The organism is Acinetobacter sp. YH12200 (assembly GCF_013418175.1).
In the GTDB taxonomy this organism is placed as follows: domain Bacteria; phylum Pseudomonadota; class Gammaproteobacteria; order Pseudomonadales; family Moraxellaceae; genus Acinetobacter; species Acinetobacter pseudolwoffii.
Map to the genome: position 1 here is coordinate 1 of NZ_VPCO01000021.1, position 57671 is coordinate 57671.

Here is a 57671-nt window from a genome sequence, read left to right on the forward strand (position 1 = left end):
ACCATTTTTAAGAATAATGGACGAGGAACTCCAACGAGTCGTTTAAATTCCCCATCATTAAATCGAGTTAAATTTTCATATTTCATGGGGCTAGTATAAACAATTTTTTACTTTCGCAAGAGATCTAATGTATACGGTCGGTTCTGTTTGATATTTTTGGCCAACGTTTAATTTGATAATGAAATGGATAGTTTGGAATCTCTTGGTCGAGATAGTCCCAAATAAATTGCCAGACTCCCTGTTTAAGATCTATGCCTTTTGCATATTTTTTAATGCTTAAAATTTGATTAATACTTGCAGGGATAATGTTTAAATTTTTTGTTGTTATAATTTGAAGATTAGGTTTTAAATAAAATTGAAACCGATCAAAATCGAGTATGGCAATATCATCACTTTCACTTTGTAATAAAAATAAACCTGTTCGATATTTTTTGAATATATCTTTAAATATATTTTCTAAATTATCATAATTGAATTTTTGATTTTGAATAGATAGAGAGTTATTGTTCAGCTGATAAGATAAATTATTAGATTTAAGTAAATTAAAGAAATAGGATTGTATCCATTGAATGAGAGGTTTTTCATCAAATAATGGCAAATAAATCGTATTGTTAATAATTTGCTGGGTCGTATTCGTATCAGATTTCTTTATACGCAGAATCTGAAAATGTTTTTTATCCATTTTTTCAATATGAGGAATGTTAATAAAATCCTCATTGATTAAAAGTAATTGGAGTTTTGAATCAGCAATATGTGTCCAGGAAATCTCATATTTTTCCTGTAGAGCGATATTAATGATGGCCTTGAGTTCATTAATCAAAGCAAGATTTAAACCAAATACAGAGAGATAAATTGTGTCTTTCATATGGCTTTGTTGCACAAAGGTTTGAAAGGCAGAGCTACCCTAAGTGAGTCAAATTTAAGTGGCAACTTGGGTATGAGGTCGACCTAATTCCGTGAATCTATTCAAGACTGCTACGCGTGCATGAATCTCATTCACCTGACTAGGGAAACTCCTTGCCGTTAATTTATCGCCTAATAATTTGATGCAATGCATCTTGGTTTCCACCAAACTTCGACGATGATAACCAGACCACTTTTTCCAAAGGGATCTTCCTAGCCGTTTGATTGTTTTCAATAACTCATTCCGCTCTATAGACCTCGCTTGCTGATCTTTCCAAGGCTTTGCATTTTTCCTTGGTCGTATTACCGCATGTGCATCTCGATCTAAAATGACTTGTCGGCAGTGCTTTGTGTCATAAGCACCATCTGTATAGACAAAATAAATTTGCTCATCCAAGGGAATTTGAGCAAGTAAATATTCGAGTACTTGTGAATCACTGACATCATTTGTAGTGAGTTGTACAGCACGTATTTGAAGGGTTTCAGCATCTATAGCGATATGGAGTTTACGCCATTGACGACGATATTCAGATCCATGTTTCTTGCGTTTCCATTCACCTTCACCTAAAAACTTTAAACCAGTGGAATCCACGAGTAGATGCAGTCCATCGCTACTTTTTTGGTAACTAATCGCAATATCAATATGCTTTTGTCTTCTACAAAGCGTGGTGTAATCTGGCGCTGTCCAATCTAATCCGCAAAGTTTAATCAGACTTTGAACAAAACCTGTGACCATACTTAAAGATAGTCGAAATAGAGATTTGATCATTAAGCAGCATTGAATAGCTGTATCGGAGTAGATTTGATTTCGACCTTGTTTGCCTTGTGACTGTGCATACCACTGAGTCTTTGGATCGAACCAAATGCAAATATTGCCCCGGTTAATCAGTCTTCGCAGTATACTGCTCATATAGGAAGACCAATTGGTTGTACGATAGGTTTTAGGAGTTGGCTTATTCATTTTGAAATTATATTGCTGAATAAGCCTTCTATGCTAGGTTTGTGCAACAAAGCCCCATAATTATCCCCCATTTTCTAAATAGATTTAAGCTATTAGATGGAGTTCTAATAATTAACAAAAAATTGCAATATATATTAAAAATATTAAGTATAAGTTTAATTCTATTTTTCTTAAAAATAATGTAATAAAGATAAATTAATGTAGTTTTTATTATTTAATTTATTCATTAGATTTATTTTTATTTAAATTAATTAAAATAAATGTATGAAATATAATTAAATATAGTTTTTCTCTAGATGTATAAAATTATATTTTATATGTTGATATTTAATATATAGGTATAAAGTTGATTGGTTAAATATTAATCTTCCCCAAATTAAATGAAAAACAAATATGTGATGGGTTTTGCATTATTTTAACGTTTTCAGAATCAATATAGCCGATAAAAGATGAATCAGTTTAATTTTCAGGAGTTTTAAACTGATTCAAGCATTATGTTAAAGATAAATTAAATTACATTCTTCAGATCTTTTTTATACTGTTTCACTTGTTGTGCATAACGTTTGCCTTGCTTACGCATTTTACGGTTTTTCTCATAGGCAGTCGGACCTACATTATAATAGCCCAGTGCTTTTTCTAAGCTGCCACTGGATTCATGATAACGAGAAAGAATATGGCTACCACATGAAATATTTATAGCTTCATTATATAAATCATCACCACAAGTCGCTTGCCAATATCTTGGCATAATTTGCATGAGGCCAACAGCTCCAGCATGTGAAGCCACCTGGCTACGATAAGTTGACTCCTGACGAATTACGGCTGCTACAAGTAATGGATCCAGACGATTTTTTTCTGCATTCTGAATAATCAAAGGTGAAACGCGAGTTGCTGTGGTTGCTGGAACACCGTAGGCTGTCTGAATTCCTTTAGACAGTTGAGCAGAACGTTTTTCTAAAGAATTGCCGCCGAGAGAAGAACAGGCACTAAATAACACGGTACTTAGACCAAGCAGCCCAATTTTAAAAATTGTGCTATTGAATACTGGTAATAATAAGTTTTTTCTAACAGAAAATTTGCCTAACAACTTTCAGCTTCCATGTATTTTTAAAATTAAACTGATCTTAGGAAGATGTATAAAAATCGTCAAGAAATTATATGATTTGTTTACAAAGTCAAAGTAGATCTACTTGAATCATGGATGATTTCTGAAGAGATGATCAAAGAAAAGCCGGTTGGAATAGATATTTATTTAAGGCTTTTCTTGGTGTTATGGATAAGATGAGGATCGACATCGATTAGGCTAGGTTTTTAAGCATCCAGACTTCACAGGCTTGACTATGGCCAGTGTCGCCTTCAGGCCGATCCAGATGCTCAAAACCTAAGTTCTCGTACAGCTTCACCGCTTGCCAAAGATTTTTGGTAGTCTCGAGATAAATCCGTTCAAATTTATGTTGTCGGGCAAAATCAAAGGCCAAATTCAAAATCTGTTTTGCAAAGCCATATCTACGAATGGCTGGTAGGAAATACATTTTCTGTATTTCTAAAATATTGTGATCACCTTGTAGTGGAGCAATACCACCACCGCCATAGACCTGATCCTGTTCATCAACAATGACCCAATAGGCAGAATTTGGCTGTTGATATACGTCATACAGGTGATCCAGGATTGAATCACCTACAGCGAAACCGGACTCCGCTGCCAGACCAAACTCCATGGAAACGTCACGAATAATCTTGGCAATTTGAGCATTATCTTGAGGCTGAATGGGACGAATAGAATACATAGCACATGACATAAAAGAAGATGGAATTTTTATAGTCCGAAAACTTTAAAAAAGCCATCTTTTTCGTTCAATTTTCCTTCGATAAAGTTTTATTTTAGCTCACTCGAAGATTTACCCAGTTCGCGTCGGGCGATAATCAGTTGTTGAATCTGCTGGGTACCTTCAAAAATATCCAGAATCTTGGAATCACGTGCCCATTTTTCCAACAGTTCAGTTTCGTTATAGCCTACCGCAGCTGCCAATTCTACACATTTTAAGGTGATTTCATTACCCATACGTCCAGCTTTGGCCTTTGCAATAGATGCTTCACGTGAATTCGGTTTATGATTATCTGCCATCCACGCCGCTTTGAGCATCAGCAAGCGCGCAGCTTCCCATTCTGCTTCCATGCGATAGATTTGTGCAGCGATATTGGAGCTTTGTAAATAGGGCGTGACATAACTGGAATCCAGTTGATCCTTAAAAATTTCCTTGATACGTTCCAGCGAGGCTTTGGCACAGCCAATTGCCATGGCAGCGACCAATGGCCGGGTATTATCAAAGGTTTCCATTACACCGGCAAAGCCCTTGGCAACATCGATTTCTGCATGACCGAGCAAGTTTGCCGCAGGTACTCGACAATTGATCAGGCGAATCGTGGCAGTATCCGAAGCTTTAATTCCTAACTTATGTTCCAGTCGTTCAACCTTCATTCCGGGCGTACCTTTGGTCACCACAAATGATTTAATTGCCGATCGTCCCAGTTTTTTATCTAATGTTGCCCAGACCACAACCGCATCGGCACGTTCCCCAGAGGTCACAAAAATCTTCTCACCATTTAAAATATAGTTATCACCATCTTTGGTCGCAGTGGTGCGAATTGCAGCGGAATCTGAGCCGAAACCTGGTTCGGTAATCGCCATGGCTGCCCAAGTCCCATGAAAACGTTGTCGCTGTTCTTCATTTGCCACCGCTGCAATGGCTGAATTTCCTAAACCTTGACGTGGCATAGACAGCAATAAACCCGTATCGCCATAGCACATTTCAATAATACTCAGGGCAGTAGACATATTAATACCATTTTTATTGCTGCTGTCGGTCTCGCCCCGTTTATTCACTGCTGCGCCCGCATTCATACCTTCACTGCCTTGGTTCATACCATCTACGATGGAGGCCAGCATATCCAGCTCTTTAGGATAAGTGTGTTCAGCCTTATCATATTTACGCGAAATAGGGCGGAGTACATTGAGTGCAACTTCGTGCGCTTGATCAATCAGGAGTCTGAATTTTTTTGGATTTTGTAGATTCATGATAGTTTTCTTTATTCTCCGATCAGGCATGTAGGCCAGAATGAACAATCGCAGTGGCTCTGAGGTCTCGATACCAGCGTTCGACCGGGTGTTCTTTTGTAAAGCCATGACCACCCAAAATCTGCACGCCATCTGTACCGATTTTCATGGATTTTTCTGCGCAGAGTAAACGTGCCAGATAAGCTTCACGATGAAAAGGTTGGCCGGATTCAGCCAGATTGGCAGCATTGAAAATCAGCATCTGCATGGCATCAATTTCAATCGCCATATCGGCAATCATAAAAGCGACACTCTGACGATGGGAAATGGGCTCGCCAAAGGCAGTCCGTTCATTGGCATATTGTATGCAGTATTTTTTCACGGCTTCACAAGTGCCGACGGCCATGGCACACCACATCAAATTGCCTAAATCAACGAAAGTATGATAATCGAAATCATCATCACCCAAACGCTGCGCTGGTGTATTTTTAAATTGAAGTGTGACGCTTTCAGTTGCTTTTAGACCCATGGCAGGGGATTTTTTTGCAGTAATGCTATGGTCACGTTGTACCACAAAGACCTCAGGTGTTCCGTCTAGATCGGCACTGACCAGATAAAGATCCGCATTTTCTCCGAGCATGACCAAGGTCTTTTCACCGCTAATCAGATAATGCGCCTGATGAGCAATCGCTTGAGTTTTTAGTTGATACGGATTAAATGCGGCGGTTTCTTCCTGTACCGCAAAGCTTGCTTTCAGCTCTGGATTTTCTGCGAAAGCACCAAGATATTTTGCCTGAATCTGCTCTGAACCCCAGCGGGTAATGGCATTGATCACACTAAAGCTAGACAGTAAACCGGCAGTCAAACTGAAATCCCCGCGAGCCAAATGTTGTGCAATTAAAATATTACTGACAATATTCTGTTCGCAGGCGATACCCCCTAAAGCTTCGGGCAAGGCATAGAAATTCAGACCGAGATCGGTGTTATATTGCCACAGTTCATACGGAAATATTTCCTGCTGATCGGCAGCATGCGCCAATGGATAAAGTACCTCTTGAGCAAATTTCTGCATCGCATCGCAGGTCAGTTGCTGTTCTACAGACAGGTTTAGATCAAACAGTGCTTTAGATTGAGGGGGGAGACGCTGTTTTTGAATGTTCTGGCCAGATTTCAGGATTTTCTGGGTTTGACTCAGGGTTTTAAATCCTGCTTTGGAACTTTGATACAGGGATTTTTCTATAAATTTACGCAGCTTTAATTGATCTAATATTTCGCTACCCGCAATTTTGGTCAGCATGGACAAGCCAAATCCTTGAGCTTTGTTCACCATATTATTCATTTTGATTATCCTATGGGTGTTGTCACGTTATTTTATTCATGCTGACATGCACGCCAAGAAAAAACCATGTCATCGCTGACATGAATGATTGACAATTTTTAAGTTATTAAAAGTTAATAGATGGTAAGCTAAGTTTATGAAAATATAATTAAAAAAAAGAAAAGAGAAAATTATTTTTGAATAAAAATTGACCCGGATGACAAAATCATCCGGGTTTCTATGTAGCGTCTATTAGGGTATCAAAGGTAATTTTTGATCATGGCACGCACATTGGTTTTGGCATCAATCACGGTCATAAAGGTATATGCACCGATGAATTTACGACTAATAAACATAAATTCCTTGGGTGGAACACTGAAATAACGCGAAGCCATAGATCTTGAAGCCTGTTGCATGACACGGCTATGCAATTGGCTTTTTTTCCAGTCATAACGATTATGTTGATCCATCACATTAGCTGGTAGCTCCTGATTATTCAACGGTGAGCTAAAAGCCTCAGTGGCCAGTAAAAAGACCTTGGCCATATCCGGCTTGATGCTTTGCGGAATTGAATCAAAAAACTCATAACCGGTCATGGCTTTGACCATCATGTCTGAGTCGTGATGATAACCGGCCTGAATCAGATTGCGCGCGACGCTGAGCAAATGCTGGTCAAACTGACGGATGGCACCAAAGTCGAGCAGGACAATCTTGTCAGGAATATCTTCGCCATTGCCCAGACGAACCAGATAATTCCCAAAGTTCGGATCGGTCTGCATTTCACCCCATTCAAAAATTTCACGTACGGCAATTTCTAACGATGCTTCACCCAACTGGTTGCGGCGTTCTTGTGGCAGAGACAACATTACTGGGCTATTGATCGGCACACCGCGTTCGAAAGTCATGCACAGCACGCGATCAGAGCAATACTCATCAATAATCGTCGGCACGATATAGCGCGGATCGTCTTTTAAACGTGCAGCAAAACGCCGTGTGGTATCTGCTTCAATCTGATAGTCCACTTCACGATGCATCATCTCACGGACTTCATCGAACCACTGGTCAAACTCGCGGGTTTGCGGCACCAGACGCGTCAGTTTGAGCATGTTTTTAAACAGGCTCATATCCGAATCAATGGCTTCTGCCACACCGGGATACTGAATTTTTAAGACCAGTTCCATGCCATCAGATTTGCGGGTAGCGCGATGGACTTGGGCTAAAGATGCAGTGCCCAAAGGCTCATGATCAATGGTGAGATCATTCAGCTTTGCACCGAGCTGCTGCTGTAATTGTGTCTTGATCGCTGGCCAAGCCAGTGCCACGGTCTGGTTGTTGAGCGTATTTAAAGCCTGTGTGACTTCTTCTGGCAAAAAGTGTTCGCCATACAGCGCCATCATCTGGCCGATTTTAACGATTGAACCTTTGAGCTTACCAATTTCTGCAACCAGATAATCCGCCTGCTCTTTCATGGCTTTTTTACGTTTCTTTTCTTTTTCTTCTTCACTCGAAAATATGGAGCCTGCACTGGAAGCCGCCCAACGCGTGCCTGCCAGCAAGGATGCCTTTGCGATCGATAAGCGTCGATCCATAGAGGAGGTTTTCAGTTGTTTAAGCTTATCGTTCTGATCTGACATGTAAACTCAATCCTTTCATCATCAGCATGAAGCAGAATAAATCATTGTAGGGGATATTAGCGCTTCTGCACGTATTAAAAAAGTTTAAGCCGCTGAATTCATAGTAAAAGCTAGGCAAGCTTTCATTTATTCACCAGCCTGTATCAGTTTAGACAGGGCATTATGCCATTTGAAATTGGATTTTTAATTCAGATCGTTGTTGTAACTGTTGTTTATTTGTTTGAATATGTTGATGAATCAGGTGCTGGACACTGTCGTGCATAAAGCCCAAAGCATAGCCTTTTACAATCACAATACTTGGCAAACCAAAAAACAGATATTTGGCATCGTCCAGTGTGGCACTGCTAAATACACCATGCTGGATTAAAGTTGACTGCAAAAATACTTTTTCTTGCTGCACCTGACCGGAAACCTGGTCATTCCAGTAATTTTGGCGCATCGCCATAAGATTATTGTGCTTATAGCTCATAGGACCGGGCTCGTTTGAAGATTTAATTCGGATTATATGTGGGTGATATGCCAGTTTTCAATTGCACAACTGTTTAATTTGCTGCCGGAGAAATACATAGGATTTTTGCAAGGACTGCGTTAATATTAATGGATAATTTAAACAATATTGATTGTTAAACATTTATTGGAATTATACCAGTTTAGGTAAAGGGGATTTTATGCGTCTTGCATGGTTTTTGGTTGCAGTTTTTGCGGGTAGTGCAGTTCAGACTCAGGCTGCTGTAGGATATTCCAAGGAATATTCGCAGTGTATGAACTTTAGTTATGGTAATACCGCTAAAGCAGAGAAATGCCTAAAGAAAGAGCTGAAACTACATAACAAACGTCTGAAGAAAAGCTATAAAAATTATCTAAAGCTGAATCCGAATCAGACCGCGGCCATCCGCAGTCAGCATGTGCTTTGGGAACGTAAACTGTCGCAGCAATGTAATTTAAGAGTGTCTGGGAAATATGCCAAACAGCAACAAGGTCAATGTATGCTGGCCTTGATTATGGATCAGGCAAATCTTTATCAATCCCGCTCTTATGCACCAGGTTCACGATAAATCACCACATGAGACATAGCTTGAATCGTCTGAACTTGTTCTGAAAAAACTAGAATGACAGGTTGAGGATTGGGTAAAAAAACACGAATTTTATCATTTTTATGAGCCTAGAGAATTCGTGTTTTTCATACTTTTAGCATTATAAAAGCAGGCAAAACAAGGTATCATAAGGCGTTTAAAAAAATGACCTTGGAGACGCCCTACGTGGATCGACCGACTATTAGCCCTGAACATATTCAGGAAGCCGCTGAAAACCTAAGCACAATTCGTGATTTTATCCGCTTTGGTGTGACAGCATTACGTCAATATGATGCGCACTTAGGCCAAGGTACAGAAGATTATTTTGCTGAAAGTTCGGCATTGGTATTACAAAGCATGTCATTGGAATGGAAAGCGGATGCTGAAATTCTCGAGGCAAAATTACTCCCAAGTGAAAAAGCTGAATTTTTAGGATTGTTGGAGCGCCGTATCAATGAGCGTATGCCAACTTCATATTTATTGAATTTAGCCTACTTTGACGATAAACCTTATTACGTGGATGAGCGTGTACTGATTCCACGTTCACCGATTGCTGAACTGATTCAAAATCGTTTTGCACCTTACTGCCTGGATGAAAATTATCAGGCGCGTGAAGGTGTAAACAATCTACCTGAAAATCCAGATCCAAAAATGCCTCGCCGTATTTTAGATATGTGTACAGGTTCAGGTTGTATCGCGATTGCTCTGGCTTATGCTTTTCCGGAAGCCGAAGTCGATGCCACTGATTTATCTAAGGATGCTTTAGAAGTAGCACAAATTAACTGTGAACATCATAACCAACAGTTTAATGTGGCCTTGCTTGAGTCTGACCTGTTCGAAAAAATTCCTGCTGAAAATCAATATGATTTAATCGTATCGAACCCACCATATGTGGATGCAGAAGATATGGCTGATCTTCCCGATGAGTTCCATCACGAACCTGAAATGGCATTGGCTGCGGGTCAGGATGGTTTGGATCTTGTACGTAAAATGTTGGCACAAGCGGCAGATTACCTGACTGAAGACGGTCTTATTGTCATTGAAGTCGGTAACTCGGAATGGGCGATGAAACAGAACTTCAATTCAGTCGATTTCTACTGGTTACAATTCCAGAAAGGTGGTTCAGGTATCTTTGCACTCACTGCACAGCAATGCCGTACTTACCGCGATTTATTCATTCAGTCTATTCAAGCATAAGGAGTCGTGTGACATGGCAGGTAATAGTATAGGGCAACTGTTCCGTGTGACGACTTGTGGTGAATCTCACGGTGTGGGCCTGATGGCCATCGTTGATGGGGTTCCACCGGGTATTGAGCTGTGTGAAGCCGATTTGCAAAAAGATTTGGACCGTCGTAAGCCGGGTACATCGAAATTTGCCACCCAGCGTAAAGAGCCGGATGAAGTAGAAATTATTTCTGGTGTGTTTGAGGGTAAAACCACTGGAACATCGATCGGGCTCTTGATTCGTAATACGGATCAGAAATCGAAAGATTATGGCAATATCGCGCAAACTTTCCGTCCGGGTCATGCAGACTATACCTATACCCAGAAGTACGGTTTCCGTGATTATCGTGGTGGTGGCCGCTCAAGCGCGCGTGAAACAGCGATGCGTGTGGCAGCGGGTGCCATTGCCAAGAAATTCCTGTTAGAGAAATTTGGCATTGAAATTCGTGGCCATGTCACACAAATTGGTACTGAAAAAGCAGAAAAACTGGACTGGGATGAAGTGCCAAACAATCCATTCTTCTGTGGCGATGTGGATGCCGTGTCACGTTTTGAAGCGCTCGTGACTTCACTACGTGAACAAGGCACCAGCTGCGGTGCAAAACTTGAAATTATTGCGTCTAAAGTACCTGTGGGTTGGGGTGAACCGGTCTTCGATCGTTTAGATGCAGATATTGCGCATGCCATGATGTCGATTAACGCGGTCAAAGGCGTTGAAATTGGCGATGGTTTTGGCGTCGCTGAGCAATTTGGTCATGAAACACGTGATGAGTTAACAACAGACGGTTTTCTGGCAAACCATGCCGGTGGTATTTTAGGCGGTATTTCTAGTGGTCAGGACATTCGTGTCGCGATTGCACTGAAACCAACGGCTTCAATCACTACTCCGGGTAAAACCATTAATATCGATCGTGAAGATACAGACGTGTTGACCAAAGGCCGTCATGATCCTTGCGTGGGCGTGCGTGCGACACCAATTGCAGAAGCGATGCTGGCGATTGTGCTAATGGATCACTTTATGCGTCATCGTGCGCAAAATGCCGATGTAGTTACGCCTTTTGAGCCGATTGAACCAAAATAATTCGCTTTTCATCTGAAGCGGATACGATTAGAGTCAGACTTCGGTCTGGCTTTTTTTATATTTATATAATGAAAAATAACAATATTCGCTTGGCAAAAACTACAGATATCCAGAACATTGTTGTATTGATCAATACAGCTTATCGTTCCAATCGTGGCTGGACACATGAACATAAGATGGTTGCTGGTCAACGGATTAATTGTGATCAGGTAATGATTCTCTTGGCACAGACTAATGTTAAGCTTTTTGTATTAGAGAATCATGATCAGATCATTGGCTGTATTGGGCTGACTGAATTCGATGACTCTATCGAAATTGGAAGTTTTGCCATTGATCCAGCCCAACAAAACTCGGGTTATGGAAAGCAGTTACTAGATTTTGCCGAGTTTTATATTATTGATACGTATCAGAAGAAAGTGATTCGAATGTCAGTATTGAATGTCCGTACAGAATTGATTGCTTATTATCAGCGCCGTGGCTATCTATTGACTGAAAAAATTGAAGCATATCCACTAGATCAAAATGTCGGAGAGCCTTTGATTCCGTTACATTTACTGATTTTAGAAAAAATGATCAGATCAATATAATGAGTTGATGAAAATTCAAGCATTTTACTTCTTAAATTAATTGGTGAAACAGCCACTAAATATGCTAGTTTTTGTGCACCGTCTAAAGGGTATTGAAAAATAGACGGGAAACAGACCAGGATGGCACATGCTGCAAATTATTTTAACTTCTTTATTTCCTCTTATTGGCTTGATCAGCTTTGGCTATCTGCTTAAGCATGGGCAATGGTTGAGTGAAGACTTTTGGCGCGGTGCAGAAAAGTTAAATTATTATGCACTGTTTCCAGTGATGTTATTTTTAAATCTGGCCACTGCCAAGATTCAGATGAATGTGATTCAGGATGTGGTACTGGTGGTATTTAGTATCATGATCGTGGTCAGTATCGCACTGTATATGTTGCGCCATATGTACCAGATATCTTATGCGCGTTTTGGCGTCTATGTTCAGGGCTTGTTGCGCTTCAATACCTATATCGGACTTGCTGCGGTCAGTAGCTTATTTCATCAGCAGGGCATGACCATCTTCGCTGTGATCATGGTGTTGTGTATTCCTTTGGTGAATATCTTGTCGGTGCTGGCATTTACCCGCAGTCACGATATGCAGCTGAAAAAAATCATTCTGGATTTATCTAAAAATCCATTAATTTTAGGCTGTATTGTGGGTGGTGTGTTTAATCTTTCCGGTTTGGCACTCTGGGCCGGAGCAGAGCAATTTCTTAAACAGATTGCACTATGCAGTTTGCCACTCGGTCTGATGTGTGTAGGAGCAGCCTTAAAGTTTCAGGGCTTTCAGCGAGATGTATTGCCACTCAGTCTGATGACCTTTGGTCGCCTGTTTGGAATGCCGCTGATTGCATTTTTAGTCTGTAAAATTTTCCAGATTGATGCATTCACCACGCAAGTATTGGTATTGTTCTTTGCCTTACCTACTGCCTCAGCGTCTTATGTGTTAACCCGGGTATATGGCGGCGATAGCCAGTTAATGGCGAGCATTATTAGTGTACAAACCGTCGTAGCGGCGGGAAGCTTAATATTGGTACTTTCCTGGATTATTTAAAATTCCTTGATTCTCAAATAGATGATATAAGATCTAAATCCTGAATTTAAACTCTCTATGCTTTGAACCATTAAAATAGCCTAAGCAATAAAGGTTCTATTTAAGCGCCAAAATCAAATCAATCCTAAAATCTTATAAAGTTTAGAATCTGTTGTATCTCGCTGAATAGAGCAAAAGTGAAATCTAAAAATTTGGTAGATGGGCAATATCAGTCAGCAGCAATAACTCAGTTTAATTGAAAACAGTAATTACAAATTGATTCACGTGAACTCACATAAATAAAAACTGTCTTATTGAATAAAATGGTATATAAATTGCTCATGATAATAAAACATTATTGCAGGAGAGAAATGCTTCTGCATTCGCCGAAGGAGCAAGTTCCCAGGAAACTCTCAGGCAAAAGGACTGTGATAATGGATAAAAACTCTGGAGAGAAGTGTTCAATCACTCACCGAAGGGGAAGGTGCTCGCATTGATGTGCAATGCAGCGACCGAAGCTCTCAGGTATACATGACAGATGGGAAAAGACATCAATATAATCAAGGAGGTGTCTATGCGTCATGTCGTGGTGATTGGGGCGGGTATTACTGGGGTAACCACAGCGTATGAGCTTGTTTTGGCAGGCTATCAGGTGACTGTGGTAGATCGACATCTCTATCCGGCCATGGAGACATCTTTTGCCAATGGCGGCCAGCTTTCGGCCTGTAATGCCGAAGTATGGAACCAGAAAGCCACGGTACTCAAAGGTATCAAATGGATGTCTCAAAAAACTGCACCACTTTTGCTCAATCCTTCTTTTAGTGTGCATAAATATAGTTGGCTCATGGAATTTTTGGGAAATATCAAACATTATGAAGCCAATACCCGAGAGACTGTACGTTTGGCTTTATTGGCCAGAGCACGTTTGTATGAAATTGCCCAAACAGAACAGATTGATTTTGACCTGGAAAAACGCGGCATTTTACATTTTTATCATAACAAGACGGATTACGATGTCGCGATCAAGGTCAATGACCTGTTGTGTAGCGGCGGACTGGAGCGCAATGCCATTTCCAATGCGGAAATCAAGCAGATCGAACCTGCATTAACAGGCGATTACTATGCCGGATTTTACTGCCAGAGCGATGCGACCGGAGATATTCATAAATTCAGTACAGGACTGGCCAAAGCTTGCATGCAAAAAGGCGTGAAATTTGAATTTGGCCAAGATGTCTTTGCCGTCGATCATCAGACTCAACATATTCGGGTGAAATGCAAACCCAGTACTGAAAATGTACATCATTCTACAGATGACATTCTGGAAATTAATGCAGATGCCATTGTGGTGTGTGCGGGTGTGGGCAGTTATCAATTGGCCGAGATTTTAGAGGAACGAGTCAATGTTTATCCGGTCAAAGGTTATTCAATTACCGTGCAGCTGAATGATGAACAGAGCCAAAACAATGCACCATGGGTCAGCTTGCTCGATGAAAGTGCCAAAATTGTCTTGTCACGTCTGGGTAAGGATCGTTTACGAGTCGCAGGAACCGCCGAGTTTAATGGCTATAACCGGGATATTCGTGCAGACCGGATTCAACCACTGATTGACTGGAGCAATCGTAACTTTGATCTGTGTACCGAGCATGTCGTACCTTGGGCTGGCTTACGCCCGATGATGCCAAATATGATGCCTGTGGTGCGCCGTGGTAAACATGAGCGGGTATTTTATAATACCGGCCATGGTCATCTGGGCTGGACCTTGTCGGCTGCAACGGCTGCACTGATTAGCAAGGAAATTGCTCAATACTATCCTGCTTAAATTGATGGCCCGCATGCGGGCTATTTTTTACATCAAATTTCTCATTTTATATAAGGTTAAGTTTTTAATATTTTTTAAATTGAATCAATCATATAAGCGATAAACCCCAGTAAAACGTTCACAACCTTTTTGCTGAGTGTTGACGGCTAGAATCGCTTTGCTATAGTTAAACTCATAGCGGCAGTCATTTTCATTATCCATGATCTGTTCTTTTGCTGCAGGCGTGGTATAGGCTAAAAATGGAACAGTCTGCGTTTCGGCCCGGTTATTGGGATTGCGATAGGCCAGACCTTCAATCTTGATGCGGTCTTTAGTCAGTTGATGAATCTTGATATGCACAGGCTGTTTGGCCATTTGTCCCTGCTCGAACTTAATATAATGCTGAGTCAGGCTTTGATTCAGTGAAATATAGATATTTAAATCATCGAGGCGCCATTCAAACTGCTGTTTAAAACAGTCCAGCGTTTTGCATTGCTGTAACCGATTTGCCCATAACTGTTGGGTGTCTTGCAATAAGCGAACGGGGGCATCAGTAATTAAAAAAGCGGTCAAGTATTGGTCAGCGAGTTTTTCCCGAGCTTCGGACAGCGCTACTGAGCAGACTTTATTCATGGCCGCTGTTTTTTTGCTGTCGTTGTTACACTCGAGTGGGTTCGCTGAACTACCCGCAGATATCATCCCCAGGCCGAGCATCAGGCCAATTATTTTCAACATATTTATATCAGTTTTCAGTAGCATGATCGCTTATACTTTCACTGTGTTACGCTTGGTCTAACTATAGCGAAATAGAAAGCAAGTGTACAAGATTTCAATGGGCTATTTCTAAAGGATGTATAAGGTGATCGCACAAATTCGTATTGGTCAGGGTCTGGATGTGCACGCATTTGAAGAGGGTGAGTTTGTCACTTTGGCCGGCATTCAAATTCCGCATACGCACGGTCTGAAAGCACATTCGGATGGTGATGTGATTCTGCATGCACTCTGTGATGCATTGTTGGGCGCGTTGGCACTTGGAGATATTGGCCAGCATTTTCCGGATACCGATCCGGATTTTCAAGGTGCGGACAGCCGGGTATTGTTGAAGCATGTTTATCAGTTAATTCTGGATCGTGGCTATCAGCTGAACAATGCCGATATTACGGTCGCCTGTGAACGTCCGAAACTGGCCAAACACAATCTGGCAATGCGTCAAAGTATTGCGGATGTGTTGAGTGTCGATGTTACTCAAATCAGTATCAAAGCCACGACGACTGAACAGTTAGGTTTTACCGGTCGTCAGGAAGGCATCATGTGCATGGCAACCGTGCTATTGAGCCACAGCAAATAAGATCAGGCAAAATGATTCGGATTAATCAGGGATAATTCCAGTTCCTGAGTAGCTTTACGGCCTTGTAGTTGCAGGGCAACCGCATGCATGAGACCGGTCCAGGTTTCATTCGGTTCCCAGATTTGATGCAAATGCTCATGCGCCGTAGGCAAATCTATATCCATATAGTATTGACGATATAAATACATCAAACAGCTGACATGATAGTTTTGCAAACAATGCACCCAGACCATTTGCTCTTTCACCAGGTGATCGATCAGGTCCAGTACCAGCAGGCATTGATTGTCTGAAGGTGTTTCCCAGGAAATCGGAACCTGAATATAGTTCAGTCCCAGCTCAAGGCAAATTTTATCTTCATGTGGTAGATACTGTTCACTATCGGTTAATGCCACATTGATGACTGTAGATACACCATATTCTTTCATCAGCTTTAATTGGGCAGTGGTCGGTTGGCCGGAGCTAAACAGATGTTCGTGTATGAACTGAAAATTCTCAATCTGGCTTAATGCCGTTTCAATATCATTCATCAGATAAATTTTCCTTATTCTAGAAATGCAAACGCCATCTTGGCGATGGCGTTGGTCAGATCATTTAACGATTAGGTAAAATGTCTTTCAATGCCTCATGCATGTCGAGTAAAACTTTTTCAGTCGTTTCCCAGTCGATACAGCCATCCGTAACGGACTGACCGTATTCCATATCATTCAGGTTGGCCGGAATGTCCTGACGACCGCCCTTAAGATGACTTTCTACCATAATACCAACAATTGACTTGTTTCCATCAAGAATTTGTTCTGAAATGTTTTTAAGTACAAGTGGTTGCAGGTACGGGTCTTTGTTTGAGTTGGCGTGGCTGGCATCAATCATGATCTTGGTGCTGACTTTGGCCTTGGCCAACGCCGCTTCTGCATCTGCCACCGAGCCTGCATCGTAGTTCGGTTTGCCATTACCGCCACGCAGTACCACGTGAGCATAAGGGTTACCTGAAGTACGAATCACAGCCACCTGACCTTGATCGTTTAAACCAAGGAAGCTATGGCCATGTTTGACCGATTGCATCGCATTGGTTGCCACGGTTAAACCGCCGTCCGTCCCGTTTTTAAAGCCGACTGGTGAAGACAGACCTGAAGACATTTCACGATGCGTCTGGCTTTCAGTCGTACGTGCACCAATTGCAGACCATGAAATCAGGTCTTGATAATACTGCGGTGAGTTCGGATCAAGTGCTTCAGTGGCACATGGTAAACCTATTTCATTCAGTTCAAGTAACAGCTTACGACCGATACGCAGACCTTTTTCGATATTGAACGAGTCGTTCATATCCGGATCGTTGATCAGGCCTTTCCAGCCCACTGTGGTACGTGGTTTTTCAAAATAAACCCGCATCACGATGTATAAGCTGTCTTTAACTTTTTCGCTTAACGCTTTTAAGCGTTCAGCATATTCGTGTGCAGCCGCAGGATCATGAATAGAACAGGGGCCGATGACAACGAACAGGCGTTTGTCTTCACCATCCAGGATTTTACGAATCGTTTCACGACCATGCAGTACGGTTTGATAAGCAGTTTCAGTCAAAGGTAATTCTGCTTTAAGCTCAGCAGGGGTTACCAAAGGAATCATGCTGTGGATATTCACGTCATCAATATCTGATGCTGAAATGGGATTTGACTGTTGTGTATTCATTGCCGTCACTGGTTCGATCATACAAAAGGTTGTTTAATAGCCCGAATATAACATGAATGATGCGTCACTTTGTTATAAAAAAGATGAATACTTCTTTGAAAAAAAAGTGATGAATCGCATAGTTAAATTAAACGGACTGGGAATTCTGGCTCATGACGACCATCGCTGTTTCGGCAGGTTGAGCCGGTTTTGATTTTACAGGGTTAAGCATGAAATTCAGGCCGAGCCCAAATAAGGTAATGCCTAAAATTTTGCGAATCAGTTTTTCTGGCATCCGTGAACTGAGTAAAGTGCCGACAATAATCGCTGGAATAGAACCCACCAATAACCACATGAGCAGCATGAAATCGACATTGCCTGATGACATATGCCCCAAGCCTGCAACCAGCGTCAGTAACACCGCATGCACCACGTCTGAGCCAATGATACGAATCATCGGCAGATTCGGAAACATCACCACTAAAGCCATGATGCCAAATGCACCTGCACCGACTGAAGATAAGGTGACAAAAATACCCAAGATAACGCCCATAATCATGATGGCGATGCGCTTTTCCTTGGCTTGCAGTTTTACTTTTTCCAGATCCTGCGTCATATCTGGCAGTTCTTGTTTTCGGTATTTGTTGAAAAGATTTTCGATCTGGGTGCGAAACAGAATAGACAAGCCGGTAATGGTCAGCATAAAGCCCAATACCATGGTCAGGACGGCCTTGTAATGTGTCGATTGGCTTAAATAGTTGTCGAGTACCCAATGCGTGGCAAAAGATGCTGGAATACTGCCTACTGCCAGCCAGATCACAATTGGCCAGACAATATTCATTTTTTTGGCATGCACAAAAGAACCGCAGAATTTTGAAATCGCGGCATAGAGCAGATCCGTACCAATTGCAATGTGGGGTTCAATCCGGAATAGGCTGATCAGAATGGGTGTCATCAATGAGCCACCACCGACACCGGTTACTCCAACACAAAAACCTACCAACACACCTGCTAAAATAAACTCAATCGGACCAAACATGCATATATGCCAAAATCAAAAAACGTGGATATCTTATGACTTTTGGATATAAGTCGTTGTCTTGATTATTGATTTACTTATGCATAAAAAAGATAAAGCACTGGGCTTAAAATTAAATGAAGTTTCATGTTCATCCTCGCTATAGAAAATAACGTGAAAGACCGGTCACTTATTTTAAAGGACACTTTGATCTGCCTGAAAATGAAGATGAATCAGGAAAACAACTTCAATAGAAAAAATCATCAGGGAAGATTAAGAGTAGGCTAAGTAATTCTAAAGCATACCTTTCTTAAAATATAAGATGCTCACTGCTTATTCAGGCATAAACCCAGCTTTATGTTAGAATTACGATTAAATACAGTTCAATACGGATCTGAGAGGGAACTCACTTGCTAAATCGAAAACTAAAAATTGGAATCGTGGTCGGTGAGGTCTCTGGAGATACGCTTGGCGCAAAGTTGATTCGCCGTTTTCGTGAGCAAGGGATTGATGCCGAATTTGAAGGCATCGGTGGTCCACAAATGATCGCAGAAGGCTTTAAAAGCTATTATCCGATGGATGTTTTATCGGTGATGGGCATTGTTGAAGTTCTCAAGGATATTAAAAAACTCTTTGCTGTACGTGATGGGCTGGTCGAAACTTGGACTAAAAACCCTGTCGATATTTTTATTGGTATAGATGCACCTGATTTTAACCTGCGCCTGTCGAAAACCATTAAACAAAAACAGTTGCCGATGAAGACCGTGCAATATGTCAGTCCTTCCGTCTGGGCATGGCGTCAGGGACGTGTGCATGGTATTAAGGCCAACATTGATCTGGTGCTGTGTTTATTCCCATTCGAAAAAACCTTCTTTAAAAAATGGGATGTGCCAGCCGCTTTTGTGGGTCATCCTCTGGCCAGTCAGTTGCCGCTTGAAAATCCGATTATCGATGCTAAACAAGAACTGAATCTTGATCCGAATCAGAAGCATATTGCACTATTACCGGGAAGTCGCCGCGGTGAGATTGAACGTTTGGGGCCTTTGGTTCTGGATGCAGCCAAGATTCTGCATCAGAAATATCCGGACTATACTTTCCTGATTCCGGCAATTAATGAGGCGCGCAAGCAACAGATAGAACGCTTGCTGGCGACTTATCCTGAAAGTCTAAAGGTTCAAATCCGCTTAATGGAAAACAGCGGTAACGAGTCAAAAATCGGCCGTCAGGTCATGAATGCCTCCAATATTATTGCGCTGGCGTCAGGTACTGCGACATTGGAAGCGATGTTATTACATCGTCCGATGGTGACTTTCTATAAACTGAATTGGTTGACTTATCATGTGGTGAAATTTCTCATCAAAATTCCTTATTATTCGCTACCAAATATCATTGCCGGCAAAAAAGTCATTCAGGAGCTGATTCAAGCCGATGCTACGCCTGAAAAGCTGGCGGCTGAAATTGAAAAACTGATGAATATTGAAACTGCACAAATTCAGGTGATGCAGCATATCACCATGCATAAGCAGCTATTGTCTGGTAATAGCGAAGACCCGGTCAAAGCCGTGCTCGCGCTAATCCAGTAATTTGACGTTATTGTTCTAACAATTCAGCCGGTACTGGGTGGGCGTCTGTTCAAACTGTTTTTTAAAACTTTGACTGAAGGCTGTCTCGGATGAATAACCGACCAAATAAGCAATTTGCTGAATGCTGAATCCGCTATTTCGCAAATATTGTGCCGCCAGTCGCAGGCGATGCTGTTGTAAATAAGCCAGTGGCGGCTCACCAACAATCTGGGTAAAGAGCTGGGCAAATTTGGAACGTGACATATGACATTGCTCAGCCAGACTTTCTACGGTCCAGAACTGCTCAGGTTTGCCATGAATTGCAGCCAGTGCATTGGACAGTTCCGGATGCGAGAGCGCATTCAGCCAGCTCGAGGCATTTTCCAGATTTAAAATATAATCCCGCACACATTCAATCAGTAAAATACTGACCAGATGATCCAGAATCTTGTCACGTCCCGGCCGCATCTGCTGGGTTTCCAGCGCCAGAAACTGCAAACCGACCTGTAACCATTCCGGTGCGGTGTCGCCCAGAATATGCTGAATATGCAGGTATTTAGGTAAGGCACTTAGTAGAGGTTTTGCCATCTGCATATCCAGACTGGAACGAAGGGTGAGCATGAAGCTGTGTGCTGCTGAACTCTCCCGATTAAGATCAACACATTGCTGTGCATGGGTCTGGAAATAAGCATTAATTGAACGATGCTCAGAAAAATCGGCACTGCCGGGGCAAGAAATGCGATGGGCAGAACCGGCGGGTAAGAGTACCAGATCACCTTGTTGCAGCTCGAGCAGATCGCCGTTGGCGAACTTTAATTGTGCCTGTCCTTGTAACAGGATATAAGCCAGCATAAAAGGCTCATGCTGATAGTCAAAGCCGCTCGGATGAAACACATTCAGATAAAGATATTCAGATTTTGCCAAATGAATATCATCAAAAATTTTACTCAAAGCATCCATGCCTAACTCTATTCTTCTATTTATTTCACTTAATTGACTATAAATTTTTTAACTTTTTGATTTTAGGCCAGAATTTGGCTGCATGTGCCAAAGACGCTGACATAGGTTTTCTGGACGTTGAATACTGTTCGCTGTTGCTGAAATATTCAACTATAAGTGCAGAGTAACATAAAAAAGGAAGCTCGCAATGAATGCCCCTGCACAAATCCAGAAAGCGCAGTTTACGCAGGAAGCGTCAGCACTAAAAGGTGTAAAGCTGGATAAAAAACGTTTTGGCTGGTTGCTCAGCCCAGGTTTGCCTGTGATCGGAATGGGAATTTTGGCCGGTTATCATTTTGGCCCCAAAGCGACTAAAAAAGTCTTTGCTTTGGGCGGGCCTTTATTATTGCATGTGATTATTCCGACTCTGGATGCCCTGATTGGCGATGATGCCAACAATCCGAATGACGAACAGATTCAGGCGCTGGTCAAAGATCCGTATTATGACCGGATTGTAAAAGCCTTTATTCCCTTGCAAATGGCAGCCAACGCTTTTGCCGGCTATGTGGTGACACGTCCAAATGTATCGATACTGGATCAGCTCTTATTGGGAGTTTCCATGGGTGCGATTAACGGCATTGCGGTCAATACGGCACATGAACTGAGTCATCGTCCGCAGAAAAAAGACCATTACTGGTCGCATGCCAGCCTGATGCCTTTGGCCTATAATCATTTCCGTATTGAACATCCTTATGGGCATCATAAACGGGTGGCAACGCCAGAAGATCCAGCATCTTCACAAATGGGCGAGTCTTTTTACCGTTTCTGGCCACGCACTGTGTTTGGCGGATTAAAGTCAGCGATCCAGATTGAAAAGAAACGTCTGGAACGTAAAGGATTGAAATTTTTAAGCAAGGAAAATGAACTGTTTCATGGCTGGGCGATGAGTGCAGGCTACCATGCCTTGATGCTAAGTGCTTATGGTAAAAAGCTCATTCCTTATACACTGACTCAGGCCTTTTATGGGGTAACTCTGTTTGAAATCGTCAATTATATTGAACATTATGGTTTGAAACGCACAGAAAAAGATGATGGCAGTTATGAACGGACCTTGCCTGAACATAGCTGGAATAATAACAATATTGTGACCAATCTGTTTTTGTACCAGTTGCAGCGCCATTCAGACCATCATGCCTTTCCAAGCCGCCCATTTCAGGCACTGCGACATTTTGATGAAGCACCCGAATTACCCAGTGGTTATGCCACCATGTTGATTCCGGCTTTAATTCCGCCGTTATGGTACAAAATGATGGACCAACGGGTCTATCAGCATTATCAGGGTGACCTGACTAAGGCCAATATTCATCCAGGCAAACGTGAGAAAATTTTTAAAAAGTTTGGACTTATTTTAAGTACTGAAGCATAAACCTAGTTTTAAATAAAAAATGCGCTTCTTACAGCTAATGCCAGTCAGTTAAGGAATTGACTGGCATTTTCTTTTTCAAATTCATGATTATATCTGATAGATAAAAAAGTCATCCGCAACTGTTTGAGGCAGGACTACATTTAAAAATGATTGTTTCTGCGACAAATTTACTAGTCGATGGTGGCTGACGAGTTTTGCGGTGAGGAGTGTTGCTCCGCAAGATGCCCTCCTTGCGAAGCTTCGCTTCTCATTTGGGCGAAACCAAAGTAACAAATAATTTACAAGAATTTGATTTATAACATTAATACTCCGCATTGAATGACTAAAAATTAAAGAGTCTGTTTCTAAACTCCTTAACTGATCAGCATTACTTCTTACAGCGCATTTTTATTTAGCTATGAACCTTAAAACCAGTCAGCTTGCATATTCCTGCAGCTATCATCAAAGTTCATCAGTAACTTGGCCTGATGTTCAATTTCAGGCAATTCCCAGCGGATAAAATATTGGGCTGCCTGAAACTTGCCCGCCAAAAAGTCCTGATCTTCTTTTTGATCGGAATTGCCAAATTTAAGATATGCCTGCTGCGCTATGTCTAAGCAGAGCCAGGCAATCATGGTTTTTCCCATCATGTCTAAATAAAGCCCAGAGTTGGCTAATGCTTCATTGATTTGGCCTTGATGCAGAGCCTGACCTAAAACCTGGGTGGTTTTTTGCACGGTAGCCAGATGTTGTTGAAAGCTTTCTGCCAGTGCGACTAACTTGGGATTCTGAATCTCAGACAACGTATGCTGGATGCGTTGCATCAACAGGCTGAGTCCCTTGCCATTGTGCTGCCAGAGTTTACGCCCAAGCAAATCCAGGGACTGAATACCATACGTGCCTTCATGAATCGGATTGAGGCGGTTATCGCGGTAGCATTGTTCGACCGGATAATCACGGGTATAACCCGCGCCGCCCAAAACCTGAATCGCCAGATCATTGGCTTTTGGGCCATAGGCTGAAGGGAAGGATTTGACCACTGGAGTGATCAGATCAAGCAAGAGGGCACTGTCCTCATCATGTGCTGCCTGATGTTCATCAATCAGACGCGCCGCAAATAAACACAGGGCCAGTGATCCTTCGACATAAGCTTTTTGTGCCAGCAGCATACGTTTGACATCACTATGCTCAATAATATTGACCGGTTTGGAATCAGGCGATTTTTCATGTGCAAGACGACCTTGCGGACGGTTTTTGGCATAGTTTAAGGATTCCAGATAACCGCGATAGCCAATCATGGCTGCGCCCAAGCCTACGCCGACACGCGCCTCATTCATCATTTTAAACATATATTTTAAGCCATGACCTGCTTCACCAATCAAATAGCCTAAGCAAGCATCATTTTCGCCAAAGCTTAAAACCGTTGAAGTCGTTCCTCTATAACCCATTTTGTGCAGTAAACCAGCCAGCTGTACATCATTGGATTCACCTATAGAGCCATCTGGATTGGTTTTGAATTTCGGCACAATGAACAGGGAAATACCCTTGACCCCTTGCGGTGCATCCTGAATCCGCGCCAGAACCAGATGAATAATATTTTCGGTAATATCCTGATCACCACCAGAAATAAACATTTTCTGGCCTTTAATGTTATAGGTTCCATCTGCCAGAGGAATAGCTTTGGTCGTTAGATCACCCAGAGAAGAACCGACATTCGGCTCGGTCATGGCCATAGTGCCGGCAAAGCGGCCGCTCAACATATGCGGTAAAAATAGCTGTTTTTGTTCTGGTGAAGCAAAGGCTTGAATCAGATTTGCCGCCGCCGCAGTCAGAAAAGAATAGGCAACAGTTGAAGGATTGGCCGCCATAAAATAGGCATTGCAGGCCATATTTAATAAAGTCGGGAGTTGCATACCGCCATGTTCATAATCATGCTGGGCACAGAGCAGGCCGGCCTCGGCAAACTGCTGCCACGCCGTTTTGACTTCAGCAATGGTTTTGACCTGCTTCCCATCAAAGCTCGGTTCATGCTGATCGGCTTTGGCATTATGCGGGGCAAAGTAATCGGTCGCGATACCCTTGGCTGTATCTAAAATACTGTCAAAGGTATTTTTATCATGCTCCTGATAACGTTCCAGTTTTGTCAGAGCTTCAAGTTTGAAGACATCATAAAGTAGAAAATTAAGATCTTTATCATTTATTAGCTCGGTCACGGTACTGTCCTGAATGTAAAATCCTTGAGATAGCGCCAAGACTAACAGTTGCTTTTATTCAGCAGGATTGTCAATAATGACATCAAACAGGTAAAAAATGACAATGAGATCAAGATGCAGCGAGTCGTAGTTTTGGGTTTTGATGGCGCTCTGGCTTCTGCCATTACCGGTGTCGTCGATTTATTTGCCATGGCCGGTGTGAGCTGGAACCGCATTCAGCAGCAGGATGTACAGCGCCTGTTTAAAGTTAGTATTGCCAGTCCTGATGGACAACCGATTCGTTGTATTAATGGTCTGGAATTACAGGCACATTGTTCCTATCAAGAGATTCAAACTGCAGATATTGTGGTGGTGCCAACCATAGCTGCACCGATTCAGGATGTATTGCAACAAAACCCTGAGCTGATCCGGTTTCTAAAATCTGCTCATGCAGATTCGACCTTAATTGCTGGAAATTGCACCGGAAATTTCTTTCTGGCAGAAGCCGGTATTTTAGATAATCGCGTGGCAACGACGCATTGGGGCTTTCAAGATATTTTCCGGACGCATTATCCGCAGGTCAAATTGAATGCCGATCTGATGATTAGCCGCGACCAGAATATCTATTGCGCGGGTGGTGGCCTGGCCTGGTTCGACTTAGGTTTGCATCTGATTGAACGTTTTTATGGCTTTGAGGTGGCCATGCAATCGGCCAAATCTTTTGTGATTGATTATCGACGCGATAGCCAGCTGTCTTATTCCTTACTCAAGATTGGACAACCGCATCATGATGAACTGGTGCAAAATGTCCAGAACTGGCTGGAGCAGCATTTTCATGAGTCTTTTAGCTTGGATGATATTGCAACACGTTTTAATGTCACCACGCGTACCTTGATTCGCCATTTTAAACAGGCACTGGACTTGCCGCCAAATCAGTATCTGCAAGCGATCCGAATTGAAGCTGCACGCAAACGTCTGGAAGAAACCGATCAGGCGGTGGATGTGATCATGCAAAATATTGGTTATCAGGACCCAAGTTCATTTCGCCGTTTATTTCATAGAAAAACTGGCTTGACGCCGCTGGAATATCGGCGCCGCTTTAGCCGTCGCTTTTAGAAGTGTTTAATAAGAAGGTTGTATTTCCCCCGCTTTACGGCCATGCAACAGGTAATACCAGATCAGACAGCTGATGGTCAGTACAGCAGAGTACAGGTAAAGCTGACGATAACCGATCTGATCCAGAAGCATGCCGAGGAAATAAGGTCCAAAACCCAAACCTGCATCTAGCGCAATAAAGAAGGTTGAAGTCGCCAGCCCCATACGCTGCAAACTGGTACTTTTTACCGCAATGGTCTGACAGACGGACTGGAGATTACCAAAGCCAAAACCAAGCAGTGCGGCGCTGGCCAATAACATCGTAGCATTATGGGCCTGACTGAGTAATAAAATTCCTAAGGCCATAATCACAATGGCCGGATAGATGATGATGTTTTCACCTTTACGATCCATTAGCGGGCCGGTAAATGGACGTGAAAGCAAAATCGCAATGGCATACATCAGAAAGAAAAAAGAAGCCGTTTCGACTAAATTAATCTCTTTGGCATAGAAATGAATAAAAGATAAGACGCCGGAATAGCAGGTTGCCACAATCAGAACAATCATCGAAATCGGCAAAGCCTTGGGTTCAATATATTGCGCCAGTCTGCTAGATGATTGATTTTCTATATGATTGACTGGATTCGTTATTTTAATCTGTGGCGGCTGAATAAACAGGCTGCAAATCAGGCAGCTGAGTGCGACTACACTGGTAAAAACAAAAATCACCTGATAGTTAAAATTTGACATTAGCCAGATGCCTAAGAAGGGGCCAATCGCCGTGCCAAGTGTGCTGCTCATACTAAAATAACCAATGCCTTCACCACGTCGAGTCGCAGGAATGGTCTGGGCAATCACGGTGCCTAATACCGTTGAGGCCACACCCATCATAAAACCGTGCATCAGACGGATGCCCAGTAAAATTTCCAGCTTGGCCGGAATCAGATAGAGGCCAGAAAAAAGCAGAAAACCTGTCAGACCGGCCACAAGCGTAATTTTTAGGCCCAAACGGTTTAGCAGTTTCCCGATAATAAGACGGCCGAATAAGGTACCGACAATAAACAAGCCAGAAACCAGCCCTGCCTGTGCCGTGGTTGCACCTAATTCTGCTACCGAGTAGCCGACAATCACAATCACCAGCAAATAAAACACCAGCACCAACTGGAAATTCACCAGACTGATCAAAATAAAATTGGGAGTCCATAAAGGCGTTTGTTCTTGGCTCATTAAAGTCGATCCTGCGAAGCGGGTTGTAACTGCTGAATGAGCTGCATCAAGATATTTTTACTACTTTCAATATCATCTGAGGCAATTTGCTCAAGCAACTGCTTTTCAAATGCCTCAATCTGTGTGGAACCCAGGGCAAAAGTCTCGACTCCTTGCTCACTCAGTGTGAATAGCTTCTGACGCTTGTCTGCAGTTTCGAGTTGGCTAATTAGACCGAGTTCCACTAAATTCTGGATACGTTTACTGATGCTGGGTTTAGATACGTTCAAATAATGAGAAATATTCATCAGGGTACATTGCTGATGCGTCTGAATCACATACAGCACTTGCCATAAGGAATAATTTAACTGTGAAGATAATAAAATCGTATTGATTTCATCACTGAGTAACCGTGCACAACGTAATAACAAGGCGCGAAATGGAAGAGAGGCAGAAGGCATATAGTTAACCTGGCTAACTAATTTAGAGCCAATTTACGCCTATTTTTTGGATTACACAAGTGGTCACCGTTCAATTAAATATTCACTTGCATATTTAATTAAATAGCGCTTACACATTGTTAACTTGAGTAAAAAATAACCGACAAAAGTCTACATATTGCCAAGCCAAATTAAGCCTAAGCTAAGACCAAGAAAAAACACTTCACTAATAAATCTAAGCAAGGCTCCTACAAATAATTATATATAGGTGAAATGTATGACCCTGGGTTTAACCGCATTAGAGTTAGCGCGAATACAATTCGCCTTTACTGTCTCTTTTCATATTATTTTTCCTGCAATCTCAATCGGATTGGCCAGCTTTTTGGCGATTCTGGAATGGCGCTGGCTCAAAACCCAAGACCCGATTTATCGGGATCTGTTTAAGTTTTGGGTGAAAATCTTCGCTGTAGCATTTGGGATGGGCGTGGTCTCTGGCGTGGTCATGAGCTATCAGTTCGGCACCAACTGGAGTGAATTCTCCCGGATTGCAGGTGGCGTGACTGGCCCATTACTGGCCTATGAAGTTCTTACCGCCTTTTTTCTGGAAGCGGGCTTTTTGGGAATTATGCTCTTCGGCTGGGGACGGGTGGGGCCACGTGCACACTTTTTCTCGACCTTGATGGTCGCGGTAGGCACCTGTATCTCGATGTTCTGGATTTTATCCTCCAATAGCTGGATGCAAACGCCGCAAGGCTTTGCCATCGAAAATGGTCTGTTTGTCCCCAAAGACTGGATCGCCATCGTATTTAACCCGTCATTTCCCTACCGTTTGGCGCATATGGCCATTGCTGCCTTTTTGGTTTCTGCATTGCTGGTGGCAGCCACAGCAGCCTGGCATCTTATTCAGGGCCGTCGTGATGCCTTGGTCAAAACTTCATTTTCCATGGCAATGTGGCTGATTCTGGCACTTGCGCCGCTACAGGTTTTGGTGGGTGATGTACATGGTCTAAATACGCTTGAACATCAACCCGCCAAACTGGCGGCAATGGAAGGTCATTGGGAAACCAATCATGATGGCGGCATGCCTTTATATCTGTTTGGACTGCCAGATATGCAGGCTGAGGAAACCAAATATGCCATCGCCATTCCTAATCTGGGCAGCTTGATCCTGACACATTCCATGGACGGTACTGTCACCGGCTTAAAGGATTTTGTACCTGAAGACCGTCCTAATTCGGCAATCGTGTTCTGGAGTTTTCGGATCATGGTCGGGCTAGGAATGTTGATTCTACTGCTGGCAATCTGGGGGGCATGGTCACGTAAAAAAGGTCGCTTTTATGAATCCCGAGGATTACATCGGTTTGCCCTGATTATGGGGCCTTCCGGTTTTATTGCCATGCTGGCTGGGTGGTTTACGACGGAGGTTGGCCGTCAACCCTGGGTGGTCTATGGCATCATGCGTACCAAAGATGCCCTATCGCCGGTATCGGCAGAGCAGGTAGGCTTGACCCTGATTATCTTTGTCGTGGTCTACTGTGTGGTCTTTGGCGCCGGTATTTATTATATGTTGCGACTCATGCACAAAGGCCCGGAATTTATTCATTCTACACCCCCACATGAAATTGATAGTGACGTAATTCAGGCATCTCGCCGGCCATTGAGCAGTATTCGCGAGAGTATTGAGGATGGGGCCGATAATGCAGATCAGGAGAATAAAAAATGATTGATTTGTCATTGATTTGGGTGGTGATCATCGCCGTTGGTGTCCTGATCTATGTCATTCTGGATGGTTTTGATCTGGGCATTGGCATTCTATTTCCGTTTTTTCCGCATCAGGATGACCGTGATGTGATGATGAATACTGTTGCGCCTGTCTGGGATGGCAATGAAACCTGGATGGTATTGGGTGGCGCAGGTTTATTTGCAGCATTTCCGCTGGTCTATTCCACCGTATTATCTGCACTGTATATGCCGATCATCCTGATGGTGATTGCGCTGATCTTCCGTGGTGTTGCTTTTGAATTCCGTTTTAAGGCCAATCGCAGTAAACATTGGTGGGACAAAGCCTTTATTGGTGGTTCTGCGCTGACCAGCTTCCTGCAAGGGGTGATTTTAGGCGCTTATATTCAGGGAATTGAAACCCGAAATGGCATTTATGCGGGCGGCGGGCTGGACTGGTTGACACCATTTAGCCTGTTTACCGGTCTGAGTGTCATGGTGCTGTATGCTGCCTTAGGCTGTGGCTGGCTGATTTTTAGAACGGCCGATCAGTTACAAGACCGTATGTATCAGCTAATGCCAAAAATGATTATCGCCTTATTGATTATCCTGGGCGCTGTCAGTATTTATACGCCGCTGACTCATCCGCAGATTGCGGAACGCTGGTTTAGTCAGCCACAATTTATGTATCTCATGCCCGTGCCGATCTTAGTCCTGTTATTTACCTGGCTGGCTTTACGTGCCTGCAAACAACGTAAGGAACTTAGCCCATTCATGTACATGCTGGTGCTGGTTTTTCTGGCCTATACCGGATTTCTGATCAGTCTCTGGCCTTATATCATTCCACCGTCAGTGACCATCTGGGAGGCGGCAGCGCCAGAAAGTAGTCAATTATTTACCTTAATTGGTGCTTTATTACTTATTCCAATCATTCTGATTTATACCGGCGTGTCGTACTGGGTATTCCGCCATAAAGTGCGGGTCGGGGATGATGGCTATCATTAAGGAGCAACAATGAAAGGGAAGCAGATATTATGGTTTGTGGGCCTATGGATTTTAGGCTTCGTTACTCTGGCTTTAATTGCAGGCGCATTCAGGTTTTTTGTCCATCTGGCGTATTAATTTAAAAATTAAAAAGTGATCTGGCGAGCCGGATCACTTTTTAATAGCGAAGAGAAATCAGCAAAGATTAGGATTTTACCTGTTTTCGATACACACTTGGGCGTACAGGTCGGCTACTTTTCCAGAGTCCTTTTTTCTGTTTTTTGGCTTTGTTTTGCAAGTCCAGCATATAGCGTAAATGGTTTTTATCTTTAATATAATCTTCGTAGACCCATGCTGCGCCGCGTTTCACGATTTCTTCATTGATATTTTTACGATAGCGGTAAACGACGCCGACGCAGCGACCATAACGGTCAATATCTGTAATTTTCACGCGAACTATTTTGTTTTTCACCATGCTTTTAACTAGACGCTGTGACTCTTTGCCATAGCTTTGGCTGGATTCTGGCGCATCCACATAGGCAAAACGTAGTCTGGTTTCAGAACGTCTAATATTGAAACGGTAGCAGGTGAGGGTATCCCCATCGCTAACCGCCTTAACACGACACCAGTATTTCTGTCCTTTTTTAAAGGGACGAAATATATCCTTGAGGTAAATGGTGAGTTTGTGCAGCAAATAATAGGAAAAGCATAAGGCAAATAAACCCAGCACAATTTGCCAGGTGGGAGAAAGAGGCAACAAGCTAAAATCCAGATCATCAAAAAAAGCTGCAGAAGAACAACAGCAAGCAGATGCATGATTGTAGAGGAAAGCCCCAAGCACTAGAGTTCAAAAGCTAAACAGTCAGTGTTTCATTTTGTATTTATAAATAGCCTAAGAGATTTAGGTTGAGCCTGACATTTCAGGCTACAATACCAACCATTAGAATAGCCTAAGCAAAATTAATATCCACTTAAAATAGCCTAAGTAAAAATGTTATTAATTTCGCTTCGCAAAAATTGATGTCTTTTATTTTGCTGTAAATCTTTGTGCCAATACATTCCCATATTAATCTTAGGCAGTTGCACAGGCACTTCAAAAAAATTCAGAATTTTGGCTATCTGTAAATGCTCTAAGATATTGCGTGGCATAGTCAACATCGCTTGGGGATATTGCTCCAAAATTTGCAACGCAGTTGAATAATGCTGACAGCGTAAAAAAATTTGTCTTGAAAGCTGCTTACGGCTCAAATACAGATCTTCAATTAGGATACCTGTACGGCGAGATGATACGCCTATATGTGGGGAGGAAAGATAGGATTGTTCTGAAATTTTATTTTGCTGCGTACAGACGACAAATTCATCTTGTACTAAGGGTTCAAACTGAATTTTATCTCCCAGTTTTTGCTCAAGATCCATGACAAAATCGACCTGCTGCGCTGCCAGGTCAGCACTGATATTTTTACGATCCAGTTTGATGCTACTAAACTGAATATCCAGATTCATTTTCTGAAAATGTGCCACCAACTTTGGAAAAATCATTGGTTCAATTTCATCATGTACGGCAATTTTTAAACTTTGCACCATATTTGGTTGAAATTGTTGATGCTGAATAGAAATACTTTGAATCGTCATCAGGGCATTTTTAATGGCGGGATAAATCTGTTCAGCAAACGGCGTGGGTTGCATTTTTGCACCAAAACGTACGAACAGATCATCCTGCAACTGATTTCTGAGCCGCTGCAAAGCGTGACTGGCAGCAGATTGGGTGATACATAATCGCTGTGCTGCTTTAGAAATACTGTTCTGTTCAAAAATAGCGACAAAAAGTGGATATAAATTGATATCTATACGATGGAAAACACTCATATCCATCAGTGTTTTATTATGAATGCTATGCATGATGAGCTATGGATTAAAATCATTTTATTCATAATAGTTTTTAAGTTAAGGTCTTGTAAAGCAGAATACAAAATATCCAGAGGGAAATAGCCATGTTTGAGTTATCCGCACGCGCGCAAGACTATGTTGAACGAACTAAAAAATTTATTAAAGATGAAATCGAAGCTGTTGAAGCCGATTTTTGGCAGCAAGTGCATGAGTTAAATCAAGGCAGTGACTGGACCAAATGGCAATGGCCGACTGAACTGGAAACTTTAAAAGCCAAAGCCAAAGCAGCAGGGCTGTGGAATATGTTTCTGCCATGTCCTGAACTGGGCCAAGGTTTATCAGTCAATGAATATGCTCATATTGCCGAGCTTTCGGGCCGTAGCCTGATTGCACCGACCGTATTTAACTGTAATGCGCCAGACAGCGGCAATATGGAAGTCCTCTGGCGTTATGGCTCTGAAGAACAGAAACAGCAATGGCTTTTGCCATTACTTGAAGGCAAAATCCGTTCTGTATTTTGTATGACTGAACCGGCGGTGGCTTCTAGTGACGCGACCAATATGCAAGCAACGGCGGTCATCGAAGGCGATGAAATTGTTCTGAATGGCCGTAAATGGTGGTCATCAGGTCTGGGCGATCCCAATGCCAAAGTCATTATTTTTATGGCACATACGCCAGATGAAAGCAAAGACCGTCATCATCAGCATTCCATGGTTCTGGTTCCTGTCGATACGGCGGGTGTGAAAATCGAAAGAATGTTACCGGTATTTGGCGACTATGATGCACCGCATGGTCATGGTGAAGTCAGTTTTGAAAATGTCCGCGTTCCAGTTGCCAGTTTTATTGGTGGTGCCGGTCAAGGCTTTGAAATTGCTCAAGGTCGTCTCGGGCCAGGCCGTATTCACCACTGTATGCGTTGTATCGGCGCTGCGGAAAAATCTTTGGAGCTGATGATTGACCGCGGTATGAGCCGGACTGCCTTTGGTAAAGAAATTTTAAAACTGGGTGGTAATCTGGAACGTGTTGCTGAAGCACGGGTCGCGATTGATCAGGCACGTCTTTTAACCTTGTATGCAGCCTATAAAATGGATACTTTAGGGAATATGGCGGCTTTGACTGAAATCTCGGCCATTAAAGTGGTTGCGCCAAGTGTATTAGAAAAAGTAGTGGACATGGCCATACAAATTCACGGTGGTGCTGGTGTCTCCCGTGATACGCCACTCACCGGATTCTTTGCTCAGGCACGTGCCCTACGTTTGGCGGATGGACCAGATGAAGTGCATAAAGGTATGATCGCAAAACTGGAACTGGCTAAACGCGGTTACAGTACACGCCATAAAAAATAAGCTTAAACACGATATAAAGTTTGAAGACATTTGAAAAAGAATTGAAGGAAAAATTATGGCAGTTATTGATGTCGGTGGATCGGTTCGTGCAGGTGAGGAACTGGATGTTCAGGCTGTAGGAAACTGGCTGATTGGGCAGGGCGTTCAACTTGAAGGCCCGGTCGAAGTTACTCAATATTCGGGTGGCGCATCGAACTGGACTTATCGTCTGAAATATGACAATGCCGATTTAATCCTGCGTCGTCCACCCAAAGGTACCAAAGCCAAATCTGCCCACGACATGGCCCGTGAATTTAAGGTTCAGTATGCACTTTCCGAGTTTTATCCGGTATTACCAGAGATGGTGGCACTTTGTCAGGATGAATCCGTGATTGGCTGCGACTTCTATGTGATGAAACGCATTGAAGGCATTATTCCACGCGCCAATTTACCCAGAAAACTGAATTTTAATGAAGCTCAGGTACGTGAACTGTGTATTAACGTCATTGATAAGCTGATTGAGTTGCATCAGGTGCCTTATGTGGGTACTGAACTGGAGAAATTAGGCAAAGGCGAGGGCTATTGTCATCGTCAGGTAGATGGTTGGGATGTACGTTATGCCAAAGCCAAGACCTTGAATGTGCCATCTTTCAGATATGTCCGTCAGTGGCTTAAAGACAATACCCCAGCGGATGCTAAAACCTGTCTGATTCACAATGACTGGCGTTTTGATAATGTCATTTTAGATCCAAACGATCCGACTCAAGTCATTGGCGTTCTGGATTGGGAAATGGCGACACTCGGTGATCCATTGATGGATCTGGGTTCAGCTTTGGCTTACTGGGTTGAAGATACGGATAATGCAATTTTTAAAGCCACACGTCGTCAACCCACCAACTTAAAAGGCATGTTTAGCCGTAAAGAAGTGGTGGATTATTATCTGGAAAAAACCGGATTAACCCCTGAAAACTGGACCTTCTATGAAGTCTTTGGAGTTTTCCGTTTGGCGGTGATCGCGCAGCAAATTTATTATCGCTATTATCATAAACAGACCAATAATCCAGCATTTAAAGATTTCTGGATTGTGATTCATGCCTTGCATATTCGTGCCTTAAAACTGATTGGCCGCCAGAAAATTGAGGCCAATGATATTGCACAGAAATATATGACCAAATTTAAGGAGTTGATGCCGAAATGACGACGATTTATTTAATCCGCCATGGACAGGCGTCTTTCGGTGCAGAAAGCTATGACAAACTTTCTCCAAATGGTGAATTACAAGCCAAATTATTGGGTCGCTATTTTGATGAAATTTTAAAAGAAGCACCTTATGTGGTGGCAGGCTCCATGCAGCGTCATCAACAAACGGCGCAATTGGCCTTGGCTGAATGTTTTCCTGAAAGTGAGCCAGTTACAGATTCAGCCTGGAACGAATTTAATCATCAACAAGTCTTTGCTCAATATGAGCCACGCTTTAATCAACCTGAACTGTTGAAAGAAGATGTATCGCAGCATGCCAATCCACGCACCTATTTAAGTAAAATTTTTGAAGGTGCAATTGAGCGCTGGACTGGCGGTGACTATCACCATGAATATGAAGAATCCTGGCCGGATTTCAAACAGCGGGTGGAAACGGCATTGCAGCATTTGTGTGATGATCTGGCTGAAAAGAAACCGCGCTATGCTGTAGTGTTTACGTCGGGCGGGGTCATTTCGGTTGCTGCGGGCAAAATTCTCGGTTTGTCTCCGAATAAAACCTTTGCTCTAAACTGGGCAATTACCAATACCAGCATGACCACGCTACGTCTGGTAGGCAACCAACCCCAGCTATTAAGCCTAAATGAACATCATTACATTAAAGCGCAACGTCCGGATTTATTGACCTGGATTTAAATCTGTACCGCAAATCTGATCGCTTAGAAAAATAAAGGAATAAGGTAAAACACATGGCAAAAACAATTTTAATTACTGGTGCAAGTTCAGGAATTGGTGCAGGTATGGCACGCGAATTTGCTCAGAAAGGCTATAACCTGGCCATCTGCGCGCGTCGCCTGGATCGTTTGGAAATACTTAAACAAGAGTTGGAGAGTCAATACGGCATTCAAGTAATTGCTAAAACTTTAGATGTCACTAATTATGATCAGGTCTTTGACGTATTTCGTGCTTTTAAACAAGATTTTGGCACGATTGACCGGGTGATTGTCAATGCCGGAGTTGGTGAAGGCCGTCGTATTGGCAAGGGAAACTTTGCCATTAATAAGGCCACAGTTGAAACCAATTTTATTTCGGCCTTGGCGCAATGTGAAGCAGCAGTAGAGATTTTCCGGGCGCAAAATTCAGGCCATCTGGTCATGATTTCTTCAATGAGTGCCATGCGCGGTATGCCTAAACATTTAACCGCTTATGGTGCAAGTAAAGCAGGTGTTGCACATCTGGCCGAAGGGATTCGTGCCGAACTGATTGATACGCCAATCAAAGTCACCACAATTTTCCCGGGCTATATTCGTACCGAACTTAATGAAGGCGCCAAGAAACTGCCATTTGAAGTGGATGAAAAAACCGGATCGCGTTTACTTGCTGCTGAAATTGAAAAAGCGCCAGTAAAGGCTTATGTGCCAAAATGGCCATGGCTGCCATTGGGTCTGGCGATGAAAATATTGCCGCTGAAATTGGTGAATAAATTAGGCTAAGGTTTAAAATCTAAAAGCTCCATAAGGGGCTTTTTACTTTTCTAGAACTTCAGAACTTTTTTTGCTGGTAATTTCACTTGAAAAAATTGCTTTGCAAAGTCAACGCTAATGCTAGCGTTAGCAAAGTTGCAGATAAAAATGTGCCAAATACATGCACTATCCTGTGTAAAGAAAACAAAGCTCGTTAATTCGATTAATCAGGATCAGGTAGTTTGATAAGCTTTTAATAATGAAATATTTATTATTTCAAGGCAAACCAAGTTTAATTAATATAGAGATAAATTGCTGTTAAAAAGCAGATTTTTTAGAGACTGAATCTCATAAAAAATTACGCATGACCTCCCTGTATTTTTATTCATCTTAGAAAAAGTGCCAAAATTGTCCAAAACTTGGACATACTCGCTCGGACAGTCAAAAGATCACTTCTCTTTTTTTTAATTTCCTTTAATGTGCAACTGTCCAGAAATTAAAGGTTCTCTATATGTCTACATCTTCAGAGATGACAGACCAGCAGCGTATCTCCAAAGTTAGAACTGTGGTGACACAGGCAGGTGAAGATTTACGTAACCGTTATCCAATATTGAAACATCAAAATTTTATTGGTGCCAGTATTCTCGGTTTTGCCTGGATCGGTATGGTTTTATGCGCATTGGCCTATGCCTATGGCTATCTTTCTGTATGGCTGACGATTCCTTTAATTGCAATTTTTGCTTCATTAACGCATGAATTAGAGCATGACTTAATTCATTATATGTATTTCAAAAAAACGCCCTGGGCACATCACTTGATGCTGGCTTTGGTGTGGTTGGCGCGTCCAAATACCATTAGTCCGTGGGCACGTCGTCGTTTACACCTGCATCATCATAAATATTCTGGAACTGAACATGATCTGGAAGAACGTGGAATCAGCAATGGTATGCCCTGGGGAATTCGCCGGATTTTGATCATCAGTGATCAATTGATGTCGGTTTATCTGCGTCCTTTTCAGATGTTTAAAATGATCCATCTTTTTCTGGAAAAACAGCCTGAAAAAGAACGTAAAATTGCCATGATTTCCCAGCTATTGGGCTTTGTGCCATTAAGCATTCTTTATTATGGCTTATTTTATTTATTTGTCGTGTTCCATGTTTCAAATGCAATCGTGCCTTTATTTGGCTATGAGATGCGCTGGTCGCAAGTCGTAATCGAAGCAATGCCAATCATTAATTTTATTGCAGTCATCTGGCTGATTCCCAATTTTATCCGTTCATTTAGCCTGCAATTTGTCAGCTCGAATATGCATTATTATGGCGATATTGATCCGAGGGATGTCATCAAGCAAACACAAGTACTGACGCCTTGGTGGATGATGCCATTTCAGTTGTTTTGCTGCAATTTTGGGGCCACGCATGCGATTCATCACTTTGTCGTTAAAGAGCCTTTTTATATTCGTCAAATGACCTCGAAAACGGCGCATAAAGTGATGAAAGAAGTGGGCGTACGTTTTAATGACCTGGGCACATTTAAACGTTTAAACCGCTGGAATGATATTCAAACAAAATAAAACTAAATTAAAAAAATCCTGCAAATGCAGGATTTTTTTATCTACTCTTTGGAATTTGCAAAGAAGTGCAGCAAAGCATCTTGCAATATCACCTGCCAAATTGCATAGGAATGTGCGCCTTCATAAACCTGATATCTGACCTCATGCCCTTTGGATTTTAAAGCTTGTGCCACGATGGGTGACGTTTCCAGAATACTTAAGTCATTGTTGGTACGCGAAGATTCATAACGATTCGCTGAAATATGAAAATACTGTTGAGGCTGTTTTTTTAAATTATGAATTAATTGATTCATACCATTGATTTTTGAGTGTGGTTCAGGTGACCACCAGAACGAGCCGGATAAAGGCACAGCATGACTAATGTGCTGCGGATTTTCTAAGGCAAGATAAGCTGCTCAGCCCTCCTAAACTGGAGCCGAGAAGAACTGTTTTTTGCTTATCACGTACGATTTTCTGATCGAGCCAAGGCAAAAATTCCTGATTAAAAAAACCTGAAAATTCCGGGTAAAGAAAATAGCCGTGATATAAGATTGTTGTGCAGTTTTTTTAGATTGATAGATTTCAACGCGACGTTGATTTTTTAAAAACTGGCTGGATAGCTGATAACGTTTTAGTTCAGGCTGCGGATGATCTGGATAGCGTTTAGGATCGATAAAGGGAGGGGCTTGATCCAGGGCGATAATATTTTCATTCCTCAGTTTAGAGGCAGTATTTTCTTTAAGCCAGCGTTTTGGATTCAATGGATCAAGTTGTAATACCTGCAATACAGCACGGCGCTGCGCCTGGGGTTCTTTGAGTTCTGGGTTTAAATGTGCACAGTAATTCGATAGATAACCCTCCAAATTTGGTAAATCCACTGCAAAACTATAACTGCCGATATAGCGACGGTTCACAATATTTTCCTTAAACCAGATCTCGGTATCGGGCAGGCGAGTCAACCATTCATGATCATTACTCGGGCCACCGACCAGACGCATATTATGTTTGGCTGTTTTCCATAAAAAAATCAGTCGAACATGATCCTGATCAAGTGGCTCAATAATGGGTGTAGTTTGATTTTGCACTTTTCCCAGAATTGTTGGATTAATCCGGCTCGGTTTTCAGGAGACTGCTTTAATTGCTGCTGTAAACTTTTTAACAGGTCGCTTTCGGGTTGAACTGCTTCACACGCTGCAGCATAAGGTGCTTGCTCCATTGAGGAAGGTGAATCTGCCAAACTATGTAATGATAGTGCGCTTAGTAAGAGTGTGCTTAAGTATAAGTATTTCAAATCATCCCCCAATTAATTTTAAAAATAGTAATGATAATTATTATCAATTATAAACACAGATTTGTCTTTCAATTATTTTTATATATTTATTCAATTATTTACATGATGTTTTATCAAAACTCATAGCATGACAGGTTACAATAAAGTTCTAATTCATTGTTTTATATTTAAAGTATAGATTTATGTGGCTGAAAATATCGACTCTTGCATTAATTCCAGTATTGGTAATTCAGGGCAATCGCGTCAAAAAAAACACTGTGCAACTCCCAGAACCGGAGGGTGAACGTGAAGGAACGTGCGGTCAAGGCCAGCCGCTTTCTATACTGATTGTCGGCGATTCTGCGGCTGCCGGCGTTGGGGTAGAGCATCAGGATGATGCATTGCTGGGCGCCATTTTAAAAGATTTGCAGCATAACTTTAAAATTCAATGGAAATTGCATGCAAAAACAGGGGATAGCACAGCTAAAGTGATTCGTGCCATAGAACAACTGGAGACAGAACATTTTGATGTGGTCATTAGCTCAGTTGGTGTAAATGATGTAACCAAGCTCATGCCGGCTGATATCTGGATTCAAAAACAGAAAAAACTGTATGCCATGATTCAACAAAAATTCAGCCCTGAACTGATCATTGCAGCAGGTGTACCACCCATGAATATGTTTCCGGCATTACCCAATCCTTTGGCCTGGCTGTTTGGTCAATATGCCAAGAAAATGAATCAGCAGCTAGCAAGATTTGTTGAAGATCAGGCAAATATGCAATGGATTGAATACAATATTGAAAAGTATCGTGCCATGAATTTACAAATGGCAGCAGATGGTTTTCATCCGAGTAAGGAAGTCTATACACTTTGGGGACAAGAAGTGGCTAGCAAGATTCGGCAGAAATTCTAAAATAGTTGAAAGTTCTTAATTTAATTAATCCTATGTCTGATATTGAAACGCATCCATTAGCACCTTTTTTACCGCCCAATGCCAAGTTGTTGATGCTGGGTAGTTTTCCACCACCAGCAACGCGTTGGAAAATGAACTTTTATTATCCAAATTATCAAAATGATATGTGGCGGATTTTTGGTTTAATTTTCTTTCAAAATAAAGACCATTTTCTGGATATTGAAAATAAAAAATTTCAGGAACAATTAATCCGGGATTTTTTAATTGAAACGGGGATTGCGATTTTTGACAGTGCCTATCAGATCCGACGCTTGAAAGGGAATGCTTCGGATAAATTTCTGGAAATTGTCGTGCCGACCAATCTGCAAGATTTACTGGTACAGATGCCTGAATGTCACCATATTATGACCACCGGTGACAAGGCAACAGATACATTGATGCTGTCTATGCCAGAGGATGCTGAAAAGCCCAAAATTGGGCAACCGACACAAACCCGGTTTAATGGTCGAGAATTACATTTATACCGTATGCCTTCATCTTCGCGGGCTTATCCACTTTCCTTGGAAAAAAAAGCCGAAAGTTACCGGCTGATGTTTGAATATGTGGGGCTGGTTTAATATTTAATCCAATAATTAGATGAAAATGGTTAGAGAAGTTTTAGGTTAAAAAAGAAATAAACTTACTATTTATAAGTTATTAACCTTATTTATTCACATATTTGGATATTCGACCCAGCGATAGCTTTTGATTTTAATCTCCCGGACATGATGAAAGCTGGACCAGATTAACTGGCTACCTTTGGTCCATTTTAAAGCTCGAATACGAGACTCCACCTGCTGTATTTCCTCTGGCGAGGCCGGACGTAAAGGGCCAATTTCTGCATATAAGCGTACTCCTGGATAACGCTTAAATTTACCTTTAAGCAACGAATGAATCCAAAACAGTTTGCTACTGTTGACGGCCTGTATGCAGGCCATGGGTTGATGCTGTAAATTTTCAGAAAAAGTAGTGGAATAAGTATCAAAAAAGAAACCCGCACTGGTCTTTTTGTTGAGAAATATGGTTCCAATCGGAGTAATACTAGGAAAACCTTTGCAATTGACTGTTGCAATAGAGCAATGCATGGCAGCCCGTTGTGCATCAGCGACCACTTGGCGTATCTGATGCCATTCATTATCAGAAATCATGTCTTGATTCTCTTATTATTTTTTATAAATTTTATAACAACTTACTTAGCTTGGCATTGTCTGAAAAAATTGAAGATAGGGCAATTTAATCAATCTAAAATGCTATTTACATCATAAAAAAAGAGCCACATGAGCTCTTTAAAAAATAGAAAACTCGGCGATTAACCATCATATTCCACATAGTCCCACAGGTTTAAACGGGTTTTAATTTCCTGACGGATCTCTGGCAACATCGGCAATAACGTCCCATCAATCCATAAACTGAGCGCCTGTGCAGAGAGCAATTGCTGTTGTTCATCGACTAATTGTGCGCCTTTAAGCATGATTCCTGTTTCTTCAGATGTTTCAGTTTCGACACCTTTAAATAAAACCTGAAGTTCATGGCCACTATCGTGAATCAACCACTCTAACTCGAGCTGTATATTTTCACTGGATTTTAGAACAACTTGACCCTGAATAATATCGGATTCAGACAGACAATCATGTTCTACCCGAATTTTGGCCAAATACCATTCTTGCTGAGATAAATCATGGAGAGTTTTTACAGGCGTCAGGATATCACTGAATTTAAACTGACGGCTTAAATCAAAAAATTGCATGGGAGTAGAGGGCGAAAAATCGCAAAATATTGGAAAAGTTGAATTTTAAAGCAAGGCTAATCGCCTGTAAAACCCTTTAAGCGATGATAGCGCCAGATGACTTGACGCTACCATGCCCCCGGAAAATGGATTATGTACGTTGTGTAATGCCAAATTAATTACAATGTCATTACATCAGCCATTCCCCCGGGAATTTCGTCACCAGATTCATCATAAAACGCTGAAATTTTGTGGTTTCAGGGTCATGTACATGCTGAATAGTACGGCCATCTTTTTGGTGCTCTAACCAGATTATTTCATCTTTTTCATTTAGTTTGAGCTGATAGGCCACACGCGGTAAAAATTGATTCATCGCATTAGAGATTTCCTTTTGAAAATCTTCCGATTTAACCACCAAACCGACTTCGGTGTTCAGATAAGCTGAACGCGGATCAAAATTAAATGAACCCACAAACACCATACCATCCAGATCAAAAAATTTGGCATGTAGACTCGAACTGTTTTTATTTTTGGCAGGGATGATGTCACCGGTCATAATTTCATACCAAGTCCGTTCTGGCCGGACTATATAAGGTTTAAACTCCCAGAGTTCGATGCCATTTTTCAAGAGTTGCTGACGATATTGCTGATAATAAGCATGTACCACAGCTACATCATTGGCCTGAAAAGAATTGGTCAGGATTCTAATTTTGACACCCTGTTGTGCACGCATACTTAAATAATCTGTGCCTTTTTGTGTGGGAATAAAATACGAGGAGACCAGTTCCAGATGATTTTTCGGCTCGCCCATCAGTTCAAGCATATGGGTGTAAATATAATCGCCATTTTTTGCATGCGGACGTGCTTTTGCAGGTGTATCCGCGACAAAATAAGCCGGTGCCCAGTAGATAGGTTGTTTCTTTAAGTGCTCTGCAACTTGTTTTTCGGCAATACCTACTCGGCGTTTTAATTCAGTTTCATCCACTTCTTCGCGCGCAAAATCAGCTCTTAGCCTTTTTAACATTTCCGGATGACCTGAATCATTCAGAATCTGCCGAACATCATAACTCAGCTTATCATTCCAGAAATTGATGAAGGTCTGATTGGCATTTTCTACGGGTTGACCTGCAAAGAAAATATCGACATCGGTAAACTGGAAATTTTCGCTGGCATCAAAGTATTCACTGCTGATATTACGGCCACCAGTGACAGCTGCGGTACCGTCTGCAATGATCAGTTTATTGTGCATGCGATGATTAATCTGTTTCATTCTAAAGCCATAATCCAGCGCACGTAAATGACGGAATTTATAAGGATTAAAAATCCGCACTTCAAAGTTTGGGTGTTGGCTTAAGGCCAGCAGTTTATCATCAAGCTGGGTGCCATTTTGGTCATCAATCTGCACTCGCACCTTGACACCGCGATCTGCGGCTTTTAACAGCTGGGCCAGCATTATGTTGCCGATAAAATCATCCTTCCAGATGTAATATTGCAGATCCAGATGATATTGGGCTTTATTGATCAGGTGCAAACGTGCGGCCATACTCATAAAACCATCATAGAGTGGTAAAAAAGCAGTTTTTCCTTCATTCATCTGCTGTTTTGAAATTTGATTATCAATCCAGTGCGCAGGTCGAACCGGCGTGATTTCTGCTTGTTCAGCAGTATTTGCAGCCAGTTCGCAGCCAGAAAGAATCATGCTCAAAGTTAAAATGTTCAAACAAACAAAAGGTGAAGGGTTAGTCATTGATGTTCCATTAATTATAGGATTTTTTATTCCTTATCTTCTGATGTTAATAGTTGAATCTCCGAATAGAAAGAGGTTACTGTTAGTCATCTGTAAATCAGCAAAAAAGGATAGTTTTACATGAAATCACGTGCAGCGGTTGCGTTTGGTCCAGGTCAGCCCTTAAAGATCGTGGAAGTAGATGTTGCTCCACCCAAAGCAGGTGAAGTATTGGTAAAAATTAGCCATACCGGAGTGTGTCATACCGATGCATTCACGTTGTCTGGTGAAGATCCTGAAGGCGTATTTCCGGCGATTTTAGGCCATGAAGGCGCAGGTGTGGTGGTCGAAGTTGGTGAAGGTGTCACCAGTCTGAAACCGGGCGATCACGTAATTCCGCTTTATACTGCTGAATGTGGCGAATGCTTGTTCTGTCAATCTGGCAAAACCAACTTGTGTGTGGCTGTGCGTGCAACTCAAGGTAAGGGTGTCATGCCGGATGGAACCACACGTTTTTCTTATAATGGTGAGCCGATTTATCATTATATGGGCTGCTCAACCTTTTCTGAATATACCGTGGTTGCTGAAGTTTCCCTGGCAAAAATCAATCCTGAAGCCAATCATGAGCATGTGTGTCTGCTCGGCTGTGGCGTAACCACTGGTATTGGTGCGGTGCATAACACGGCCAAAGTCCAAGAAGGCGACAGTGTTGCAGTATTCGGTTTAGGCGGTATCGGTCTGGCTGTGGTACAAGGTGCACGTCAGGCCAAAGCAGGTCGTATTATTGTGGTAGATACCAATCCGGATAAATTTGAACTGGCAAAACAGTTTGGTGCCACAGATTTCTTAAATCCAAAAGAATTTGATCAGCCAATCCAGCAAGTAATTGTAGAAATGACGGGTTGGGGCGTAGACCATTCATTTGAATGTATCGGTAATGTTGATGTGATGCGTTCAGCGCTTGAATGTGCGCACCGTGGCTGGGGTCAGTCGGTGATTATTGGAGTCGCTGGAGCAGGTAAAGAAATTTCCACCCGTCCATTCCAGTTAGTCACAGGCCGTAAATGGATGGGGACTGCATTTGGTGGAGTGAAGGGTCGTTCACAATTACCAAGCATGGTAGAACAATCCATGAAAGGTGAAATTCAACTTGAACCTTTTGTGACGCATACCATGCCGCTTGAACAGATCAATGATGCTTTTGACCTGATGCATGAAGGCAAATCAATTCGTACCGTTATTCATTTTGAATAAGTGAGCGTTTGATTTTGAAAAGACTGGTTTAATACCGGTCTTTTTTATGTGCGTTTCACTTAATTCAGGATACATTAGTGCATGAAAGCCTGACAGAGAATCACTGAACTAACACAAAGCTGCTAATGTCATTACATTCGAGATGCTTATATTAAATAGAGCGTATCAAAATACGTGATTAAACCATTTTAAAGAATAAGGATAAGCGCTATGTCGAATGATAATTTTGATCGTGATGTAATAAAAAACTCTCCTAAAGATGTGCGTGATGATTTAAATGCCGATCCAATTACCGGTGAACCGGGCGCACACCCTGTTGGTACAGGTGTAGGCGCTGCAGGTGGCGCAGCAGCAGGTGTAGCCATTGGTGCAGCAGGTGGCCCTGTAGGTGCAGCTGTGGGTGGGGTTGTTGGTGCAGTGGTCGGCGGTCTGGCAGGTAAGGGTGTCGGCGAAGCGATGAACCCAACAGAAGAACAAGCTTATTGGCGTGATAATTCCATTAATACACCATACTATTCAGAGGCTCGTACCACCTATAGCGATCTGGATTATGACCGTGATTATGATACGGCGTATCGGGTCGGTTATGAAAACCGCGGCAGCTATGATGCCAATACCCGTTTTGAAGATGTTGAACCTGAGCTTAGAGTAAAATGGGAACAGATGAAGGGCCAATCGCGTTTAAACTGGGAACAGGCGAAATATGCGGTACGTGATGCCTGGAATCGCGTTACACACTAATTTTTAATCTGTGTATTGAATTTGATTGGCAAGACCTATATTAAATTTACAGGTTTTGCCAATTTTATCGATATTCAACACTATTCAGTAAATTGATAAATAAAAGTAGAAAAGTTAATAAATATTTTTTTATATTTAATGCTTGTCAAATGCGCAGAGACCGCGTATTTTAATTTTAGATTCACATTTTATGAAAGACATAACATGTTAAAGCAACCTATCATTTCAAACGCATATTTTTATTTCTGGCAGTTTAGATAATTGCCTGAATGCGTTTGGGCAATGAACAGGTTGCCCACCAGTTTATACCTGATCGGCAACCCTGATCAGGTTTTTTTATGCTTATCATTTTTACAAAACTTTGGAGACAGCCATGACAAACTTTAACTATTCATATTTTAACAACTTTTATTGGTCTTACTTTAGTCAGCTCATGACACTCTCGACCTCGTTAATTAGACCCATAACGCTCAAATAAAAGTTTGGACTGATTGCCAGTCCCAGGATTAAAGTCATGAATACCTTAAATACATCACAACAACATCACGCTGAAACCATTTTAACTTTACCTCAGCAACTGAAACAGCAATTGCCCCTGTCTGCGCAATTGGCTCATCAAGTCGCTGAACAACGTCAAACCATTCAAAATATATTAGAAGGCAAGGACCATCGTTTAATGGTGGTTACAGGCCCGTGTTCCATTCATGACGAAGCCTCGGCTTTAGAATATGCAGAAAAATTAAAACAGCTACAAGCCCAGGTGTCTGATCAAATTTTTCTGGTCATGCGTGCTTATATCGAAAAACCACGCACGACCGTGGGCTGGAAAGGTTTTCTTTACGATCCGAACCTCGATGGTTCTTCCAATATGCAATTGGGCCTGGAAAAATCCCGTGCTTTATACCTTAAAATTATTGAAATGGGCTTGCCAATTGCATCTGAAATTTTAAGTCCGATGGCAACTGCTTATTTTGATGATCTACTGGCTTGGGGTGCCATTGGCGCACGCACTAGTGAATCGCAAATTCACCGTGAAATCTCAAGTCACATGCCCTACAGCATCGGTTTCAAAAACGGCACTGACGGTTCAATCCAGATTGCTCTGGATGCAATCCAGTCTGCCTCTCATCCGCATCAATTCCTAGGCATGAGTCAGTCCGGTTTACCCTGTATTTTAAACTCTCAGGGCAATCCTAAAGCACATTTGATTTTACGTGGCTCAAACAGTGGGCCGAATTACCAGTGCTCAGAAATCGAGAAAATCAAAGCGAAACACTCAGCAGAATTGCCAGCACTGGTGATTGACTGTAGTCATGGCAACAGTGCAAAAAATCCAATGCTGCAAGCTAAAGTGCTGGAGCAAATCGTCGCAGAACGCCTGCAGACCAATGTTCGCGGCGTAATGCTGGAAAGTCACTTGGTGGATGGCAACCAGAAAATTTCTGCAGAGATGGTGTATGGTCAATCAGTTACTGATGGATGTCTGGGCTGGGTAAAAACTGAACAGTTGTTGCTTGGCATTGCTCAGCATTTATCGCTTCGCTGTCTAAAACGCAGTGCATAAAGCTTTAAAAGCACTTTCTCTGAACAGGTTTGGTGAAAGTGCATTTTATTTTAGAAGCTTAAAGTGCTTCCCAGTAAATTGACTTAACATGAAATACATCACACAAATAAGATGATAAATTTTATAAAATAAATAAAATCTGTTTGTGTCCTCTTATAAATCCCTACACAATTAAAAGACAATATATCCATTTGAATATATAACCTTTTTTTCAATAATTTAATGTCATGGCAGGTTGTTTGGGGATCTTGATGTTTGCAACAGAGCTCTTAGAAGAAGCACGAAAATTCATGCACCACATGCTGACCAAAGTGGTCGAATATGGTGGTTCAGATTTATTTATTACCGCCGACTTTCCACCGAGTATTAAACATCAGGGTTTAATGAAGCCTTTTGGACAGCAAGAACTGACGGCTGAAAAAACCAAGCTGTTTGCCTATAGCCTGATGAATGAAAAGCAGCGCAAGGAATTTGAAACGGAACTGGAGTGCAACTTTGCTATCACTGTGCCGGGTGTTTCGCGTTTTCGGGTCAACGTGTTCCAGCAACAACTCAATGTTGGCATGGTGATTCGTACTATTACCGCAGAAATTCCAAATTTCCAGAAGCTCAAACTTCCTGATTCACTTAAACATGTGATTATGGAGAAACGTGGTCTGGTGCTGGTGGTCGGGGGAACCGGCTCAGGAAAGTCAACCTCGCTCGCTGCGATGATTGACTACCGCAATGAAAATTCAGCCGGGCATATTATTACCGTGGAAGATCCGGTGGAGTATGTACATAAACATAAAAAATCCATGATTACGCATCGTGAAGTCGGCGTGGACTGTCATTCCTGGCACAATGCGCTGAAAAATACCTTGCGTCAGGCACCCGATGTGATTCTGATCGGGGAAATTCGTGATACTGAAACCATGGAACATGCGATTGCTTTTGCCGAAACCGGGCATCTTTGTCTGGGAACTTTGCACTCCAACAATGCCAATCAGACTTTAGACCGGATTATTAACTTCTTCCCGGAAGAGCGCCGCAATCAGTTATTGATGGATTTATCCTCGAATATGAAGGCGATTATTTCCCAGCGTCTGATTCGGACGCAGGATGGTAAAGGCCGTCGTGCAGCGATTGAAATCATGTTAAATACGCCATTGATTTCCGACCTGATTTTGAAAGGTGAGTTTCATGAGCTGAAAGCGATTATGGCAAAATCCCGTGAATTGGGGATGCAAACCTTTGACCAGGCCTTATTTGAATTGTATAACCAGGGCGAAATTTCTTATGAGGAAGCGTTACGCAATGCCGACTCCACCAATGAATTACGCTTACAGATCAAGCTAAAAAGTAATCGTCAGGATAATGCAGCAGTCGGAGAAAGTACGCAGTTTTCTATGCTACAAAAACCAAAACCTGAAGAAAAATCAGCAGAAAATCAAGCTGTAGCTGAATAAAGACTGTCTTGGGAAACAATCAAAACAGGTAGATTTGAATTCTGCCTGTTTTGGGTTAGCTATTTTTGACTGCTTTAGCCTGAACCACCAGATGAAAATATCCCATACTACTTAGGGTCAAGACAGCACAAATCACAAAAGCAGTTTGATAACTATAAGCGGCAATGATAGCACCGATCAGGACTGAGCCAATGGCAATACCCAGATCATAGCAGGTATAAAAAGTCGAAGTTGCGTAGCCAATCCGGTGTTTTGGTGCACGTTGAATGGCTAAGGTTTGAATGCACGGTTGCACACTACCAAAACCGACTCCGACCAGAACCGCAGCCAGCATAAATCCCCATAAAGTCTGAATCTGGCTCAGTAAAAACAGACCCAGACTAAAAGCCAGCAGTGCCGGATAAATCACGTATTGTGGACCTTTGCGGTCATAAATTTTTCCAGTGATCGGACGCAGGCTCATCATGGAAATTGCAAATACCACAAAGAATAAACCGGCATAGGCCATTAAATCCTTACTGGCTGCAAATGGCGCGATAAAAGACATGATGCTGGCATAAGAAAAGGAAATCAGCATGGCAAGTCCTGCCACAGGCAGTGCTTTCTTTTCGACAAAATCAGTCAGCCCTAGTGATGTTTTCTTGTCGGTGTGGTCGATCATTTTTTCAGGCTCTTTGACCGGAATCAGTAAACAGAAGATAAAGCCGATAAAAACCAAAGCGATCAACAAGGTGCTGACCTGAAAATAAGACCAGTATTCAATCAAGCTCAGACCAATTAAAGGCCCCAGGACAATTCCCAGATTGACAGACATGACAAAATAACCCATGCCTTCGCCTTTACGCTGTTCTGGAATAAACTGGTTGACCACCGGCACACAGGCTGTGGTCAGAATACTAAACCAGATGCCATGCAAGAAACGGATGATAAACAGAATCGTGAGCTGATCAGCGAGCAGGTAAGCTAAGGAAAAAAGACTGAAAAATATTTCTGAGACAATTAAAGTTTTGCGTATGCCGAATTTTTCGATAATTAAGCCACTAAAAGGACGTACTGCAATGGCAGAGACCATAAATAAGGTCATGGCCAGACCAGCTTGGGTCAGATTACCACCTAATTCCTTTAAGATATAAATTGGCAAAATTGTGGTTTGCGCAAAATAAAAAATAAATAAAAACAGGTTGTTGGCCAGACACAGTACAAATGACTTGGTCCATAACGGCGCTACAATGGCATTCATGATTATCCTAAAATGATGGGTGATGAGACGCTGGTCTTAGAATGGAAAATTATTGTTATAAATAAGTGTGGCATATTCAGGAGTGCAGCGCGCCCTGTTCAGTACTTTAGGAAATATACGTGAAAAATACAATAATATTTTAATATGAATATATGTAATTGAAGCCGATTGGGAAAGCTGAACAATATCTATGGCATAAAAAAAATCAGCCCGCAGGCTGATTTTCTAAATATAAGCGGGTTTATAGGCCAGCTTCATATGCTGTATTGGAGAGCAGGTGTTCAACATCTGACATATTGTCTGGTTTGATTTTATAGATCCAGCCTTTGCCATAGGGATCGTCATTAATAAAATCAGGATCATCTTCAAGATCAGGATTGATTTCAACAACAATACCAGAAACAGGTGCATGAATATCAGACGCAGTTTTGACCGATTCAACTACACCGGCTTGCTGACCCGCAGTGATGTGTGAATCAAGATCTGGTGCCTCTACATAGACCAAATCACCTAATGCATCCTGTGCATGGTCGGAAATACCGGTCACAACAAGATCACCCTCAATGCGTACCCATTCATGCGTACTTGCGTACTTTAATTCTGAAGGATGATTCATTGATAACTCCTTAAAAATCTTTAGATCATTTTTGACATGTTTTATACATTCTTTTTGGCCAAAACAAAAGGCTTATGACCCTTTATAAATAAGGATCTTTGCGCCAGTTGCTCGGGCTGCGACCACTCCAGCGTTTAAATGCCCGGCTAAAATTGGCGACATCACTATAACCAAGTTCATCAGCAATCTGCTCCAAGCTAAAGTCGGTCCGGGACAATAACGACGTCGCATGCCGGTAGCGTACTTCATCGACCAGCGTAGAAAAAGAGGTACCTTCAGCCGCCAGCTGACGTTTTAGGGTGCGGTCGGACATATGCAGACGATCTGCCACACTTTCAATACTCAGATAATGCTGCTCGGAATGGGTTAGAATATCACGGACCCGCATCGCAATCCGGTGTCGCTCGCCCAAGGCCGAGAGTTCAGTTTCACACTGGTTAATTGCAATCTGACTGGCAATCGGGTCGGCATGTACCAGCTTGTTCATCAGGTAGCTCTTATCAAAGCTCAAGATCAAATGCGGCTGTTCAAAGCGAAACTGATGATGTGGAAATTTGGCCATAAAGCGCTCAAAGCCTTCCGGTTTTTTGAAATCAAAATCGATTTCTCCAGCGGCATAATCAATTCCGGTAATGGCCTTGGCCATACTGATCATGCCAAAAATCAGTGCAATCGAGATTTCGGTGCGTAATGGTTCCAGCTGAATATCGGTTTGCAACTGGACTGTAGCCTTGGCACCAAAGGTGGAAAAGAATAGCTGTAAAAAGGGCATACGCAGCTGGATGAAACGGTTGGCCAGTACTAATGCATCGGTAATATCCTTGGCCGTCATGATGGCATAGCCGATAAAACCATGAATAGAAATCCGCATCTGGGTACCCAGATGATAACCAAGTGTCGGTTCACCGCTCAGCTTGAGGGCATGTTTGACCAGTTCATTGGCCACAGGTGTCGGGATGCGAAAATCAGGATCCGCCAGCTGCTCCGTACTCAGGCCAAAGGACTTGAACAACGATTCGTCATTATATCCCCAGCGGGAAATGACATCGAGCAGCAAAAGAGCGTATACACCTGGAATTCCCTGATCTTGGCGTGGAGCAATTGTTTTCATGCGCGATCCGTTGCACTCACTTAAATTTTTTTATTTATGGTCTGATATTGGCATGAAACTGCCATTTTTTTCATTAAAATTGTTGGACAAAGTTTTGGCTATTGCCACAATCATTGTGGCAGATTAGCCTGAATTTCGCCTAAAAATCAATTTAAACCGGAGAAAATCCTCGTTTAAATACCACAATTTTAGTGGTTGAACTAAAAATCATTTTATGATGCTGGTCAAATGCCTGCGTCTGGTAGCTAACGATCCCACGATCAGTTTTGCTTCTGGAGGGCTGAATATCCATGATTTCGACTTCGACGTGAATTTCATCCCCGGGGCGGGTCGGACAAGGCCAACGCAGATGCGACTCTGAACCAATGAGCCCATAAGCCACAGGAAAACATTCAGTCCACAAGCGCATAACCACTGCCGCAGTATGCCAACCACTGGCGGCAATTCCCTGAAATACCGGATGGGCTGCAGCTTGCTGTTCATCAGTATGAAAGACTTGTGGGTCATAAGCCCGGGCAAAATTTTGAATTTCTTCCAGTCCCATATGATATTTACGGCTGCTAAAGCGGTCAGCGATGTTCAAATCTTCCAAATACAGCATTATTCACGATCCTTCGTTGCTTTGATCTGTTGTTGTATCAGTAATTCGCCCGTTTGACGCTGCCAAAGCTGGGCGTAGATTCCATTTAATGCTACCAGTTCATCATGGGTACCTTGCTCGGCAATTTTGCCTTGATCCATTACAATCAGGCGATCCATCTGGGCAATTGTCGATAAACGATGCGCAATGGCAATTACGGTTTTGCCTTGCATCAGATCATCGAGGCTGTTTTGAATGGCCGCTTCGACTTCAGAATCCAGCGCACTGGTGGCTTCATCCAGAATCAAAATGGGTGCATCTTTTAGAAATACCCGTGCGATTGCAACACGTTGACGTTGACCACCAGAAAGTTTTACACCACGCTCACCGACATAAGCCTCATAGCCTCTTTTGCCGCGTAAGTCGGTCAGATGAGGAATAAACTCTTCTGCTTTGGCTTTACGTACCGCTTCATACATCTCTTGATCGGTTGCATCAGGACGACCATATTTGATGTTCTCTGCAACGGTACGATGCAGCAGCGAAGTGTCTTGAGTCACTAAAGCAATGTTCTTACGCAAACTGTCCTGCGTCACATCTTCAATGTTCTGCCCATCGATTAAAATACGACCTTGGTCAAGATGATAAAAATGCAGCAATAACTGAATCAGGGTCGATTTACCTGCGCCTGAACGTCCCACAATCCCGATTTTTTCACCCGGGCGAATGGTCAGGTTAAACTGGTCAATGACATTTTTATCATTATAGGCAAAGCTGACATTGTCGAATTTAATTTCACCATGCTGAAGCTGTAGCTCTTTGGCATTGGGTTTATCTTCAATGGCAATCTTGCGGCCTAAAGTTTTCATACCATCCTGAATGGTCCCGACATTTTCAAACAGGGCAGAGGTCTGCCACATCATAAACTCGGCAATACTGTTCAGTTTGAGTATCATGGCCGTGGTGGCTGCAATAATGCCCAATTCGGCCTGTCCTTCCATCCATAGCCAGATGGCCGTACCCAACACACCGCCATAGAGAATAATGCTCAGAAATAAAATACTGATTTCATACTGAGCCCCCAGACGCATCTGTTTGTAAACCGTGACCATAAATTCCTGCATGGAGGTTTTAGCATACTGGCTTTCTCGACCAGCATGGGCAAACAGCTTGACAGTCTGGATATTGGTATAGGCATCGGTGACACGGCCGGTCATGACGGCACGCGCATCGGCCTGTGACTTGGAAATCTTGCTTAAACGCGGAATAAAGTACCAGGCCGCACAGATAAATAGCAGTAGCCACACCATCAAAGGGATAACTAAATAGGGAGAAATATTGCCTAAAACGATATTGATGGTGACGAAATAAATCAGCACATAGGCCAGCATATCTCCCAAAATGACCCAGAATTCCCGGATGGCCAGCGCCGTTTGCATGACTTTGGCAGATAGACGTCCGGCAAAATCATTATGGAAAAAATCCAGACTTTGTTTCATCAGTAAATTATGAAAGCGCCAGCGTAACCGCATCGGAAAGTTGCTATACAAGATCTGGTGCTTGATCAGGGATTGGGCACTGGCAAAGAAAATATTGGCCAGCAGGATAATGCTCAGCAAGGTTAGGTTGCTGGCATGTTGCTCCAGAAAAGTATCTGGCTGGCTTTTGCTGAGCCAATTTACCAAATCGCCAATTTTTGAGTAGAGTAAGGCTTCAAAGCTGGCAGCACCGGCCGTACACAGCACCAGAATCAGCAAATAACGACGCACACCGTAGGCTGCCTGCCAGACAAATGGAAAAAACTTGGTCGGTAAAGGTTGATTCAGGTTTTTGGTGGGATAGGGATCAACCAGTCTTTCAAGCCATCGAAACATTATCGTACTCTTATCATGTATTTTGCTTTGGTGATTATAAAGGATTGAATTTTTTTAAGCCTAGGGTTAGATGAAATAGCCACAAAATTATTATCCAAATCAGACTTTACTTTTCATGCCAGATACGTAATTCTAAATCCATAATTATATTAAGGTTTAAACCATTTTTCCTCATAAAAAGAATCAAAAACGAGAGAGCTTAAAGATGAGTATTTGGGTAGTGGCCAGCCGTAAACGAGGCTCAGGAAAAACCACGATTGCGATGTATATCAATGAGTTATTACGTGGGCAAGGCGCGACCTTGCTCATTGATGCCAATCTGGAACCGTATGGTTATGAATGGGCAAATCTGAAAAATAAACAATTTTCTTTCGAGCATCTGGATATCTTAAAACAAGATGGTCGTAGTCTGGATCATCGTCTGGAACTACTGAAACAGCAGTTCGCCTATATTATTGTTGATATTGACGGGCAGGATACATCTGCCTTGCGTTCAGTCCTGAAACATGCAGATAAGCTGATTATTCCCAGTTCCATCAATCCAGAAGATATTCAACTTGAAACCGAACTGGTGCAATTGGCGATTGGGATCGCACAATATAATACTCAATTAAAAATTTATACGGTATTGAATAAGATTCCTGAACAGCAGCAACTTGCAGAAATGAAACAGACACAGCACCTGCTCAAGCATATGCCCGGTGCACAGTTTCTGAACACGGTGATTTATGAGCATCAAAGCTATCATCATTTATTACTAAACGGCGAAAGGATCTGTGAAGAGCAGTTTGACTCAGAACATGATTTTTATAAAATGCTACAAGAACTGATGCAGCCGCAAGCGTCTGTAATCTCAGCCTGAGCATCTCAATATCCAATCTAATATTTGTTTAAGTTGTCGTTTTTTATATTTTTATTTAATTAGACCAATTAAAAAGCCTGAAACTGTAGCCAGTTTCAGGCTTTTATTTTATTTGAAGATTGTCGCAGCTTTTCAGGAAACGCTAAAAGATTCCTTGAGGTCGAAACCTGAAGGTGCCTGATACACTTTTAGGCCAAATTCAGGAATAATCGCCAACAGGTGATCCAGAATATCCGACTGGATATTTTCATACTCGACCCAGACCGTGGTATTGGTAAATGCATAAATTTCCAGAGGCAAACCTTCACTGGTCGGTTGTAACTGACGAACCATCAGCGAGTGATTTTTACTAATTCCCGGATGCTGTTGCAGATAAAACTCCACATAGGCACGGAAAGTCCCCAGATTGGTCAGACGGCGCTGGTTATATTGCGAATGATGGCTGAGCTGCAAGTTAAATTGCTGCAGTTCTTCAGTTTTGGTATTTAGATATTGATCCAGCAGAATAAATTCTTTCAGCTTGTTCTGTTCCTCAGCTGACATGAAATGCACGCTGCTCTGATCGACATGAATGGAACGTTTAATCCGGCGCGCACCGGCTTCCTGCATGCCACGCCAGTTTTTAAAGGTATCCGTCACCAGTTTATTGGTCGGAATGGTGGTGACTGTTTTATCAAAGTTCTGCACGGTAATGGTGTGTAATGACATATCAATGACATCGCCGTCCGCATTTAAAGATGGCATTTCAATCCAGTCACCAATACGCACCATGTCATAAGAGGAAATCTGTACCGAAGCCACCAGCGATAGGATGGTATTTTGGAACACCAGCATCAGTACCGCAGCCATGGCACCAAAACCGGCCAGCAAGGTAAAGACATCTTTCTTGAGGAAAGTCCCCAGAATCATCAAACCACAAACGATGAAGATGATCAGCTTGACCAGTTGCAAATAGCCTTTAATCGGCTTGTTACGCGATTTCGGATTGCGCTGATAAATCAGGTTAAAAATATTCAGCAATTCGCCAATCGCCAGGGCAATGGTCAGGAAGATAAAGGCCTGCGCACCCATCTGGATAAAGGTCTCGACCTTGTCTGATAAATGCGGAACGGTGGTAATTCCATTCATAATCACAATGGCCGGCACAATATTGGCAATACGGCGGATCACGCTATGCTCAGCAATGATTTCATTATGTGCAAAAGGCATTTTGGAAATCAGTTTACGAATTCCGCGAACAACGACTTGTTTGGCAAATAAATTTGCAATAATTGCCAGTAAAATCACAATGCTCAATGAAGAGAGCATTTCTAGCCAGGGATATTGATCTGCCCACACTTGTATATTCTGGACAAGCTTAAACTGTTCCAACTTATCTTTTCTCACACTGTTAAAATTGTGAAAGAGTTTATAGCTTTAAGCTGAGTTTTTTAATTTTAATTAAACTTTTAATACATATCTTTGGAAAGTGTTTACCTGAAATAGCTTTTAGACTGTGATCTGATATAAAAAAACCGGCCTAAGCCGGTTTAGTATGATATCAAATACTAATAATAACTTACCACATCAGGTCATCCGGAATGACATAGGCTGCATACGGATCTTCTTCATCGGTAATTTGTTCATTTTTCTCTGAATTATTCACAATGATAAAGCCTTGCATCTTGGCATTAATACGATCTCCCAAAGCCTTAGGCAAGAACACATAACTGTCATTTTCACGTGCAATCACCAGACTGCCTGCCACCAGTGCATTATAGATCTGCTGGTTCAGGTAAACCTTCTTGATCTTGCTGTCATCAATAAACTGATACACCGCATCACCATCCGTATCGCGGATTTTGTGCTGGTTAATCATCTGGATGATCGCGGCTTTCAGTTCTTTTTCCTGTAAGGCCGCTTTTTTCTCTAACTCGATGGCTTGGTCTTTGGCCAGTTTCTGCTGCTTGTCTTGCTCAATTTTCGCCTTGATTTCAGCCTCGGTGCTATCACCGGTGCGTTTTTCATGCACAGCCTGTTTAGACAGTTTTTTGGCTTTTTTATTATCGACCAAACCTGCCTTTAACAATTGTGCCTGCAATGCATTTTTAACCATGAGAATGTCCAGAAATTAATCGTGTTGATGTCGATAACGTAAATAAATCACCCAGTAAATCAGACTGAGCATCAGGCTCAGCCCTGCCGGGATCAGGAATGCATTTAATTTTAAATAAGGATAAAGCCAGCTGGCAAGAATACCACCGCTTAAAAAACCGAGCAAAATAAGTAAATGTAAAACGACTCGGCGTGGTTCTACATCTAAGCCGCGTAAACGGTAACCCATGGCCAAGCCAAGGTCGGTCAGTACACCAGATAAATGCGTGGTGCGAATAATGGCACCTTTATAATGGCTGACCATGGCATTTTGCAGACCCATCGCGACACAGGCCCATAACAGGGCATAGCGCGGGAAATAGGGCAATAATAACCAGCAGATCAGAATAAAAAAAGCCACCAGGCTTAAAGGGTAACCATAAAGTCGTCCCAAGCGAAAGTGACTATTTCCTAGAATCAGCCCGCTATACAGAGAACCAATGACATAGCAGAGTGTGACCAGAAGCAGATATAGCATCATGTCTGGCTGCCAGTCCAGCAGCGCCATGGCCAGCATACTGACATTACCGGTCATATGTGAAACAGACTGGTGTAATACCGTCACCAGACCCAGGACGTTAATCATGCCGGCATTCACCGCAAGAAAGAACGCCCCTAATTGTATCCAGGTAGGTAAACGCTGTAATGGCATAACAACATCATTGGCAAAAAATATTGATTATTCAATATAAAATCAATTTGATGCGCGGTCTACTGCTGTGGTAAATAAAACATCCGTAGACGAGTTTAAAGCAGTTTCAGTAGAATCCTGCAATACACTGATTACCATACCAATCGCGACCACTTGCATAGCGATATCCGAAGAAATACCAAACAGACCACAGGCCAAAGGAATCAACAATAATGAACCACCGGCCACACCTGAAGCACCACAGGCCGAGATGGTTGCTACTACGGAAAGAATTAGCA

The 57671-nt window shown here is 42.3% G+C and carries 56 protein-coding genes, 2 pseudogenes and 1 riboswitch (1 of these 59 running past the window's edge); of the genes and pseudogenes, 25 read left to right on the top strand and 33 right to left on the bottom strand.

Annotation, left to right across the window (positions count from 1 at the left end; translation table 11 throughout):
* The 9 genes and pseudogenes from FTU90_RS12585 to FTU90_RS12625 form a co-directional block, all read right to left on the bottom strand.
* Window positions 1-86 (bottom strand): annotated as a pseudogene (locus tag FTU90_RS12585) (IS5/IS1182 family transposase); the annotation flags it as partial.
* A gap of 38 nt (window positions 87-124) precedes the next feature.
* The gene (locus FTU90_RS12590) at window positions 125-865 is read right to left on the bottom strand and encodes a hypothetical protein (protein WP_180072753.1); all 741 of its coding nucleotides are present in this window, start codon (window positions 863-865) and stop codon (window positions 125-127) included.
* 54 nt (window positions 866-919) lie between these two features.
* A complete protein-coding gene (locus tag FTU90_RS12595) occupies window positions 920-1864 on the bottom strand; it encodes an IS5 family transposase (RefSeq protein WP_159138074.1) in 945 nt (314 codons plus the stop codon).
* Window positions 1865-2372: 508 nt separating this feature from the next.
* The gene (locus FTU90_RS12600; protein ID WP_159138075.1) at window positions 2373-2951 is read right to left on the bottom strand and encodes a transglycosylase SLT domain-containing protein; all 579 of its coding nucleotides are present in this window, start codon (window positions 2949-2951) and stop codon (window positions 2373-2375) included.
* A 211-nt stretch (window positions 2952-3162) separates the two neighbouring features.
* A complete protein-coding gene (locus FTU90_RS12605) occupies window positions 3163-3651 on the bottom strand; it encodes a GNAT family N-acetyltransferase (protein WP_100328563.1) in 489 nt (162 codons plus the stop codon).
* Between the two features lie 89 nt (window positions 3652-3740).
* Complete coding sequence (locus FTU90_RS12610; RefSeq protein ID WP_100354785.1) at window positions 3741-4940, bottom strand: acyl-CoA dehydrogenase family protein; 1200 nt, start codon at window positions 4938-4940, stop codon at window positions 3741-3743.
* A 22-nt stretch (window positions 4941-4962) separates the two neighbouring features.
* The gene (locus FTU90_RS12615; RefSeq protein ID WP_159138076.1) at window positions 4963-6258 is read right to left on the bottom strand and encodes an acyl-CoA dehydrogenase family protein; all 1296 of its coding nucleotides are present in this window, start codon (window positions 6256-6258) and stop codon (window positions 4963-4965) included.
* Window positions 6259-6497: 239 nt separating this feature from the next.
* Complete coding sequence (locus FTU90_RS12620; protein ID WP_074382716.1) at window positions 6498-7871, bottom strand: AarF/ABC1/UbiB kinase family protein; 1374 nt, start codon at window positions 7869-7871, stop codon at window positions 6498-6500.
* 160 nt (window positions 7872-8031) lie between these two features.
* On the bottom strand, window positions 8032-8340 hold the full coding sequence (locus tag FTU90_RS12625) for a hypothetical protein (protein WP_005097049.1): 309 nt from the start codon (window positions 8338-8340) through the stop codon (window positions 8032-8034).
* Window positions 8341-8539: 199 nt separating this feature from the next.
* On the opposite strand from FTU90_RS12625, the gene FTU90_RS12630 reads away from it, so the two are divergent.
* The 6 genes from FTU90_RS12630 to FTU90_RS12655 all read left to right on the top strand — a co-directional run bounded on the left by FTU90_RS12630 (window position 8540) and on the right by FTU90_RS12655 (window position 14670).
* Window positions 8540-8926 carry a hypothetical protein gene (locus FTU90_RS12630; protein ID WP_005097047.1) on the top strand — a complete coding sequence of 129 codons (387 nt, stop codon included), beginning with the start codon at window positions 8540-8542 and terminating at the stop codon, window positions 8924-8926.
* A gap of 204 nt (window positions 8927-9130) precedes the next feature.
* Window positions 9131-10141, top strand: a complete 1011-nt coding sequence (gene prmB, locus FTU90_RS12635; RefSeq protein ID WP_034609000.1) for a 50S ribosomal protein L3 N(5)-glutamine methyltransferase — start codon at window positions 9131-9133, stop codon at window positions 10139-10141.
* Between the two features lie 13 nt (window positions 10142-10154).
* Complete coding sequence (gene aroC, locus FTU90_RS12640) at window positions 10155-11249, top strand: chorismate synthase (RefSeq protein ID WP_005170683.1); 1095 nt, start codon at window positions 10155-10157, stop codon at window positions 11247-11249.
* Window positions 11250-11317: 68 nt separating this feature from the next.
* Window positions 11318-11836 carry a GNAT family N-acetyltransferase gene (locus FTU90_RS12645; protein ID WP_180072755.1) on the top strand — a complete coding sequence of 173 codons (519 nt, stop codon included), beginning with the start codon at window positions 11318-11320 and terminating at the stop codon, window positions 11834-11836.
* A 127-nt stretch (window positions 11837-11963) separates the two neighbouring features.
* Window positions 11964-12872, top strand: coding sequence for an AEC family transporter (locus FTU90_RS12650; RefSeq protein WP_180072756.1), 909 nt, complete (start codon window positions 11964-11966; stop codon window positions 12870-12872).
* A gap of 330 nt (window positions 12873-13202) precedes the next feature.
* Window positions 13203-13290, top strand: a riboswitch (glycine riboswitch).
* A 135-nt stretch (window positions 13291-13425) separates the two neighbouring features.
* Entirely contained in the window at window positions 13426-14670 is a 1245-nt protein-coding gene (locus tag FTU90_RS12655) for a D-amino acid dehydrogenase (protein WP_180072758.1), read from the top strand.
* Between the two features lie 84 nt (window positions 14671-14754).
* On the opposite strand, the gene FTU90_RS12660 is transcribed toward FTU90_RS12655, so the two are convergent.
* Window positions 14755-15408, bottom strand: coding sequence for a hypothetical protein (locus FTU90_RS12660; RefSeq protein ID WP_180072760.1), 654 nt, complete (start codon window positions 15406-15408; stop codon window positions 14755-14757).
* A 100-nt stretch (window positions 15409-15508) separates the two neighbouring features.
* Between FTU90_RS12660 and ispF the strand changes: the two genes are divergently transcribed.
* Window positions 15509-15997: a 2-C-methyl-D-erythritol 2,4-cyclodiphosphate synthase gene (gene ispF / locus FTU90_RS12665; protein WP_180072761.1), complete on the top strand. Its 489-nt coding sequence runs from the start codon at window positions 15509-15511 to the stop codon at window positions 15995-15997.
* Window positions 15998-15999: 2 nt separating this feature from the next.
* Here the strand turns inward: ispF and FTU90_RS12670 are convergent, their stop codons facing one another.
* The 3 genes from FTU90_RS12670 to FTU90_RS12680 all read right to left on the bottom strand — a co-directional run bounded on the left by FTU90_RS12670 (window position 16000) and on the right by FTU90_RS12680 (window position 18698).
* On the bottom strand, window positions 16000-16524 hold the full coding sequence (locus tag FTU90_RS12670) for a protein tyrosine phosphatase family protein (protein ID WP_180072762.1): 525 nt from the start codon (window positions 16522-16524) through the stop codon (window positions 16000-16002).
* A gap of 64 nt (window positions 16525-16588) precedes the next feature.
* Window positions 16589-17680 (bottom strand): 3-deoxy-7-phosphoheptulonate synthase, encoded by a 1092-nt coding sequence (locus FTU90_RS12675; RefSeq protein ID WP_180049316.1) that lies wholly within the window; start codon window positions 17678-17680, stop codon window positions 16589-16591.
* A 127-nt stretch (window positions 17681-17807) separates the two neighbouring features.
* Window positions 17808-18698, bottom strand: coding sequence for a sulfite exporter TauE/SafE family protein (locus FTU90_RS12680; protein ID WP_005097034.1), 891 nt, complete (start codon window positions 18696-18698; stop codon window positions 17808-17810).
* A 389-nt stretch (window positions 18699-19087) separates the two neighbouring features.
* Here FTU90_RS12680 and lpxB point away from each other — a divergent pair, with 389 nt between their 5' ends.
* Entirely contained in the window at window positions 19088-20260 is a 1173-nt protein-coding gene (lpxB, locus tag FTU90_RS12685; RefSeq protein ID WP_159138082.1) for a lipid-A-disaccharide synthase, read from the top strand.
* A 15-nt stretch (window positions 20261-20275) separates the two neighbouring features.
* On the opposite strand, the gene FTU90_RS12690 is transcribed toward lpxB, so the two are convergent.
* Window positions 20276-21199, bottom strand: a complete 924-nt coding sequence (locus FTU90_RS12690; protein ID WP_005097030.1) for an AraC family transcriptional regulator — start codon at window positions 21197-21199, stop codon at window positions 20276-20278.
* A gap of 187 nt (window positions 21200-21386) precedes the next feature.
* Here FTU90_RS12690 and FTU90_RS12695 point away from each other — a divergent pair, with 187 nt between their 5' ends.
* Window positions 21387-22604, top strand: a complete 1218-nt coding sequence (locus tag FTU90_RS12695) for an alkane 1-monooxygenase (protein WP_005170714.1) — start codon at window positions 21387-21389, stop codon at window positions 22602-22604.
* 404 nt (window positions 22605-23008) lie between these two features.
* Here FTU90_RS12695 and FTU90_RS12700 read toward each other — a convergent pair whose 3' ends face one another.
* On the bottom strand, window positions 23009-24796 hold the full coding sequence (locus tag FTU90_RS12700) for an acyl-CoA dehydrogenase (RefSeq protein ID WP_180072763.1): 1788 nt from the start codon (window positions 24794-24796) through the stop codon (window positions 23009-23011).
* Window positions 24797-24910: 114 nt separating this feature from the next.
* On the opposite strand from FTU90_RS12700, the gene FTU90_RS12705 reads away from it, so the two are divergent.
* Window positions 24911-25891, top strand: coding sequence for a GlxA family transcriptional regulator (locus FTU90_RS12705; RefSeq protein WP_005097027.1), 981 nt, complete (start codon window positions 24911-24913; stop codon window positions 25889-25891).
* 6 nt (window positions 25892-25897) lie between these two features.
* Here the strand turns inward: FTU90_RS12705 and FTU90_RS12710 are convergent, their stop codons facing one another.
* Window positions 25898-27097, bottom strand: coding sequence for an MFS transporter (locus tag FTU90_RS12710; protein ID WP_005097026.1), 1200 nt, complete (start codon window positions 27095-27097; stop codon window positions 25898-25900).
* Entirely contained in the window at window positions 27097-27537 is a 441-nt protein-coding gene (locus FTU90_RS12715; protein WP_159138084.1) for a MarR family winged helix-turn-helix transcriptional regulator, read from the bottom strand. Before FTU90_RS12715 ends, FTU90_RS12710 begins: the two co-directional genes overlap by 1 nt.
* A gap of 256 nt (window positions 27538-27793) precedes the next feature.
* On the opposite strand from FTU90_RS12715, the gene FTU90_RS12720 reads away from it, so the two are divergent.
* Genes FTU90_RS12720 through FTU90_RS16160 form a run of 3 tightly spaced genes read left to right on the top strand, consistent with a single transcriptional unit; the run spans window position 27794 to window position 30357 of the window.
* Complete coding sequence (locus FTU90_RS12720) at window positions 27794-29239, top strand: cytochrome ubiquinol oxidase subunit I (protein ID WP_180072764.1); 1446 nt, start codon at window positions 27794-27796, stop codon at window positions 29237-29239.
* Entirely contained in the window at window positions 29236-30240 is a 1005-nt protein-coding gene (gene cydB, locus FTU90_RS12725; protein WP_005097023.1) for a cytochrome d ubiquinol oxidase subunit II, read from the top strand. Before FTU90_RS12720 ends, cydB begins: the two co-directional genes overlap by 4 nt.
* Window positions 30241-30249: 9 nt before the next feature.
* Complete coding sequence (locus FTU90_RS16160) at window positions 30250-30357, top strand: DUF2474 domain-containing protein (RefSeq protein ID WP_100328576.1); 108 nt, start codon at window positions 30250-30252, stop codon at window positions 30355-30357.
* Between the two features lie 67 nt (window positions 30358-30424).
* Here FTU90_RS16160 and FTU90_RS12730 read toward each other — a convergent pair whose 3' ends face one another.
* Both FTU90_RS12730 and FTU90_RS12735 read right to left on the bottom strand, forming a co-directional pair.
* The gene (locus tag FTU90_RS12730) at window positions 30425-30979 is read right to left on the bottom strand and encodes a thermonuclease family protein (RefSeq protein ID WP_005170726.1); all 555 of its coding nucleotides are present in this window, start codon (window positions 30977-30979) and stop codon (window positions 30425-30427) included.
* A 221-nt stretch (window positions 30980-31200) separates the two neighbouring features.
* Complete coding sequence (locus FTU90_RS12735) at window positions 31201-32118, bottom strand: LysR family transcriptional regulator (RefSeq protein WP_180072765.1); 918 nt, start codon at window positions 32116-32118, stop codon at window positions 31201-31203.
* Window positions 32119-32210: 92 nt separating this feature from the next.
* Here FTU90_RS12735 and FTU90_RS12740 point away from each other — a divergent pair, with 92 nt between their 5' ends.
* From FTU90_RS12740 to FTU90_RS12760, 5 genes are all read left to right on the top strand, one after another.
* Window positions 32211-33452, top strand: coding sequence for an acyl-CoA dehydrogenase family protein (locus tag FTU90_RS12740; RefSeq protein WP_005097018.1), 1242 nt, complete (start codon window positions 32211-32213; stop codon window positions 33450-33452).
* Between the two features lie 55 nt (window positions 33453-33507).
* Window positions 33508-34629 (top strand): phosphotransferase family protein, encoded by a 1122-nt coding sequence (locus FTU90_RS12745; RefSeq protein ID WP_180072767.1) that lies wholly within the window; start codon window positions 33508-33510, stop codon window positions 34627-34629.
* Window positions 34626-35324: a histidine phosphatase family protein gene (locus FTU90_RS12750; protein WP_180072769.1), complete on the top strand. Its 699-nt coding sequence runs from the start codon at window positions 34626-34628 to the stop codon at window positions 35322-35324. The genes FTU90_RS12745 and FTU90_RS12750 overlap by 4 nt, the downstream gene beginning before the upstream one ends.
* A 53-nt stretch (window positions 35325-35377) precedes the next feature.
* Window positions 35378-36121, top strand: a complete 744-nt coding sequence (locus FTU90_RS12755) for an SDR family oxidoreductase (protein WP_005097014.1) — start codon at window positions 35378-35380, stop codon at window positions 36119-36121.
* Between the two features lie 481 nt (window positions 36122-36602).
* A complete protein-coding gene (locus FTU90_RS12760) occupies window positions 36603-37664 on the top strand; it encodes a fatty acid desaturase (protein ID WP_074382733.1) in 1062 nt (353 codons plus the stop codon).
* Window positions 37665-37705: 41 nt separating this feature from the next.
* Here the strand turns inward: FTU90_RS12760 and FTU90_RS16165 are convergent.
* Together FTU90_RS16165 and FTU90_RS16325 are read right to left on the bottom strand one after the other, a co-directional pair.
* Window positions 37706-38135: pseudogene (locus FTU90_RS16165) on the bottom strand (alpha/beta hydrolase-fold protein).
* Complete coding sequence (locus tag FTU90_RS16325) at window positions 38069-38728, bottom strand: enterochelin esterase domain-containing protein (protein WP_373687598.1); 660 nt, start codon at window positions 38726-38728, stop codon at window positions 38069-38071. Before FTU90_RS16325 ends, FTU90_RS16165 begins: the two are co-directional and overlap by 67 nt.
* Window positions 38729-39116: 388 nt before the next feature.
* Between FTU90_RS16325 and FTU90_RS12770 the strand changes: the two genes are divergently transcribed.
* Both FTU90_RS12770 and FTU90_RS12775 read left to right on the top strand, forming a co-directional pair.
* Window positions 39117-39827, top strand: a complete 711-nt coding sequence (locus tag FTU90_RS12770) for an SGNH/GDSL hydrolase family protein (protein ID WP_180072771.1) — start codon at window positions 39117-39119, stop codon at window positions 39825-39827.
* Window positions 39828-39859: 32 nt separating this feature from the next.
* Complete coding sequence (locus FTU90_RS12775; protein WP_180072773.1) at window positions 39860-40444, top strand: uracil-DNA glycosylase family protein; 585 nt, start codon at window positions 39860-39862, stop codon at window positions 40442-40444.
* A gap of 93 nt (window positions 40445-40537) precedes the next feature.
* Here the strand turns inward: FTU90_RS12775 and FTU90_RS12780 are convergent, their stop codons facing one another.
* The 3 genes from FTU90_RS12780 to FTU90_RS12790 all read right to left on the bottom strand — a co-directional run bounded on the left by FTU90_RS12780 (window position 40538) and on the right by FTU90_RS12790 (window position 43339).
* Window positions 40538-41014, bottom strand: coding sequence for a pyridoxamine 5'-phosphate oxidase family protein (locus FTU90_RS12780; protein ID WP_180072775.1), 477 nt, complete (start codon window positions 41012-41014; stop codon window positions 40538-40540).
* 161 nt (window positions 41015-41175) lie between these two features.
* On the bottom strand, window positions 41176-41613 hold the full coding sequence (locus FTU90_RS12785) for a hypothetical protein (protein WP_100328580.1): 438 nt from the start codon (window positions 41611-41613) through the stop codon (window positions 41176-41178).
* 169 nt (window positions 41614-41782) lie between these two features.
* Window positions 41783-43339: a phospholipase D family protein gene (locus tag FTU90_RS12790; protein ID WP_180072777.1), complete on the bottom strand. Its 1557-nt coding sequence runs from the start codon at window positions 43337-43339 to the stop codon at window positions 41783-41785.
* Between the two features lie 120 nt (window positions 43340-43459).
* Between FTU90_RS12790 and FTU90_RS12795 the strand changes: the two genes are divergently transcribed.
* The 4 genes from FTU90_RS12795 (at window position 43460) to FTU90_RS12810 (ending at window position 48325) form a co-directional block, all read left to right on the top strand.
* Window positions 43460-44572 carry an S-(hydroxymethyl)glutathione dehydrogenase/class III alcohol dehydrogenase gene (locus FTU90_RS12795; protein ID WP_005170751.1) on the top strand — a complete coding sequence of 371 codons (1113 nt, stop codon included), beginning with the start codon at window positions 43460-43462 and terminating at the stop codon, window positions 44570-44572.
* 210 nt (window positions 44573-44782) lie between these two features.
* Window positions 44783-45313, top strand: coding sequence for a hypothetical protein (locus FTU90_RS12800; protein WP_005097004.1), 531 nt, complete (start codon window positions 44783-44785; stop codon window positions 45311-45313).
* 514 nt (window positions 45314-45827) lie between these two features.
* Complete coding sequence (locus FTU90_RS12805) at window positions 45828-46877, top strand: 3-deoxy-7-phosphoheptulonate synthase (protein WP_074382738.1); 1050 nt, start codon at window positions 45828-45830, stop codon at window positions 46875-46877.
* A 251-nt stretch (window positions 46878-47128) separates the two neighbouring features.
* The gene (locus tag FTU90_RS12810) at window positions 47129-48325 is read left to right on the top strand and encodes a PilT/PilU family type 4a pilus ATPase (RefSeq protein WP_074382739.1); all 1197 of its coding nucleotides are present in this window, start codon (window positions 47129-47131) and stop codon (window positions 48323-48325) included.
* Between the two features lie 55 nt (window positions 48326-48380).
* On the opposite strand, the gene FTU90_RS12815 is transcribed toward FTU90_RS12810, so the two are convergent.
* From FTU90_RS12815 to FTU90_RS12835, 5 genes are all read right to left on the bottom strand, one after another.
* Entirely contained in the window at window positions 48381-49565 is a 1185-nt protein-coding gene (locus FTU90_RS12815; RefSeq protein ID WP_074382740.1) for an MFS transporter, read from the bottom strand.
* Between the two features lie 241 nt (window positions 49566-49806).
* Window positions 49807-50181, bottom strand: coding sequence for a glycine cleavage system protein GcvH (gene gcvH, locus FTU90_RS12820; protein WP_005097000.1), 375 nt, complete (start codon window positions 50179-50181; stop codon window positions 49807-49809).
* Window positions 50182-50263: 82 nt separating this feature from the next.
* Window positions 50264-51292 carry an AraC family transcriptional regulator gene (locus tag FTU90_RS12825; protein ID WP_005096998.1) on the bottom strand — a complete coding sequence of 343 codons (1029 nt, stop codon included), beginning with the start codon at window positions 51290-51292 and terminating at the stop codon, window positions 50264-50266.
* Window positions 51293-51443: 151 nt separating this feature from the next.
* Window positions 51444-51893, bottom strand: coding sequence for a MaoC/PaaZ C-terminal domain-containing protein (locus FTU90_RS12830; protein ID WP_005096996.1), 450 nt, complete (start codon window positions 51891-51893; stop codon window positions 51444-51446).
* Window positions 51893-53746 carry an ABC transporter ATP-binding protein gene (locus FTU90_RS12835; RefSeq protein WP_159138092.1) on the bottom strand — a complete coding sequence of 618 codons (1854 nt, stop codon included), beginning with the start codon at window positions 53744-53746 and terminating at the stop codon, window positions 51893-51895. The genes FTU90_RS12830 and FTU90_RS12835 overlap by 1 nt, the downstream gene beginning before the upstream one ends.
* A gap of 205 nt (window positions 53747-53951) precedes the next feature.
* Between FTU90_RS12835 and FTU90_RS12840 the strand changes: the two genes are divergently transcribed.
* Entirely contained in the window at window positions 53952-54608 is a 657-nt protein-coding gene (locus FTU90_RS12840; protein ID WP_180049340.1) for a hypothetical protein, read from the top strand.
* A 132-nt stretch (window positions 54609-54740) separates the two neighbouring features.
* Here the strand turns inward: FTU90_RS12840 and FTU90_RS12845 are convergent, their stop codons facing one another.
* From FTU90_RS12845 to sstT, 4 genes are all read right to left on the bottom strand, one after another.
* Window positions 54741-55979 (bottom strand): mechanosensitive ion channel family protein, encoded by a 1239-nt coding sequence (locus FTU90_RS12845; protein WP_005096993.1) that lies wholly within the window; start codon window positions 55977-55979, stop codon window positions 54741-54743.
* 187 nt (window positions 55980-56166) lie between these two features.
* The gene (locus FTU90_RS12850) at window positions 56167-56703 is read right to left on the bottom strand and encodes a DUF2058 domain-containing protein (protein WP_005096992.1); all 537 of its coding nucleotides are present in this window, start codon (window positions 56701-56703) and stop codon (window positions 56167-56169) included.
* 15 nt (window positions 56704-56718) lie between these two features.
* The gene (locus FTU90_RS12855; RefSeq protein ID WP_005170772.1) at window positions 56719-57393 is read right to left on the bottom strand and encodes a YoaK family protein; all 675 of its coding nucleotides are present in this window, start codon (window positions 57391-57393) and stop codon (window positions 56719-56721) included.
* Window positions 57394-57435: 42 nt separating this feature from the next.
* Window positions 57436-57671, bottom strand: partial view of a serine/threonine transporter SstT gene (sstT, locus tag FTU90_RS12860; RefSeq protein ID WP_005170774.1) — the 3' end only. 961 nt of this gene lie beyond the right edge of the window; 236 of the gene's 1197 nt are visible here — the last part of the coding sequence; its start codon lies off the right edge, out of view; its stop codon occupies window positions 57436-57438.

Coding starts and splice junctions, on each gene's coding strand:
- FTU90_RS12590 (WP_180072753.1), bottom strand. CDS start 865: ATGAAAGACACAATTTATCTCTCTGTATTTGGTTTAAATCTTGCTTTG.
- FTU90_RS12595 (WP_159138074.1), bottom strand. CDS start 1,864: ATGAATAAGCCAACTCCTAAAACCTATCGTACAACCAATTGGTCTTCC.
- FTU90_RS12605 (WP_100328563.1), bottom strand. CDS start 3,651: ATGTATTCTATTCGTCCCATTCAGCCTCAAGATAATGCTCAAATTGCC.
- FTU90_RS12610 (WP_100354785.1), bottom strand. CDS start 4,940: ATGAATCTACAAAATCCAAAAAAATTCAGACTCCTGATTGATCAAGCG.
- FTU90_RS12615 (WP_159138076.1), bottom strand. CDS start 6,258: ATGAATAATATGGTGAACAAAGCTCAAGGATTTGGCTTGTCCATGCTG.
- FTU90_RS12620 (WP_074382716.1), bottom strand. CDS start 7,871: ATGTCAGATCAGAACGATAAGCTTAAACAACTGAAAACCTCCTCTATG.
- FTU90_RS12625 (WP_005097049.1), bottom strand. CDS start 8,340: ATGAGCTATAAGCACAATAATCTTATGGCGATGCGCCAAAATTACTGG.
- FTU90_RS12630 (WP_005097047.1), top strand. CDS start 8,540: ATGCGTCTTGCATGGTTTTTGGTTGCAGTTTTTGCGGGTAGTGCAGTT.
- aroC (WP_005170683.1), top strand. CDS start 10,155: ATGGCAGGTAATAGTATAGGGCAACTGTTCCGTGTGACGACTTGTGGT.
- FTU90_RS12645 (WP_180072755.1), top strand. CDS start 11,318: ATGAAAAATAACAATATTCGCTTGGCAAAAACTACAGATATCCAGAAC.
- FTU90_RS12650 (WP_180072756.1), top strand. CDS start 11,964: ATGCTGCAAATTATTTTAACTTCTTTATTTCCTCTTATTGGCTTGATC.
- FTU90_RS12655 (WP_180072758.1), top strand. CDS start 13,426: ATGCGTCATGTCGTGGTGATTGGGGCGGGTATTACTGGGGTAACCACA.
- FTU90_RS12660 (WP_180072760.1), bottom strand. CDS start 15,408: ATGCTACTGAAAACTGATATAAATATGTTGAAAATAATTGGCCTGATG.
- FTU90_RS12670 (WP_180072762.1), bottom strand. CDS start 16,524: ATGAATGATATTGAAACGGCATTAAGCCAGATTGAGAATTTTCAGTTC.
- FTU90_RS12675 (WP_180049316.1), bottom strand. CDS start 17,680: ATGAATACACAACAGTCAAATCCCATTTCAGCATCAGATATTGATGAC.
- FTU90_RS12680 (WP_005097034.1), bottom strand. CDS start 18,698: ATGTTTGGTCCGATTGAGTTTATTTTAGCAGGTGTGTTGGTAGGTTTT.
- FTU90_RS12690 (WP_005097030.1), bottom strand. CDS start 21,199: ATGGATGCTTTGAGTAAAATTTTTGATGATATTCATTTGGCAAAATCT.
- FTU90_RS12695 (WP_005170714.1), top strand. CDS start 21,387: ATGAATGCCCCTGCACAAATCCAGAAAGCGCAGTTTACGCAGGAAGCG.
- FTU90_RS12705 (WP_005097027.1), top strand. CDS start 24,911: ATGCAGCGAGTCGTAGTTTTGGGTTTTGATGGCGCTCTGGCTTCTGCC.
- FTU90_RS12710 (WP_005097026.1), bottom strand. CDS start 27,097: ATGAGCCAAGAACAAACGCCTTTATGGACTCCCAATTTTATTTTGATC.
- FTU90_RS12715 (WP_159138084.1), bottom strand. CDS start 27,537: ATGCCTTCTGCCTCTCTTCCATTTCGCGCCTTGTTATTACGTTGTGCA.
- FTU90_RS12720 (WP_180072764.1), top strand. CDS start 27,794: ATGACCCTGGGTTTAACCGCATTAGAGTTAGCGCGAATACAATTCGCC.
- cydB (WP_005097023.1), top strand. CDS start 29,236: ATGATTGATTTGTCATTGATTTGGGTGGTGATCATCGCCGTTGGTGTC.
- FTU90_RS16160 (WP_100328576.1), top strand. CDS start 30,250: ATGAAAGGGAAGCAGATATTATGGTTTGTGGGCCTATGGATTTTAGGC.
- FTU90_RS12735 (WP_180072765.1), bottom strand. CDS start 32,118: ATGCATAGCATTCATAATAAAACACTGATGGATATGAGTGTTTTCCAT.
- FTU90_RS12740 (WP_005097018.1), top strand. CDS start 32,211: ATGTTTGAGTTATCCGCACGCGCGCAAGACTATGTTGAACGAACTAAA.
- FTU90_RS12745 (WP_180072767.1), top strand. CDS start 33,508: ATGGCAGTTATTGATGTCGGTGGATCGGTTCGTGCAGGTGAGGAACTG.
- FTU90_RS12750 (WP_180072769.1), top strand. CDS start 34,626: ATGACGACGATTTATTTAATCCGCCATGGACAGGCGTCTTTCGGTGCA.
- FTU90_RS12755 (WP_005097014.1), top strand. CDS start 35,378: ATGGCAAAAACAATTTTAATTACTGGTGCAAGTTCAGGAATTGGTGCA.
- FTU90_RS12760 (WP_074382733.1), top strand. CDS start 36,603: ATGTCTACATCTTCAGAGATGACAGACCAGCAGCGTATCTCCAAAGTT.
- FTU90_RS12770 (WP_180072771.1), top strand. CDS start 39,117: ATGTGGCTGAAAATATCGACTCTTGCATTAATTCCAGTATTGGTAATT.
- FTU90_RS12775 (WP_180072773.1), top strand. CDS start 39,860: ATGTCTGATATTGAAACGCATCCATTAGCACCTTTTTTACCGCCCAAT.
- FTU90_RS12780 (WP_180072775.1), bottom strand. CDS start 41,014: ATGATTTCTGATAATGAATGGCATCAGATACGCCAAGTGGTCGCTGAT.
- FTU90_RS12785 (WP_100328580.1), bottom strand. CDS start 41,613: ATGCAATTTTTTGATTTAAGCCGTCAGTTTAAATTCAGTGATATCCTG.
- FTU90_RS12790 (WP_180072777.1), bottom strand. CDS start 43,339: ATGACTAACCCTTCACCTTTTGTTTGTTTGAACATTTTAACTTTGAGC.
- FTU90_RS12795 (WP_005170751.1), top strand. CDS start 43,460: ATGAAATCACGTGCAGCGGTTGCGTTTGGTCCAGGTCAGCCCTTAAAG.
- FTU90_RS12800 (WP_005097004.1), top strand. CDS start 44,783: ATGTCGAATGATAATTTTGATCGTGATGTAATAAAAAACTCTCCTAAA.
- FTU90_RS12805 (WP_074382738.1), top strand. CDS start 45,828: ATGAATACCTTAAATACATCACAACAACATCACGCTGAAACCATTTTA.
- FTU90_RS12810 (WP_074382739.1), top strand. CDS start 47,129: ATGTTTGCAACAGAGCTCTTAGAAGAAGCACGAAAATTCATGCACCAC.
- FTU90_RS12815 (WP_074382740.1), bottom strand. CDS start 49,565: ATGAATGCCATTGTAGCGCCGTTATGGACCAAGTCATTTGTACTGTGT.
- gcvH (WP_005097000.1), bottom strand. CDS start 50,181: ATGAATCATCCTTCAGAATTAAAGTACGCAAGTACGCATGAATGGGTA.
- FTU90_RS12825 (WP_005096998.1), bottom strand. CDS start 51,292: ATGAAAACAATTGCTCCACGCCAAGATCAGGGAATTCCAGGTGTATAC.
- FTU90_RS12830 (WP_005096996.1), bottom strand. CDS start 51,893: ATGCTGTATTTGGAAGATTTGAACATCGCTGACCGCTTTAGCAGCCGT.
- FTU90_RS12835 (WP_159138092.1), bottom strand. CDS start 53,746: ATGTTTCGATGGCTTGAAAGACTGGTTGATCCCTATCCCACCAAAAAC.
- FTU90_RS12840 (WP_180049340.1), top strand. CDS start 53,952: ATGAGTATTTGGGTAGTGGCCAGCCGTAAACGAGGCTCAGGAAAAACC.
- FTU90_RS12850 (WP_005096992.1), bottom strand. CDS start 56,703: ATGGTTAAAAATGCATTGCAGGCACAATTGTTAAAGGCAGGTTTGGTC.
- FTU90_RS12855 (WP_005170772.1), bottom strand. CDS start 57,393: ATGCCATTACAGCGTTTACCTACCTGGATACAATTAGGGGCGTTCTTT.